Origin of the sequence: Nocardioides panacihumi (assembly GCF_039530925.1) — a bacterium.
GTDB lineage: Bacteria > Actinomycetota > Actinomycetes > Propionibacteriales > Nocardioidaceae > Nocardioides > Nocardioides panacihumi.
The window spans coordinates 1,070,349-1,125,690 of the sequence record NZ_BAAAPB010000001.1 but is presented as its reverse complement, the minus strand read 5'-3'; the positions used below and the strand labels follow the sequence as shown (position 1 = coordinate 1,125,690).

General features: G+C 70.9%; 54 protein-coding genes, 2 tRNA genes and 1 other RNA gene (1 of these 57 running past the window's edge). 25 read left to right on the top strand and 32 right to left on the bottom strand.

Features of this window, described 5'->3' with window-relative positions:
- On the top strand, positions 1-70 hold the final stretch of the coding sequence (locus ABD205_RS05370; RefSeq protein ID WP_344043165.1) for a maleylpyruvate isomerase family mycothiol-dependent enzyme. 758 nt of this gene lie to the left of the window's left edge; only the last 70 of its 828 coding nucleotides appear in the window; its start codon lies off the left edge, out of view; its stop codon occupies positions 68-70.
- Here ABD205_RS05370 and ABD205_RS05365 read toward each other — a convergent pair.
- The 3 genes from ABD205_RS05365 to ABD205_RS05355 all read right to left on the bottom strand — a co-directional run bounded on the left by ABD205_RS05365 (position 60) and on the right by ABD205_RS05355 (position 1,645).
- Complete coding sequence (locus ABD205_RS05365) at positions 60-662, bottom strand: YdeI/OmpD-associated family protein (RefSeq protein ID WP_344043163.1); 603 nt, start codon at positions 660-662, stop codon at positions 60-62. The genes ABD205_RS05370 and ABD205_RS05365 overlap by 11 nt on opposite strands.
- Before the next feature lie 63 nt (positions 663-725).
- The gene (locus ABD205_RS05360) at positions 726-866 is read right to left on the bottom strand and encodes a hypothetical protein (protein WP_344043161.1); all 141 of its coding nucleotides are present in this window, start codon (positions 864-866) and stop codon (positions 726-728) included.
- A 113-nt stretch (positions 867-979) separates the two neighbouring features.
- A complete protein-coding gene (locus ABD205_RS05355) occupies positions 980-1,645 on the bottom strand; it encodes a VOC family protein (RefSeq protein WP_344043159.1) in 666 nt (221 codons plus the stop codon).
- 49 nt (positions 1,646-1,694) lie between these two features.
- On the opposite strand from ABD205_RS05355, the gene bagA reads away from it, so the two are divergent.
- Together bagA and bagB are read left to right on the top strand one after the other, a co-directional pair.
- The gene (gene bagA / locus ABD205_RS05350; protein ID WP_344043157.1) at positions 1,695-2,696 is read left to right on the top strand and encodes an ATPase BagA; all 1,002 of its coding nucleotides are present in this window, start codon (positions 1,695-1,697) and stop codon (positions 2,694-2,696) included.
- Positions 2,693-3,844, top strand: a complete 1,152-nt coding sequence (gene bagB, locus ABD205_RS05345) for an ArsA family ATPase (protein ID WP_344043155.1) — start codon at positions 2,693-2,695, stop codon at positions 3,842-3,844. Before bagA ends, bagB begins: the two co-directional genes overlap by 4 nt.
- Before the next feature lie 75 nt (positions 3,845-3,919).
- Here the strand turns inward: bagB and ABD205_RS05340 are convergent, their stop codons facing one another.
- A complete protein-coding gene (locus tag ABD205_RS05340; protein WP_344043153.1) occupies positions 3,920-4,198 on the bottom strand; it encodes a WhiB family transcriptional regulator in 279 nt (92 codons plus the stop codon).
- Between the two features lie 219 nt (positions 4,199-4,417).
- Between ABD205_RS05340 and ABD205_RS05335 the strand changes: the two genes are divergently transcribed.
- On the top strand, positions 4,418-6,817 hold the full coding sequence (locus ABD205_RS05335; RefSeq protein ID WP_344043151.1) for a penicillin-binding protein: 2,400 nt from the start codon (positions 4,418-4,420) through the stop codon (positions 6,815-6,817).
- 194 nt (positions 6,818-7,011) lie between these two features.
- On the opposite strand, the gene ABD205_RS05330 is transcribed toward ABD205_RS05335, so the two are convergent.
- Entirely contained in the window at positions 7,012-7,479 is a 468-nt protein-coding gene (locus tag ABD205_RS05330; RefSeq protein ID WP_344043149.1) for a GatB/YqeY domain-containing protein, read from the bottom strand.
- A 17-nt stretch (positions 7,480-7,496) separates the two neighbouring features.
- Here ABD205_RS05330 and ABD205_RS05325 point away from each other — a divergent pair, with 17 nt between their 5' ends.
- The 3 genes from ABD205_RS05325 to ABD205_RS05315 all read left to right on the top strand — a co-directional run bounded on the left by ABD205_RS05325 (position 7,497) and on the right by ABD205_RS05315 (position 10,009).
- Entirely contained in the window at positions 7,497-8,498 is a 1,002-nt protein-coding gene (locus ABD205_RS05325) for a metallophosphoesterase (RefSeq protein WP_344043147.1), read from the top strand.
- Between the two features lie 54 nt (positions 8,499-8,552).
- Positions 8,553-8,629 (top strand) — tRNA-Pro (locus ABD205_RS05320).
- 165 nt (positions 8,630-8,794) lie between these two features.
- Positions 8,795-10,009: a tyrosine-type recombinase/integrase gene (locus tag ABD205_RS05315; protein WP_344043145.1), complete on the top strand. Its 1,215-nt coding sequence runs from the start codon at positions 8,795-8,797 to the stop codon at positions 10,007-10,009.
- A 26-nt stretch (positions 10,010-10,035) separates the two neighbouring features.
- Here ABD205_RS05315 and ABD205_RS05310 read toward each other — a convergent pair whose 3' ends face one another.
- A complete protein-coding gene (locus ABD205_RS05310; RefSeq protein WP_344043143.1) occupies positions 10,036-10,221 on the bottom strand; it encodes a helix-turn-helix domain-containing protein in 186 nt (61 codons plus the stop codon).
- Positions 10,222-10,510: 289 nt separating this feature from the next.
- Here ABD205_RS05310 and mobF point away from each other — a divergent pair, with 289 nt between their 5' ends.
- Positions 10,511-14,146, top strand: a complete 3,636-nt coding sequence (gene mobF / locus ABD205_RS05305) for a MobF family relaxase (RefSeq protein ID WP_344043141.1) — start codon at positions 10,511-10,513, stop codon at positions 14,144-14,146.
- 659 nt (positions 14,147-14,805) lie between these two features.
- Here mobF and ABD205_RS05300 read toward each other — a convergent pair.
- The 6 genes from ABD205_RS05300 to ABD205_RS05275 all read right to left on the bottom strand — a co-directional run bounded on the left by ABD205_RS05300 (position 14,806) and on the right by ABD205_RS05275 (position 20,937).
- Entirely contained in the window at positions 14,806-15,195 is a 390-nt protein-coding gene (locus ABD205_RS05300; protein WP_344043139.1) for a hypothetical protein, read from the bottom strand.
- Positions 15,192-16,187: an SDR family oxidoreductase gene (locus ABD205_RS05295; RefSeq protein ID WP_344043137.1), complete on the bottom strand. Its 996-nt coding sequence runs from the start codon at positions 16,185-16,187 to the stop codon at positions 15,192-15,194. The genes ABD205_RS05300 and ABD205_RS05295 overlap by 4 nt, the downstream gene beginning before the upstream one ends.
- Positions 16,188-16,267: 80 nt before the next feature.
- A complete protein-coding gene (locus tag ABD205_RS05290) occupies positions 16,268-18,043 on the bottom strand; it encodes a glycoside hydrolase family 15 protein (protein ID WP_344043135.1) in 1,776 nt (591 codons plus the stop codon).
- A 151-nt stretch (positions 18,044-18,194) separates the two neighbouring features.
- A complete protein-coding gene (locus ABD205_RS05285; protein WP_344043133.1) occupies positions 18,195-19,838 on the bottom strand; it encodes a GMC family oxidoreductase in 1,644 nt (547 codons plus the stop codon).
- Complete coding sequence (locus ABD205_RS05280; protein WP_344043131.1) at positions 19,835-20,479, bottom strand: gluconate 2-dehydrogenase subunit 3 family protein; 645 nt, start codon at positions 20,477-20,479, stop codon at positions 19,835-19,837. The genes ABD205_RS05285 and ABD205_RS05280 overlap by 4 nt, the downstream gene beginning before the upstream one ends.
- On the bottom strand, positions 20,476-20,937 hold the full coding sequence (locus ABD205_RS05275) for a hypothetical protein (protein ID WP_344043129.1): 462 nt from the start codon (positions 20,935-20,937) through the stop codon (positions 20,476-20,478). The genes ABD205_RS05280 and ABD205_RS05275 overlap by 4 nt, the downstream gene beginning before the upstream one ends.
- 94 nt (positions 20,938-21,031) lie before the next feature.
- On the opposite strand from ABD205_RS05275, the gene ABD205_RS05270 reads away from it, so the two are divergent.
- The gene (locus ABD205_RS05270; protein WP_344043127.1) at positions 21,032-21,949 is read left to right on the top strand and encodes an aldose 1-epimerase family protein; all 918 of its coding nucleotides are present in this window, start codon (positions 21,032-21,034) and stop codon (positions 21,947-21,949) included.
- Between the two features lie 10 nt (positions 21,950-21,959).
- Here the strand turns inward: ABD205_RS05270 and ABD205_RS05265 are convergent, their stop codons facing one another.
- Positions 21,960-23,246 (bottom strand): DUF2254 family protein, encoded by a 1,287-nt coding sequence (locus ABD205_RS05265; RefSeq protein WP_344043125.1) that lies wholly within the window; start codon positions 23,244-23,246, stop codon positions 21,960-21,962.
- 50 nt (positions 23,247-23,296) lie between these two features.
- On the opposite strand from ABD205_RS05265, the gene ABD205_RS05260 reads away from it, so the two are divergent.
- Positions 23,297-24,352 carry a potassium channel family protein gene (locus tag ABD205_RS05260; protein ID WP_344043123.1) on the top strand — a complete coding sequence of 352 codons (1,056 nt, stop codon included), beginning with the start codon at positions 23,297-23,299 and terminating at the stop codon, positions 24,350-24,352.
- Between the two features lie 20 nt (positions 24,353-24,372).
- Here the strand turns inward: ABD205_RS05260 and ABD205_RS05255 are convergent, their stop codons facing one another.
- The 4 genes from ABD205_RS05255 to ABD205_RS05240 are packed head-to-tail and all read right to left on the bottom strand — an operon-like array spanning position 24,373 to position 28,794.
- Positions 24,373-25,122: a ZIP family metal transporter gene (locus ABD205_RS05255; protein WP_344043121.1), complete on the bottom strand. Its 750-nt coding sequence runs from the start codon at positions 25,120-25,122 to the stop codon at positions 24,373-24,375.
- Positions 25,123-25,127: 5 nt separating this feature from the next.
- A complete protein-coding gene (locus ABD205_RS05250; protein WP_344043119.1) occupies positions 25,128-25,868 on the bottom strand; it encodes a hypothetical protein in 741 nt (246 codons plus the stop codon).
- Positions 25,865-26,980, bottom strand: a complete 1,116-nt coding sequence (locus tag ABD205_RS05245) for an enolase C-terminal domain-like protein (protein WP_344043117.1) — start codon at positions 26,978-26,980, stop codon at positions 25,865-25,867. The genes ABD205_RS05250 and ABD205_RS05245 overlap by 4 nt, the downstream gene beginning before the upstream one ends.
- Before the next feature lie 8 nt (positions 26,981-26,988).
- Positions 26,989-28,794, bottom strand: coding sequence for a thiamine pyrophosphate-requiring protein (locus ABD205_RS05240; RefSeq protein ID WP_344043115.1), 1,806 nt, complete (start codon positions 28,792-28,794; stop codon positions 26,989-26,991).
- A gap of 244 nt (positions 28,795-29,038) precedes the next feature.
- On the opposite strand from ABD205_RS05240, the gene ABD205_RS05235 reads away from it, so the two are divergent.
- Entirely contained in the window at positions 29,039-29,506 is a 468-nt protein-coding gene (locus ABD205_RS05235) for a MarR family winged helix-turn-helix transcriptional regulator (RefSeq protein WP_344043113.1), read from the top strand.
- Positions 29,507-30,254: 748 nt separating this feature from the next.
- A complete protein-coding gene (locus tag ABD205_RS05230; RefSeq protein WP_344043111.1) occupies positions 30,255-30,491 on the top strand; it encodes a hypothetical protein in 237 nt (78 codons plus the stop codon).
- Between the two features lie 944 nt (positions 30,492-31,435).
- Here the strand turns inward: ABD205_RS05230 and ABD205_RS05225 are convergent.
- Positions 31,436-32,167 (bottom strand): hypothetical protein, encoded by a 732-nt coding sequence (locus ABD205_RS05225; RefSeq protein ID WP_344043110.1) that lies wholly within the window; start codon positions 32,165-32,167, stop codon positions 31,436-31,438.
- A 349-nt stretch (positions 32,168-32,516) separates the two neighbouring features.
- Here ABD205_RS05225 and ABD205_RS05220 point away from each other — a divergent pair, with 349 nt between their 5' ends.
- From ABD205_RS05220 to ABD205_RS05210, 3 genes are all read left to right on the top strand, one after another.
- The gene (locus ABD205_RS05220; RefSeq protein WP_344043108.1) at positions 32,517-33,047 is read left to right on the top strand and encodes a helix-turn-helix domain-containing protein; all 531 of its coding nucleotides are present in this window, start codon (positions 32,517-32,519) and stop codon (positions 33,045-33,047) included.
- Between the two features lie 75 nt (positions 33,048-33,122).
- A complete protein-coding gene (locus ABD205_RS05215) occupies positions 33,123-33,506 on the top strand; it encodes a hypothetical protein (RefSeq protein WP_344043106.1) in 384 nt (127 codons plus the stop codon).
- 23 nt (positions 33,507-33,529) lie between these two features.
- Entirely contained in the window at positions 33,530-33,895 is a 366-nt protein-coding gene (locus ABD205_RS05210) for a helix-turn-helix domain-containing protein (RefSeq protein WP_344043104.1), read from the top strand.
- A gap of 531 nt (positions 33,896-34,426) precedes the next feature.
- Here ABD205_RS05210 and ABD205_RS05205 read toward each other — a convergent pair.
- The gene (locus ABD205_RS05205) at positions 34,427-35,011 is read right to left on the bottom strand and encodes an LOG family protein (RefSeq protein WP_344043102.1); all 585 of its coding nucleotides are present in this window, start codon (positions 35,009-35,011) and stop codon (positions 34,427-34,429) included.
- A gap of 55 nt (positions 35,012-35,066) precedes the next feature.
- Here ABD205_RS05205 and ABD205_RS05200 point away from each other — a divergent pair, with 55 nt between their 5' ends.
- Positions 35,067-35,774 (top strand): hypothetical protein, encoded by a 708-nt coding sequence (locus tag ABD205_RS05200; RefSeq protein WP_344043100.1) that lies wholly within the window; start codon positions 35,067-35,069, stop codon positions 35,772-35,774.
- Positions 35,775-35,777: 3 nt separating this feature from the next.
- On the opposite strand, the gene ABD205_RS05195 is transcribed toward ABD205_RS05200, so the two are convergent.
- From ABD205_RS05195 to ABD205_RS05170, 6 genes are all read right to left on the bottom strand, one after another.
- Complete coding sequence (locus tag ABD205_RS05195; protein ID WP_344043098.1) at positions 35,778-36,839, bottom strand: aspartate-semialdehyde dehydrogenase; 1,062 nt, start codon at positions 36,837-36,839, stop codon at positions 35,778-35,780.
- Positions 36,836-38,116 (bottom strand): aspartate kinase, encoded by a 1,281-nt coding sequence (locus ABD205_RS05190; protein WP_344043096.1) that lies wholly within the window; start codon positions 38,114-38,116, stop codon positions 36,836-36,838. Before ABD205_RS05190 ends, ABD205_RS05195 begins: the two co-directional genes overlap by 4 nt.
- Positions 38,117-38,221: 105 nt before the next feature.
- On the bottom strand, positions 38,222-38,788 hold the full coding sequence (locus tag ABD205_RS05185; RefSeq protein WP_344043095.1) for a DUF5063 domain-containing protein: 567 nt from the start codon (positions 38,786-38,788) through the stop codon (positions 38,222-38,224).
- Positions 38,785-39,381, bottom strand: coding sequence for a recombination mediator RecR (recR, locus tag ABD205_RS05180; RefSeq protein ID WP_344043093.1), 597 nt, complete (start codon positions 39,379-39,381; stop codon positions 38,785-38,787). The genes ABD205_RS05185 and recR overlap by 4 nt, the downstream gene beginning before the upstream one ends.
- Before the next feature lies 1 nt (position 39,382).
- A complete protein-coding gene (locus ABD205_RS05175) occupies positions 39,383-39,739 on the bottom strand; it encodes a YbaB/EbfC family nucleoid-associated protein (protein WP_344043091.1) in 357 nt (118 codons plus the stop codon).
- Positions 39,740-39,752: 13 nt separating this feature from the next.
- Positions 39,753-41,945 (bottom strand): DNA polymerase III subunit gamma and tau, encoded by a 2,193-nt coding sequence (locus tag ABD205_RS05170; protein ID WP_344043089.1) that lies wholly within the window; start codon positions 41,943-41,945, stop codon positions 39,753-39,755.
- Between the two features lie 70 nt (positions 41,946-42,015).
- Between ABD205_RS05170 and ABD205_RS05165 the strand changes: the two genes are divergently transcribed.
- Complete coding sequence (locus ABD205_RS05165) at positions 42,016-42,882, top strand: NAD-dependent epimerase/dehydratase family protein (protein ID WP_344043087.1); 867 nt, start codon at positions 42,016-42,018, stop codon at positions 42,880-42,882.
- 223 nt (positions 42,883-43,105) lie between these two features.
- Here ABD205_RS05165 and ffs read toward each other — a convergent pair.
- Positions 43,106-43,196, bottom strand: an RNA gene (gene ffs / locus ABD205_RS05160) — signal recognition particle sRNA small type.
- An 88-nt stretch (positions 43,197-43,284) separates the two neighbouring features.
- Here ffs and ABD205_RS05155 point away from each other — a divergent pair.
- Positions 43,285-43,372: transfer RNA gene (locus ABD205_RS05155), tRNA-Ser, on the top strand.
- A 38-nt stretch (positions 43,373-43,410) separates the two neighbouring features.
- Here ABD205_RS05155 and ABD205_RS05150 read toward each other — a convergent pair.
- The 4 genes from ABD205_RS05150 to ABD205_RS05135 are packed head-to-tail and all read right to left on the bottom strand — an operon-like array spanning position 43,411 to position 45,464.
- Positions 43,411-43,569 (bottom strand): hypothetical protein, encoded by a 159-nt coding sequence (locus ABD205_RS05150; protein ID WP_344043085.1) that lies wholly within the window; start codon positions 43,567-43,569, stop codon positions 43,411-43,413.
- Between the two features lie 13 nt (positions 43,570-43,582).
- Positions 43,583-44,845 carry an EsaB/YukD family protein gene (locus ABD205_RS05145; RefSeq protein WP_344043083.1) on the bottom strand — a complete coding sequence of 421 codons (1,263 nt, stop codon included), beginning with the start codon at positions 44,843-44,845 and terminating at the stop codon, positions 43,583-43,585.
- Positions 44,842-45,132, bottom strand: a complete 291-nt coding sequence (locus ABD205_RS05140; protein WP_344043081.1) for a WXG100 family type VII secretion target — start codon at positions 45,130-45,132, stop codon at positions 44,842-44,844. The genes ABD205_RS05145 and ABD205_RS05140 overlap by 4 nt, the downstream gene beginning before the upstream one ends.
- Positions 45,133-45,140: 8 nt before the next feature.
- The gene (locus tag ABD205_RS05135; protein ID WP_344043079.1) at positions 45,141-45,464 is read right to left on the bottom strand and encodes a WXG100 family type VII secretion target; all 324 of its coding nucleotides are present in this window, start codon (positions 45,462-45,464) and stop codon (positions 45,141-45,143) included.
- 161 nt (positions 45,465-45,625) lie between these two features.
- On the opposite strand from ABD205_RS05135, the gene ABD205_RS05130 reads away from it, so the two are divergent.
- A complete protein-coding gene (locus ABD205_RS05130) occupies positions 45,626-48,961 on the top strand; it encodes an FtsK/SpoIIIE domain-containing protein (protein ID WP_344043077.1) in 3,336 nt (1,111 codons plus the stop codon).
- 125 nt (positions 48,962-49,086) lie between these two features.
- A complete protein-coding gene (locus tag ABD205_RS05125) occupies positions 49,087-49,266 on the top strand; it encodes a hypothetical protein (protein ID WP_344043075.1) in 180 nt (59 codons plus the stop codon).
- A 91-nt stretch (positions 49,267-49,357) separates the two neighbouring features.
- On the opposite strand, the gene ABD205_RS05120 is transcribed toward ABD205_RS05125, so the two are convergent.
- A complete protein-coding gene (locus ABD205_RS05120) occupies positions 49,358-50,983 on the bottom strand; it encodes a helicase HerA-like domain-containing protein (RefSeq protein ID WP_344043073.1) in 1,626 nt (541 codons plus the stop codon).
- 48 nt (positions 50,984-51,031) lie between these two features.
- Here ABD205_RS05120 and ABD205_RS05115 point away from each other — a divergent pair, with 48 nt between their 5' ends.
- Positions 51,032-51,322: a type II toxin-antitoxin system VapB family antitoxin gene (locus ABD205_RS05115; RefSeq protein ID WP_344043071.1), complete on the top strand. Its 291-nt coding sequence runs from the start codon at positions 51,032-51,034 to the stop codon at positions 51,320-51,322.
- Between the two features lie 32 nt (positions 51,323-51,354).
- Positions 51,355-51,855 carry a LytR C-terminal domain-containing protein gene (locus ABD205_RS05110; RefSeq protein WP_344043069.1) on the top strand — a complete coding sequence of 167 codons (501 nt, stop codon included), beginning with the start codon at positions 51,355-51,357 and terminating at the stop codon, positions 51,853-51,855.
- A gap of 4 nt (positions 51,856-51,859) precedes the next feature.
- On the opposite strand, the gene ABD205_RS05105 is transcribed toward ABD205_RS05110, so the two are convergent.
- Complete coding sequence (locus ABD205_RS05105) at positions 51,860-53,353, bottom strand: potassium/proton antiporter (RefSeq protein ID WP_344043067.1); 1,494 nt, start codon at positions 53,351-53,353, stop codon at positions 51,860-51,862.
- An 84-nt stretch (positions 53,354-53,437) separates the two neighbouring features.
- Here ABD205_RS05105 and ABD205_RS05100 point away from each other — a divergent pair, with 84 nt between their 5' ends.
- From ABD205_RS05100 to ABD205_RS05090, 3 genes are all read left to right on the top strand, one after another.
- Positions 53,438-54,646 (top strand): aminotransferase class I/II-fold pyridoxal phosphate-dependent enzyme, encoded by a 1,209-nt coding sequence (locus ABD205_RS05100; protein ID WP_344043065.1) that lies wholly within the window; start codon positions 53,438-53,440, stop codon positions 54,644-54,646.
- Between the two features lie 57 nt (positions 54,647-54,703).
- On the top strand, positions 54,704-55,153 hold the full coding sequence (locus ABD205_RS05095; protein ID WP_344043063.1) for a PPE domain-containing protein: 450 nt from the start codon (positions 54,704-54,706) through the stop codon (positions 55,151-55,153).
- A partial coding sequence (locus tag ABD205_RS05090; protein ID WP_344043061.1) for a hypothetical protein occupies positions 55,150-55,342 on the top strand: 193 nt, incomplete at its 3' end. The genes ABD205_RS05095 and ABD205_RS05090, both read left to right, overlap by 4 nt.

Genomic DNA, 55,342 nt, shown 5'->3' with positions numbered 1-55,342 from the left:
GGCCGTCGCGATCGAGGGCGACGTCGCGCTCGGCGAGCGGGTCGTCGCGAACCTCGCCATCACTCCGTGACGGGCGGGCGACGCTTCTGCGGGTAGATCGACTCGCCCCGCGCGAGCATCGCCACGAACTCCTCCACGCGCCGCGCGCGGGCTGCCTCGGTCTTGATCGCGGTCAGCCGGTGGTAGAGCGCGTAGCGGTTCTGCGACGTCAGCACGTCGAACATCGCCTGCGCCGCGGGGTTCACCGCCAGCGCGGCGACCAGGTCGGGAGGGGTCTGCGCGGTCGCCGGGCCGGCGTACGCCGCATCCCACCTGCCGTCCGCCTTCGCAGCCTCGACGGCGGCGAACCCGGCCGGGGTCATCCGGCCCTCACCCGTCAGCCGCTCGACGTGGCCGATGTTGATGAGCGACCAGCGGCTCTTCGGGCCGCGTGGCGTCCAGCGCTGGAAGGTCGTCTCATCGTCGCGACGCCGGGTCTGCCCGTCGATCCAACCGAAGCAGAGCGCCACGTCGAGCGCTCCGGCGTAGTCCAACGTCGTGACGGTGCCGCCCTTCCGCGTCATCACCAGCCACACCGCGGGCACCTCGGCATGGTTGTCCTCCAGCCACGCGCGCCACGCAGCGACGTCGGGCAACAGCAGCTCGATCCCGGACAGCACCACCTCGGACCGCCTCCTTCTCAGCGCGTTGGCGAGGAGTCCAGCATGGCGGAGACCACCGACATGTCAGCGCAGCGCGAATCCGACCACCAGCCCCAGCAGGATCAGGGCGACCACGGCCGACCAACCCCACCGCTCGCTGCGAGCGTTCATCCAGCCCGCGACCCACGCAAGCGGTATACCGAAGGCCGCTGCTTCGACCTCCAAGACTGACCCACCGGCCGCGACGGTGCCGACGAGAAGCGCAAGGACATACCCCGCCCACGGAGCCGGCCGTCGAAAGCAGCGCTGATCCTTCTGACGCGCCCGGCAGAAGAGCCTCAGCGAGCGAACGCGCAGAACTCGTTGCCCTCCGGGTCGGCCATCACCGTCCACGCGATCTCGTCGTCCTGCGCCCGCAGCACGCTGGCGCCGTCGCCGGTCAACAGCTCCAGGTCGTCGACCGCGACGTCCCAGTGGATCCGGTTCTTCACGGTCTTCGGCTCGGGCACCCGCTGGAAGACCAGCGCCTCGAACGGCGCGCCGGGGATCGACACCACCGCCGACCACTCGGCCTCGTGCTCGACGCGCGCGCCCAACGCGTCGGACCACCAGGTCGCGATCCGCTCCGGCTCGCGTGCGTCGACGACCACCTCGTAGAGCCGGTACGCCGGCACGACCTCGCGCTCGAAGACGCAGAGCTCCCCGCCCTCGGGGTCGCGGAGCACCTTCCACCGGAACGTGTCCAGGTCGAGCGGCGTCGCGCCGAGGGCGAGCACGTCGTCCACCGAGCCTGCCTGCACGTCGAGGTGCACGCGCTGCTTGACCGTCATCGGCTCCGGCACCTCGTTGACCCAGATCGCATGCTGCGCCGTGGCGCCCGTGAGCAGCAGGTCGCCGTCGTCGAGCGTCTTGGCCTCGAGCCCGAGCACGGCAGCCCAGAACGCGGCCGCCCGGGGTGCATCCGCGGCGTCGATGACGAGGTCCTTGAACGAGGCGAGCGCCATGCCCCACAACCTAGACGCCCGCACCGACGCTCTGGCTAGAGTCGCCCCCATGTCCTCCGACTGGCCGCACGTGCAGCTGCACGTGGTGACCGGCAAGGGCGGCACCGGCAAGTCGACCGTGGCGGCCGCCCTGGCGCTGGGTCTTGCCAGCCACGGCAAAAACGTCCTGCTCTGCGAGGTCGAGGGCCGCCAGGGCATCGCCCGGATGTTCGACGTCGACCCGCTGCCGTACGCCGAGACCCGCGTCGCCACGGGCCTCGCCCTCGGCGAGGTCCGTCCGGGCAGCGTCTACGCGCTGCACATCGACGCCGAGTCGGCGCTGCTCGAATACCTCGCGATGTACTACAAGCTCGGCCGAGCAGGGAAGGCCCTCGACCGCTTCGGCGTCGTCGAGTTCGCCACCACGATCGCACCGGGGGTGCGGGACGTGCTCCTCACCGGCAAGGTCTTCGAGGCGGTCCAGCGCAACAGCCGCAACAAGGGCGCCCGCCAGTACGACGCCGTGGTGCTCGACGCGCCGCCGACCGGCCGGATCACCCAGTTCCTCAACGTGAGCGACCAGGTCGCCGGACTGGCCAAGGTCGGCCCGATCAAGCACCAGGCCGACACGATGATGACCCTCTTCCGCTCCCCGCGTACGGCGGTCCACCTGGTCACGCTGCTCGAGGAGATGCCCGTGCAGGAGACCGCGGACGGCATCGCCGACCTGCGCCACGCCCGGCTCCCGGTCGGCGGCATCGTGGTCAACCTCGTGCGGCCCCAGGACCTCGACCCCGGGGAGCTGGCCGCCGCGCGGTCCGGTGAGCTCGACCGGGCCGCGATCGCGAAGGACCTCGACAGGGCCGGGGTGGCTGTCGCCGACGACCTCGTCGACGGGCTGCTCACCGAGGCGGCCGAGCACGCGGAGCGCCGCGCACTCGAGGACGCCCAGCGTCGCGTGGTGGCCGGACTGGACGTGCCGTCGTACGAGCTGCCCCGACTGGTCGGTGGCGTCGACCTGGGCCGCCTCTACGAGCTGGCCGAGCTGCTGAAGGAGCAGGGGCTGGCATGAGATCCGTCCCGAGAGTCGGCCCGCTCGCCGCATCCCCGACCACCGCTCCCGTCCTCGACGTCGACGGGCTCCTCGACGACCCGGAGACCCGGATCATCGTGTGCTGCGGCTCCGGCGGCGTCGGCAAGACGACCACGAGCGCGTCGCTGGCACTGCGGGCCGCGGAGCGCGGCCGCAAGGTGGTCGTGCTGACCATCGACCCGGCCCGGCGCCTCGCGCAGAGCATGGGGATCGACCAGCTCGACAACACCCCGCGCCCGGTGCAGGACGTGTCCGGCGGAAGCCTCGACGCGATGATGCTGGACATGAAGCGCACCTTCGACGAGGTCGTGCTGGCCCAGGCGAGCCCGGAGAAGGCGAAGCAGATCCTGGAGAACCCCTTCTACATCGCGCTGTCGAGCTCGTTCGCGGGCACGCAGGAGTACATGGCGATGGAGAAGCTGGGCCAGCTGCACCGCGAGGGCGGCTACGACCTCATCGTCGTCGACACCCCGCCGAGCCGCAGCGCGCTGGACTTCCTCGACGCCCCCGACCGGCTCTCGAGCTTCCTCGACGGACGCTTCATCCGGCTGATGCTGGCGCCGGCGCGCGGCCCGGCGAAGCTGATGACGGCCGGGTTCGGGATCATCACGAGCGCGCTCACCAAGATCCTCGGCGGCCAGGTGCTCACCGACATGCAGGCGTTCGTGGCGGCGCTCGACACGGTCTTCGGCGGCTTCCGGCAGCGGGCGCAGCAGACCTACGCCCTCCTGCAGGCGCACGGGACGGCGTTCCTCGTCGTCGCGGCGCCCGAGCCGGACGCGCTGCGCGAGGCGGCGTACTTCGTGGAGCGGCTGAGCGGCGACCGGATGCCCCTCGCGGGGCTGATCGTGAACCGGGCCACCACCGAGCCGCCCGGCGAGCTGTCGGCCGCGGGCGCGCTCGCCGCGGTCGAGCGGCTCCGCGCTGCCGACGACGACGGCCCGACGGCCGGCCTGCTCCGGCTGCACGCCGACCGGGCCCGGCTCGTCGAGCGCGAGCAGCAGCTGCGTGACCGGTTCTCGGCCGCGCACCCGAGGGTGCCGACGGCCGTCGTACCGGCTCTGGCGGGCGACGTGCACGACCTCGACGGACTGCGCGAGGTCGGCCGCCTGCTCGCAGGAGCCTGACGCTGGACTGGCCCTGGACTGACCCTGGAACGACGAAGGCCGCCGGACCCACAGGACCGGCGGCCTCAGCGTTGCTCAGACGTCCACGACTTCCTTCGTGCGTGCCGCCTCCAGCATCGAGCGCCACGAGGAGTTCGGCCGACGACGCAGCAGCGCACGCCGCTCACGCTCCGTCATACCGCCCCACACGCCCCACTCGATCTGGTTGTCGAGTGCCTCGGCCAGGCACTCGGTCTTCACCGGGCACCCGGCGCAGACCTGCTTGGCCTTGTTCTGCTCTGCTCCCCGAACGAAAAGCTGGTCCGGCTCCTGCGTCCGGCAGGCCGCCTTCGGGGCCCAATCCTCAACCCACATATGTGTCCCCAATGTCCCGAAAATCGGCCCCGCGGTCCCCACGACGACGACACCGACTTATCCCGTGTAGACAACGTAAAGCGGGTGCAACCGGGCGGGACAGACACATTCGACCCAAGTTCCATGGTCCGTTCTGACTAGTCCCCTCGGGTCATATCGGCGCGGGGGGCCATCGCGGCGACACGGCATCTGCTAGTGGGGTCCCGTAACCTAGGGCGCATGACGAGCCCCCGTACGGATCGCCTCCCGGCGTCGCGCCTGCTGCCCCACCTGGGCGTCATGCTGGCGGTCGCCGCCGTCCTCGGCGTCGTGGTGGCCGGGCTGGCGATCCCGTTCGCGGGCGTCGCCGGCATCGGCGCGCGCAACCTCTCGCGCAGCATGAACGACCTGCCCGCCACCCTGGAGACGGGCGACCTGTCGCAGCGCACGCGCATCGTGGACAGCCAGGGCAAGCTCATCACGACCCTGTACGACGAGAACCGGATCACCCGTCCGCTCAGCCAGATCTCGCGCAACATGACGCAGGCGCTGGTCTCGATCGAGGACTACCGCTTCTACCAGCACGGCGCGATCGACCTGAAGGGCACGCTCCGCGCGTTCGTCACCAACCAGGCCAACAGCGGCGTCGTGCAGGGCGGCTCGTCGATCACGCAGCAGCTGGTGAAGATGACGCTCGTCGCCCAGGCCAAGGCCTCCGGCGACGCGAACGCGATCAAGGCCGCCACCGAGGACTCCTACGCCCGCAAGATCAAGGAGCTGCGCTACGCGATCGCCATGGAGCAGACGCACTCCAAGGACTGGATCCTCGAGCGCTACCTCAACGCGGCCTACTTCGGCGACGGCTCGTACGGCGTCCAGGCGGCCGCGAAGCACTACTTCAACGTCAACGCCAACAAGCTGTCGCTGACCCAGGCCGCGACGCTGGCCGGCCTGGTGAAGAACCCGACGGGCTACGACCCGACGAACTCCCCCGACCGCGCGCTCGCCCGCCGCAATGTGGTCCTCGACCGCATGGAGCAGCTGCACGTGATCACCGCCAAGCAGGGCGAGGAAGCCAAGGCGTCGCCGCTCGGGCTCGACGTACAGCCCGCGCGCAACGGCTGCGTGAACTCGACCGCGCCGTTCTTCTGCGACTACGTGCTCAACTGGCTGCTCAAGAGCGGGCAGCTGCCCGGCAAGACCGACAAGGAGCGGATGGAGTTCCTGCAGTCGGGCGGCCTCACCATCAAGACCTCGCTGGACCTGCGCTACCAGAAGGCGGCCGACGACTCCGTCGCCGCGCACGTCGCGCCGACCGACCAGGCCATCGGGGCGCTCGCGATGGTCGAGCCCGGCACCGGTGCGGTGCGCGCGCTCGCGCAGTCGCGCCCGATGGGCCGCAACAAGAAGACGGGCCAGACCTACCTGAACTACGTCGTCCCGCAGGAGTACGGCGACTCGAACGGCTTCCAGGCCGGATCGACGTTCAAGCTGTTCGTGCTGGCCTCGGCGATCGAGTACAACGGCTTCCCGCTGCACCAGCAGATCAACTCGCCCGCGCAGAAGGACATCCCGGAGTCCAACTACAAGGGCTGCCCCGGTGACGGCAACCGCGTCGGCGTGTGGCAGGTCCACAACTCGACCACGAGCGGCCAGAAGGACGCCTACTCCGGCACGCGGGAGTCGGTGAACACCTTCTTCGCGCAGCTCGAGGAGGTCACCGGGCTGTGCAACCCCTACAAGATGGCGCAGTCGATGGGCCTCCAGCTCACCGACCCGAAGCACGAGCGCGTGCCGACCTTCACCCTCGGTGTGCCGAGCGTGAGCCCGCTGGAGATGGCCGGGGCGTACGCGACGGTCGCCGCGCGCGGCCTCCACTGCGACTCGCGGCCCGTCAGCGAGATCCTCGACTCCGCCGGCAAGCCGATCAAGAAGTACGGCAAGTCGTGCCAGCAGGTCATGGCCCAGGGCACCGCAGACGGCGTCAACGACATCTTGCGAGGTGTCCAGGAGCCGGGTGGGTTCGGTGGCGACGCCGGCCTCGGCCTGAGCGTTCCAAGCGCCGCGAAGACCGGAACCATCAACAACAACATGACCGTCTGGTACGACGGCTACACCCCGACCCTCGCGACCGCGGCGATGATCGCCGGCGCGAACTCGAAGGGTGAGTGGATCACGCTGAACGGCCAGCACCTCAAGGGCGGGTACGTCGTCACCGCGCACGGCTCGACCACGGCCGGCCCGATGTGGGGCGACGCCATGCACACGATCCAGCAGTGGCTGCCCAACGAGGACTTCGTCAAGCCCGACGCGAGCGTGATCAACGGCATCCAGGTCGGCGTCCCGTACGTCGCCGGCATGTCGATCAGCCACGCGAAGGACGTGCTGCGTGCGGCCGGGTTCAAGGTCACCGTCAGCGGCAAGGTGTACTCGAGCTACCCGACCGGCACGGTCGCCTACACCAACCCGTCGGGCAAGGCGGCCAAGGGCAGCCCGATCACGCTGTACCCCTCGGCCGGACCGCAGCCGCAGCCCAAGAAGAAGAAGAAGAGGCGGCACTCCGCCAGCCCCGCGGTGACATTCCCGGGCTTCAACTTCGGCAACGGGAACGGCAACGGCAGGGGCCACCACGGCCACTGACCCGCCCCGGTTCCGCCGAGACGTCAATCCCCACGGTCCGAGACGTCAATCCCTACGGTCCGAAGCGTCAATCGCTTTCGGTCACGACGACGGGATTGACGTCTCGGACCGTTTGGATTGACGTCTCGGACCGTTTGGATTGACGTCTCGGCGGGAGGGGGTCGGGCAGGAGGGGGTCGGGCGGGTGTGGTTGGTCAGGCGCCGAGCTGGCGCCGAACCTCCGCCGCGACGACACCGCCGTCGGCGCGGCCCTTGACCTGCGGCTGGACGACGCCCATCACCTTGCCCATGGCACGCATGCCCTCGCCGGCGGCGCCGACCTGAGTGATCGCGGCGGTGACCAGCTCGGCGACCTCGGCCTCGGACAGCTGTGCGGGCAGATAGTCGGCGATCACCGCCGCCTCGGCCTTCTCCTTCTCGGCGCTCTCCTGCCGACCGCCCTCGGCGAAAGCCGTCGCCGCCTCGCGCCGCTTCTTCGCCTCGCTGGTGAGGACGCCGATGACGTCGTCGTCGCTCAGCTCGCGGGCCTCCTTGCCGGCCACCTCGGCGTTCGTGATCGCGGTCAGCACCATCCGAAGCGTGGAGGAGCGCACCTCGTCGCGCGCCTTCATCGCGGTGGTGAGGTCGGCGCGGAGCTGCTCCTTGAGGGTCATGAGGGCCATTGTGGCAGCCTTGCCGCATGCGTCTCGCCGACCCCGAAACCGGATCCAGCCTCGGACGCGCGCTCGGACGTGCCGTCGGCACCACGGTCGCGGCCGGCGCGCTGGCCGGAGCCGGCCTGACGGCGTACGCCGCCTGGGAGGCGCGTCAGTACACGCTGCGCCGTGTCACCGTCCCCGTGCTGCCCGAGGGCGCACGACCGATGCGGGTCCTCCATCTCTCCGACCTGCACCTGGTGCCGAGCCAGCGGCGCAAGATCGAGTGGCTCTCCTGGCTCGCCCTCCTGAAGCCCGACCTCGTCGTCAACACCGGTGACAACCTCGCCCACCGCGACACGGTCCCCGTCCTCGCCGAGGCGCTCGGACCGCTGCTCGACGTGCCGGGCGTGTTCGTGCTCGGCTCGAACGACTACTTCGCACCGCAGCCCCGCAACCCCTTCCGCTACCTGCTGCCCGACGACGGCAAGCGGCACATCAACGTCCCGCAGCTGCCCTGGCGCGACCTGGTCGCCGCCTTCACGTCCGCCGGCTGGGTCGACCTGACGAACGCGCGCGCCTCGCTCAAGGTCGGCGACCTCACCGTGGCGTTCGCCGGCGTCGACGACCCGCATCTCTCCTACGACCGCCTGGGATCGATCGCGGGGCCGGCCGACCCCCGCGCAGACCTGCGGCTCGGCGTCGCCCACGCGCCGTACCTGCGGGTGCTGGACGCGTTCGCCCGCGACGGGTACGACGCCATCCTCGCCGGCCACACCCACGGCGGCCAGGTCTGCCTGCCCGGGGGTCGCGCGCTCACCACGAACTGCGACATCGAGCCGGCCCGTGCCCGCGGCCTGCACCGCCACCCGGCGGACGCCGCCCCGGGCGATCCCGGCGCGGCCTGGCTCCACGTGTCGGCCGGGCTCGGCACGTCGCCGTACGTCCGGATCCGCGTCGCCTGCCGCCCCGAGGCCACCCTTCTGACGCTGGTCGCGGCCCCACGGCTGCGGTCGTCGGGCGACGATGGTCCCGATTACAGGTGACACTGAGGGCTCCGGTATGCTCCCCTGCTTGTGAGCCCCCAGGGGCTCGCAACTCGGGGTGTGGCGCAGCTTGGTAGCGCGCTTCGTTCGGGACGAAGAGGCCGCAGGTTCAAATCCTGTCACCCCGACCAGATTCAGGCGTGGAGACCACCGGTTTCCACGCCTGAAGGCATTTGAGACTTGATCGGTGTACCAGAAACTCACCACATTGAGCCGGGTCGGGTCGGCTCAGCGACGTCGACGCCCGTGGCCACTCGTCGGCTGATCACGCCCTTTCGGGACGTGGAGGTGGGGCGTTGAGCAGGCCACGTACGCCGATCGGGACCTTCGGCGACATCTCGTTCCAGACCATGCCCAGCGGGCAGGTGCGGGCACGCGTGCGCTTCCGCGACGACGACGGGCAGCTGCGGCAGGTCACCGCGACCGGCACCAGCCGGCGCAAGGCCGAGACCACGCTCAAGTCGAAGCTGCTTGAGCGGCCCGAGCAGCTGCGCGGCACCGGAGAGCTGACCCCCGACACACCCTTCCCCAAGCTCGCGGAGATCTGGCTGGCCGAGCTCGACGCCGAGGGGCACCTCTCCACGAGCACCCGGCAGCTGTACGAGCGCGACCTGGCCACGATCGTGCTGCCCGCCTTCGAGCACTACACGCTGCGCGAGATCTCGATCAGCAAGGTCGACCGCTTCCTCAAGGCCCAGGCCACGCTCAGCTACTCGCGGGCCAAGCACGCGAAGCTGGTCCTCAGCCTGTGTCTGGGACTGGCGCTGCGGTGGGAGGCGATCGCGCGCAACCCGGTTGCCGGCACGACCCGACTGCGCAAGCCGCCCACCGCCGCCACGTCGCTCACTGCGGCGCAGGTCGAGGCGATCCGCCGCGCGGCGCGCGGCTGGCGGCGCAGCGGTGGACTCGTTGGGCCGAAGCCGGACGGGCAGTTGGAGGCGATCATCGAGGTGATGCTCGGGACGTCGGCGCGGATCGGGGAGGCACTGGCCATCCGCAAGTGCGACGTCGATGTCACCAGCACGCCCGCGACGGTGCGGATCTGCGGCACGGTGGTCTCGCCGAAGGGAATGGCGACCTATCGGCAGGACCATCCCAAGACCTCGAGGTCGAGCCGGACGGTGGCCGTTCCCAGCTTCACCGCGCAGGTGCTGCGGCTGCGACTGGCGGCGCTGGCCGATGAGGATCCGGAGCACCTCATCTTCCACAGCCGCAACCACACGCCGTTGACCACGGCCAACGTACGGCGCCGGCTGCGGGCGATCCTGGCCGAGGCCGGCATCACCGGCGTCACGCCGCACTCCTTCCGGCGCACCGTCGCCACGGTGATCGACCGGGCCAGCGGCGCCGACCTCGCCGCGGAGATGCTCGGCCACACGTCCTCGCGGATCACGAAGCTGCACTACATCGAGCCGAACGAGCGAGTGAACCCGCTGACCGCCCAGATCCTGGAGTCGCTGGCTCCGCAGGGAACCGCGGACCAAACAGCCGACGAACCAGGGACCGACTGACAGGTCGCGCCTGCTGTCGTCGCCGGCTACGCCTGGGTGCCGTCGAGCATCCGCTGCAGCGACTCGACCCGGATCCGCAGGGTCTTGGTGCCGATCCTGATGGCTTCCAGATGCCCGCTGTCGACGTAGCGCCGAACGGTGCGCGTCGATACCGACAACATGGTGGCGGCCTGCGCGAGCGAGACCACCCGGGGTGTGACAGCGACCGTCATCCGAGCCTCCTGGAGAAGTAGCGGCCATGCGCCGCCACCCCCTCAGGGCCTCGGCCGGCGACGAGTGGCCACCGCCGCGGGTCCGTACCCCCGGTCCTCCACCCGGCCTCACCCCCGGGTCCCCTCCGCGCACATTCCGCTCCCTCGACCCGCGCCCCCCTCTCACCACCCCACCCTCCACCGCGCCGTCCCGTCGCCTCCCCACCCCCTACTTCCTTCACCACACACCTCTTCCATCGCCCCGTCCGGCGTGGCCACTCGACATGCCGGTGGGCCCTGAGGGGATGTGATGACACTGCGGAAGCTGTCGGCCGGAACCGGGTATGAGTACCTGACTCGGCAGGTCGCCGCGGACGACAACGAGCTCGGGCGCACCCGGCTCGGCGACTACTACGCAGCCAAGGGCGAGTCGCCTGGCCGGTGGATCGGATCGGGCGTGGCCGGCCTGGCCGGGGTCGAGCCCGGCGACCTGGTCTCGGCCGAGCAGATGCGCAACCTGTTCGGCACCGGTTGCCATCCGGTCACCGGCACGGCACTCGGGGCGGCCTACCGCGTCTTCGGACACGATGGCGTCGACGGCTTCAACGTCGAGGTCACCCGTCGGGTCGACGCGCTCAACCGCACGGTCGGCCGGCCGGCGAAGGCAGCAGCACCCCTTGTCGAGGTGGCTCGGATCCGAACCGAGCTCGCCCGCGAGCGCTTCGTGGCGGAGCACGGCCGCGAGCCGGTCAGCGTGCGCGAACTGGCGGGGGCCCTTGCCCGCTACTCCCGCCCCCAGCAGACCGCGGTCGCCGGATTCGACCTGACCTTCAGCCCGGTGAAGTCGGTCTCCGCGCTGTGGGCGGTCGCCCCGCCCGCGGTGGCCACAGCCATCGAGCAAGCCCACCACGCCGCCGTGGCGGACGCGCTGGCCTTCATCGAGGACCGGGCACTGTTCACCCGCGAGGGCCGCAACGGCGCCCGACAGGTCGAGACGCGCGGGCTGATCGCGACCACATTCACGCACCGCGACTCCCGAGCCGGGGATCCGGACCTGCACACCCACGTCGCGGTCGCGAACAAGGTCCAGACCCGCGATGGCCGGTGGCTCGCGATCTACGGCCGGATCCTGCACCAGTACGCCGTCGCCGCCTCCGAGACCTACAACACCATGCTGGAGCGGCACCTGGTCCAACGACTCGGCGTGCGGTTCGCCGAGCGACCCGGCGCCTCGGATGACAAGCGGCCCGTGCGCGAGATCGTCGGCGTCTCCCCCGACCTGTGCGCGGCATGGTCACAGCGGCGCGAGGACATCGTGACGCGCCAGCGGCGCCTGGCGGCGGCGTTCACCCGCGCCCACGGGCGGCCACCGACCCCGGTGGAGTCGGTCGCGCTGGCACAGCAGGCGAACCTCGAGACCCGGCAGGCCAAGCACTCGCCCCGGTCAGAGGCCGAGCAGCGCGCCACGTGGCAGCGCGAGGCGAACGGCTTGCTCGGCACACCCGAAGCCGTCTCGGCGATGGTTCGCGACGCGTTCGAGCCGGCGGCAACCGAGCAGCCCGCGCCAACCGCCGCGTGGATCGAGCAGACGGCGCGACGTGTGATCGGCGAACTCGAGGCTCGCCGCGCCACCTGGCAGCGCTGGCACATCATCGCCGAGGCCCAACGGCAGATCCGCGATGTCGCGGTCCCCGCTGCACTCGTGGGCAGCGTCGTCGAACAGGTGGTCGGCGAAGCCTCCCGGTGGATTGTCGATCTCACACCTGAGCTTGACCCGCTCGCCGAGCCGGTCCCCCTGTGCCGCTCGGACGGGACCAGCGTGTATCGCCACAGCAGCCACGAGCACTACTCCAGCCGGCGGATCCTCGACGCCGAGCACCGCACCATCGAGGCGGCCGGCCGCGACGGAGGAGTCGCACTGACGGCGGACGACATCGACCTCGCGATGCTGGAGGCGGCTGTGGAAGGCATCGGCCTCAACGCGGGCCAGGTCAGGCTGGTTCACCGACTAGCGACAAGCGGCCGGCAGGTCGAGGTGGCGCTGGCTCCGGCCGGGACCGGCAAGACGACGGCGATGCGCGTCCTCTGCGAGGCCTGGCGCCAGACCGGACGAGAGGTCGTCGGTCTGGCTCCCTCGGCCGCGGCCGCGGCAGCGCTGGCCGAGGCGACAGGGATGCGCTGCGAGACCCTCGCCAAGCTCACCCACGATCTGGCCTGCGGCTCACCCACGGCGCTCACCTCGGCGATCGTCGCCGGGACCCTGGTCATGGTCGACGAAGCGGGCATGGCCGACACCCCGACGCTGGACCACGTCATCAGTCACGCACTCGGGTGCGGCGCCTCCGTGCGCCTGATCGGCGATGACCGCCAGCTCGCCGCCATCGGAGCCGGCGGCGTCCTGCGCGACATCGCCCGGCAGCACGGCGCCGTACGGCTCGATGAGGCGGTCCGGTTCGACGACCCTGTCGAGGCCGAGGCGACAATGGCGCTGCGCGACGGGGACTTGTCCGCGCTCGGGTTCTACCTGGACAACGGCCGGATCCACGTGGGCGATGTCGAGAGCAGCGTGAGCGGGGTCTTCGACGCGTGGCGACTCGAGCGCGCCGCAGGACGGGACTGCCTCATGCTGGCTCCGACCCGAGATCTGGTCGCCGACCTCAACGCGCGAGCGCGGACCGCTCGGTGTGCGGGCATCCCGGCAACGAACGAGGTCGGCTTGGCCGACGGCAATCGGGCCAGCCTCGGCGATGTCGTGATCACTCGGCGCAACGATCGGCGGCTCAGCCTGGGCGGGACCGACTGGGTGAAGAACGGCGACCGCTGGCAGGTCACCGGCGTCGTCGGTAGCTCTCTCGCCGTGCGGCACCTGACCAGTGGCCTCTCGACGTCCCTACCGGCCGACTACGTCCTCAGGCATGTCGAGCTCGGATACGCCTCGACCGTGCACACCGCACAGGGCGTGACCAGCGACGTCGTACACGGACTGGTGACGGGCACCGAGGACCGCCCGCTGCTCTACACCATGCTGACGCGGGGCCGGGCCGAGAACCACCTCCACCTCATCAGCGACGCCGAGGCGGCCGGAGAGCCTGATCAGTTCGTCCTGCCAGGCGTGGTCGAGCAGCTGACGGCTGCCGAGGCATTGCGGCGGGTGCTGGCCCGCGACGGCGTAGCGACCTCCGCCTCGACAGTGGCCGCCGATGCCCGACGGCCGGAGGCGCTTCTCCACGACGCGGTGACACGGTATGACGACGCCGTCATGCTGGCCGCTCGACGGTGCTGTGGGCCCTCCGCCGACGACGAGCTCGATGCGGCGGCTGGAACCGGGCCACTGCCGTGGCTGCCGGGTATCCCACCCAGCGTTGTCGAGCAACCGCAGTGGTCGGACTACCTCGACGCACGTGCACGCCGTGTCACCGACCTGGCGAGGCGGGTCGCCGAGGCCTCCGCCGAGGCGGAACCGGTCTGGGCTGCTCGGAATCACGACATCCTCACCCCTCGACTGCTTGCAGACCTCGCGGTGTGGAGAGCGGCCACCGGCGTCGCCGACGACGATGTCCGTCTCCTGGGTGCGCTTGGCGACGGCACCACACCGGCCGGCCGCCACGGACGCGACCTGGCCCAGCAGGTCGGGGAGCGGCACACCGATGTCGTCCGCGCCTGGGAGACCCGAATCATCGCCTTCATCGGGCGTCGCGACGAGTCCACCAACGACCTGGCGGTGACTCTCGACAGCCTCCAGCGAAGGGGCCACGATGTCGGCCGACTCCTGCGGAGAGCCCTCGCTCGCGGGCCGCTGCCCGAGGAGCACACCAGCGCTGCACTCGACTACCGTCTCCGCGCTGAGATCCGCCGCGCTGCTCGCCCTCTGCGAAAGGTCACTACGCCCGTCGAGCCGCCCCCGGTGCCGAGCCGCCGTGCGTCGCGCCCCGAACTTGGGATTTGACCTCGGCGTCCTTGAGCTCGGTTCGATACGTCCGGGTCGAGACCTCGACGGGCGCCGCTTGAGGATCTGCCGAAGCGCTCGCCGGAAGGTCGCTCCGCCGCCGACGCGCCGTTGAGAAGTGGCACTGCTCGCTAGTTGTTCCAGGGGAAGTCGGCGGCGGTGTTCTGGTAGTTGTCGGTCATCGTTGGATCTTCGCGGAAGCCTAGGCTGACCTGCGCAAACGCCTCAATGACGGTCGTCGGTGGCGTTGGACACCATTGGGCTGGACCGAACTTCTTGCGGACTGGTTGCGGACTGCCCGGGTCCGCCTAGATGTTGAGGGTCGATCCCGAGCGCGTCGGGGAGGCTGACCGCCGCGAAACCCCAGCCCCGGAGGCCAACAGGGCACTGGAGGAGAAGGAGGCCTCGGTGTGCGTGCGCGACCCAGGCTTCGAGACCGACGTGTACGTAACAGCCGACATCGGAGCGTTCGACGACGTGTACCTCGGCCGGCGCACCCTGTCCGCAGCCAGGTTCGCCGGCCTCATCGAGATCACCGGCAACCGGATCCTGGTGCGGGCGTTTCCGCGCTGGTTCGCGTGGTCGGACCGCATGGACGCGCTCTTCGCTCCCTGGTCGGCACCGCACGATCCCCCGCGCGGCCGCGCATTCTTTGTCTATCAGGCCGCCGCCTCTGCCGCCGACTTGTCGCGGGACTGCCGGCGGGACGGCCGTCGGGCGGCCCGCCCGTCGAGAAGCGCGAGCGTGGCGGCCACCGCGCCGCTGAGCAGCGCCGCCGGGGCTATCGGCGGCAGCAGCACCGCGACCGGCAGCATCGAGGCGGCGTGGGCGCCGTCGACCGCGGCGTCCGCGACGAGCGCGCGGCGTCGCCAGGAGGTGGCCGTCAGCGCGGCGCTGGTGAGCCCCTGGACGGCGTACCGGATCCCGAGCGCCCTGGTGACCAGCACGAGACCTTCGGTCGGAGGCAGCCCGAGCACCCGGGCCGGAAGGTCCGGTCGCATCGTTAGCGGCACCCCCACAGCGAGGCGCACGGCGTCGGTCGCCCTCATGACCGGCGCCGGATCATCAGCGCCGCGGCCGCGACGGCGCCGGCAGCAGCGAGCACGCCGTGGTGCTGCGATGCCCAGACCTGCGGGCTGCGGGCGTGGGACTTCTCGTCGAAGTCGCCGTGCGCGCCGAAGTCCCGGTCAACGTCGGCCGGCTTCCACAGATTCGCCGGCTGGCCCGGAGGCCGCGGTTGGTCGGTCTGCTGCGACTTGAACCCGGTGCGGGCCAGGTAGCGGTCGAGCAGACCTGGGGCCACGGCGTTGACGAGCAGCGTGGCCGCGGTCGTCTCGCCGACCCAGTACTCCCGCCGTTTCGGGTGGTCGGCGGCGTACACGACGGCATCGGCGGCCACCTCGGGCTGGTAGATCGGCGGCACCGGCTGCGCGTGGTGGGGCAGCCGCGAGAGCACCCAGTCGAACTGCGGCGTGTTGACCGCGGGCATCTGCACCATCGTCACGTGGACGTTGCTGCGCTCGTGCAGCAGCTCGCATCGCAGGGACTCGTGCCAGCCCTGCAGGGCGTGCTTGGCGCCGCAGTACGCCGATTGCAGCGGGATGCCGCGGTAAGCGAGCGTCGAGCCGACCTGGACGATCGCGCCACGGTCGCGCGGGAGCATCCGCTTCAGCGCCGAGCGGGTGGCGTTGACGTAGCCCAGGTAGGTCACCTCGGTGACCCGCTTGAACTCCTCCGCTTCGATCTCGGTGAACGGGGCGAACACGGAGGTGAAGGCGACGTTGACCCAGACGTCGATCGGACCCAGCTCGTCCTCCACCCGCTGCGCCGCGGCCTCGACCGCGTCGGCGTCGGCGGTGTCGACCGACACCGCCAACGCCCGCGACCCGGCCGCCTCGACCTCCTTGGCTGCCGCCTCGAGACCGGCCTCGCCGCGGGCGAGCAGGGCGAGGTGGTCACCTCTCCGGGCGAACGCCCGTGCCGACGCCCTACCGATCCCCCCGCTCGCGCCGGTGACCACCACTACTCGCGGACTGCTCATCGTGCTCCCTTCTCTCATCGCTGTTGCTCTGTCGGTCCTCGAACTTCTTGCTTCGTCTGTCCTGGTTAGCTCCGGGGCTTTCACCGGGCAGCGGCGCCGAAACCCGCCGTGCCGATCCCGGCGTCTCCGAGCCGCTGCGCGGTCTCCAGCAACAAGGCGTGGACGAAGGCTTGGGGCAGGTTGCCGCGGAGCTGGCGTTGGACGACGTCGAACTCCTCGGCGAACAGGCCGGGCGGACCGAGTGCGCTGCGGTTGCGCTCGAACCAGCGGACCGCGTCGGTGAGGCGGCCCTGCTGGAGGGTGGCGAGTGCCATGTGGAAGCCGCACAGCACGAACGCGCCTTCCTCGACGTGGAGCGGTCGGCTGGGGTCCTGCCGGAACCGGTAGACGTAGCCGTCGTCGGCCAGCGTCGCCCGCACGGCCTCCCAGGTCCGGACGTGGTGCGGGTCGTCGGCGGGCACAGCGCCACGGAGGCCGCCGAGAAGGAGGGAGGCGTCCACGCGCTCGTCGTCCGGCGCGCGTTGCCAGCGGCCGCTGATGTGCACGCAGTCGGCCTCGACCGACCGCAGCAGCCGGTCCGCGAGGTGCTGCCAGGACCGGGCGGTGGCGCCGGTCCTACGGTCGGCGATCGCCCGCAGCCCTGCCACGCAGGCCAGTCGCGAGTGTGCCCAGCGGCGGTCCTCGAGCTCCCAGATCCCGGCGTCGGGGTCTCCGCCGCGCTTCTCGATGGCGGTCACGGTCTCCTCGACGGCTCGCCATCCGGTCGCGTCGAGCCGTCCGGCGGCGTCGGCGGCGGCGTAGAGCTGCAACGCTTCGCCCAGCACGTCGAGCTGGAACTGCTCGTTGACCCGGTTCCCAGTCCGCACGGGCGCGCCCGGGTAGCCGGGCAGCGACAGCTGTCGCTCGGAGGGAACCGGACCGCCGGTCACGGTGTAGGCCGGCTTGATCTCCGCACCGTCGGCCATGATCCGGTCGGTGACGAACCGGACCGCGGAGTCGAGCAGGTCGACGCCGCCCGCGACCGCCGCCGCGAGGCCCGCGTAGCACTGGTCCCGGATCCAGGCGTAGCGATAGTCGTAGTTGCGGCCGGCCTCGGCGCGCTCCGGCAGCGACGTGGTGGCAGCGGCCACCATGGCGCCGGTCCTGCTGGTGAGGCCACGGAGCACGGCGTAGGAGTGCCGCGAGTCGCCGGGAGCGGCGGAGCCGTCGAAGGCCGGCATCTCACCGTGCCAGCCCTCGCAGGTACGTCGCCAGGCATCCTCGGCGACCGGCGGCAGGTCGGGCAGCGGTACGCGGCTGATCTCGAGGACCAGGTCGTAGTGCTCGCCTTGCGGGACGGTGAGGGCGAACCCGATGGTGCCTCCGTCGGGCCGCGCATACGACGGCGTGCCGGACCAGCGGTAGCGGAGGTCACCGGTCCGACCCTCCCAGACCCCCTCAGTGGTCCGCTTCGACGTCATCCGATGCGCGCCGAACCCCGCCGCGAGCTCCAGGACGACGTCGACTTCGGCGTCGCCGTCGCACGCCTCGACGCGGCGCAGCAGCACGACGCGGTCCGGGTCCCCGGGCCAGGCGAGAGCCTCGCGACACTCGATCACCGTGTCGGTGGTCACCCACCGACTCCGCCAGATGAGGCTGCCCTGCTCGTAATGCCCACCCCACACGAAGCGCGGGTCGCGTGGGGTGACGGCGTACCGGCCGCCGCCGCCGAGCAGCGCGGCGAAGACCGCGTCGTCGTGCCAGCGGGGCGCGCACATGAACGCGACGTCACCGCGCGGTCCGACGAGCGCGCCGCGTTCGCCGTCCGCGAGCAGGGCGTACTGGCGCAGGGTGTGGGCGGTGAAGGCTTGGGTCATGGGCGACTCCCGGATTCAGCGGCGGGGACAGCGGCTCCGTACCCCGCGCGAGGGCAATATATGCGCTGCCGCATATATGCGACACCGCAATGTTTGCGCTGATCGAGAGCTGGCTGAGGTGTCACCAGCAGGTTTCCGTTCCCGTCCGCGGTCACGCAGGCACGCCGGATCGCGCGCCGGCGACGAGGCGGTCGGCAGCTCGAGCGGCGAGGGCCATGATGGTGAGGGCCGGGTTGGCGCTCCCCTGGGTCGGCAGGATGCTGCCGTCGGTGATGTAGAGGTTGGGCACGGCGAAGGTGCGGCTCTCGGCGTCGACGACGCCGTGCCGCTCGTCGGCCGCCATGCGGGCGCCGCCGACGAGGTGGGCGAAGCGGTCGATCGTGATGACCTCGTCCGCGCCCGCGGCACGCAGGATCTGCTCCATGACCTGCTGCGCGGCGTTCATCAGAGCGGTGTCGTTGTCGCCCTGGGTGTAGGCGAAGTTGGCGACCGGAAGACCGTGACGGTCCTTCTCGTCCGCCAGGGTGACCCTGTTCTCGGGTTGGGGCAGGAACTCACACAAGGCTCCGAGGCAGGCCCAGTGCACGTAGTCGCTCATGTAGTCACGCAGCGAACGGCCCCAGTGGCCCTGGGCGGCGACGTGCTCGGCCCAGGTGATCGGGAGCGGAGAGACGGTCTGGATGGAGAAGCCGCGCTTGTACGGCTTCGAGGGGTCGGTCTCGTAGAACTCCTCGGTGCTGACCTCCGGAGGCGGCGCCTTGTACATCCGGACCTCGGCCTCGAAGCGTCCGGCGGTCTGGGGAGCCCCCTGGACCATGAGGTAGCGCCCGACCTGGTCGTAGTCGTTGCACAGCCCGTCGGGGAAGCGGGCCGAGGTCGAGTTGAGCAGCAGACGGGGTGTCTCGATCGAGTAGCCGGCGATCGCGACGATCCGCGCCTTCTGAAACCGGGCGACGCCGTCGCGGACATAGTGCACGCCGGTCGCTCGTCCGGTGCGCTCGTCGATCTCGACGCGGGTCACCATCGAGTCGGCACGCACTTCGGCGCCATGGGCGAGGGCGTCCGGGATGTGGGTGATCAATGGCGATGCCTTCGCGTTGACCTTGCAGCCCTGGAGGCAGAACCCGCGGTAGATGCAGTGGGGTCGGTTGCCGAACCGTCCGTTGGCGATCGCGACGGGTCCGACCTTGGCTGTGATCCCCAGGCGCTGGGCACCGCGGAGGAAGACCTCGCCGTTGCCGCCCACCGGGTGCGGGCGGTGGGGGTAGGAATGCGGGTCGCCCCACGGCCAATTGTCCCCGGCAACCGGGAGCTCCGCCTCAATCTCCTCGTAGTAGGGCTTGAGGTCGGCATAGGCCAGCGGCCAGTCCGCCCCCACTCCCTCCGCCGAGAAGGTGTGGAAGTCGCTCGGGTGGAATCGGGGCGTGTAGCCGGCGTAGTGCACCATCGACCCGCCGACGCCTCGGCCGGAATTGTTCGAGCCGAGCGGGACGGGGTCGGCTCCCGAGATGACCCGGGGCTCGGTCCAGTAGAGATGGTGCGAGCCGGCCTCGTCGCTCACCCAGTCGGCGTCCGGATCCCAGAAGGGTCCTGCGTCGAGTGCGACCACCTTCCACCCGGCGCGTGCGAGCCGCTGGATCAGCGTCGATCCACCGGCACCACAACCGACGACGACCAGGTCGACCTCATCGGTGTCGGCGAAGCGCCGCATGTCGTGGCGGAGCCGGTGGTTGGTGCGGGTGCCGTCGGTCGGGAGGAGCCACGCCGACTCGTTGCGGTCACGGACGCTGTTCATCGCGCCCTCGCGGCCGGGTCGTCTCCGGGCCGGGCGTCGGGGACCTCGAACGGCTCACGTGCGTCGATGCCGGCGTTCTTGTAGCCGCGCGGGTAGGCGGGCCCCGGGAACCCGATCTCGTTCCAGGCGGCCGGGTGGGCGTAGAACGCGGTGCAGACATAGCGCGTCCACAGGCTCCACACGTGCTTGGCGCACAGCCCGTGCCACTCTGCCGTGCCGCTGTCCTGGACCTCCTGGATCAAGGTGGCCTGCTGCTGCGAGGAGCAGCGGGCGAACTCGGTGTCGAAGCGTCCGCGCGCATCGTCATCCAGGGCGGCGAGGGTGTCGCGCCAGGCCCGGCCGTCCTCGGGCATGTCGACGTATCGCCAGCCATCGGTCTGCTGCTCGGCCAGACGGGCATCGATCAGGTTCACGACCGGAACCTTTGACCCAGGGTCGACGGAGTGGGCCTGTCCGATGAGCTGGTCGCACAACGCGGTGGCGACCGCCTGCTCGGCCGTCGTGAAGTAGCGGATGTCCGGCGCCCTGCCGATCCGGGACAGCACCACCCCGGCGGTCACGGCGTCCCAGTGCCCGCTCTGCGAGAGGACGTTGAAGTCTGGGAACCGCTGCTCGGTGCCCGGGTTGTGCAGCCGAGTCACTTCTCGCGCCGTAGCACGGAGGCGAGAAGGCCCATCCCGCCGACCATGGTGACCAGCAGCGGGGCCAGCAGCGGCGGGCCCATCTCGATGTTGTAGCGCGCGTTGCGCCAGCCGCCGGGCTTCTGCGCGATCCCGCGCGCGTGCAGATACGTGCCCTGCAGACCGTTGGCCACGATCGCTGCCGACGCGATCGGCAGAACGGTCTTGGCCATCCGCTGACTGAAGAACCCCGCCACACCGGCGGCGGCACCGACCGGCCCGAGAGCGACCGGGAGCCACATCAGCTTGTTCCCGAAGCTCGCCGAGTCGTGCTCGAAGTAGATCTCCACTGCGGTCACCAGCGCACCCGCGGCCGTCAAGGCCGAGAGGCTTCGCTCGAACCGCCCCGTCTCGACGTTGCGCACCATCCGGTCCACACCGTGCCGGACAGTGGCCACGTCACGTCCTCCGCTTCCCATGCTTTCACCCTAGGCAGATCTATGCGATAGCGCAACGATCTGTTGGGTACTAGCCACGCGGAGCAGCGAAACGAGAGGAAACGGGAGGACGGACATGACCTTCGCGCCTTCGGGGCAGCAGCACGAGATCGGCTTCGAGGACCAGCACGCGACGATCGTCGAGGTCGGCGGCGGCATCCGCGAGTACCGCGTCGGCGATCGCGACGTCCTGCAGCCCTACGAGCGGGACAGCATGTGCGACGGCGCACACGGAGCCCCCTTGATCCCGTGGCCCAACCGGCTGGCGGACGGGTGGTACCGGTTCGACGGCGTCGACCACCAGGTCGCCCTCACCGAGCCCGACAAGCACAACGCCATCCACGGGTTCCTCCACTGGCGCTCCTGGCAGCCGGTCGAGAACCGAGGCGACGGCCTCACCATGGCGACCACACTCCTGCCGTTGGAGGGATACCCCTTCGCGCTCGAGGTCCAGATCGATTACCGGTTGGGGCCTGGCGGCCTCACCGTCACCATCACGACCACCAACATCGGCGACCGCACGGCACCCTATGGCTGTGGCCAGCACCCCTACCTCTCACCCGGGGAAGGGCCGATCGACGGCTGCACCATCCGCATGGAGGCAGACACCCGCATCCTCACCGACCCCCAGCGCAAGCTGCCCGCCGGTCGCGAGACGGTGACCGGGACGGCGTACGACTTCAGGGCCGGGACCGAGCTCGGCGACCTCAAGATCGACCATGCCTTCACCGACCTGCATCGCGACCTCGACGGCCGAGCCTGGGTCCACCTGACCGGAACCGACGGCCGGACCGTCCAGCTCTGGGTCGACGAGAGCTACGGCCTCCTCGAGTTGTTCACAGGCGACACTCTGGCCCCCGGTCGCCGCCGTCGCGGGCTCGGTGTCGAACCGATGACCTGCCCTCCCAACGCATTCCAGAGCGGCGTCCAGGTGACCCGGCTCGACTCCGGCCACACCGCCACGGCCAGTTGGGGCGTGTCCCTTGTCGACTAGCCCTCTCGCATTACACCTCGACTGCGGCAGCGCCGAGCCGGCGCCACGCACGCTCTACCGCGGGCGAGGCTGGCAGCTGGTCGACGAGGGGCCCCATCGCGCGGAGGTCCTCGACGATCCGGCGGCGGTGCGGCTCGGACGCGAGCGCGAGCATCGCCTCATAGGTCTCCATGACCCGAACGGCCTGCTGGTGCTGGTGCGACTCGTGCGCGACGACCAGAGCCGAGTACATCGCCTCGAGCAGAGTGTCGAGATCGTCGTCGCGGTACACGACCCGGCACGGGTCCGGCCCCGTCCGCTCCCCCTCCGCAAGCCAACGGGTCGCCAGGTCGCGGAGCGCGTGCAGCGCTTGTCCCGCGATGGCCGGGTTCTGCTTCGATGTCGACCCACTGGTCCAGGCGATGTTGCTGATGTCGCGGATGGCGGTGCTGGGGTCGACGTCGATGTCAGGCGTTCGACTCACCGGCACGGCGGCCGCGACCCCATCGCGCAGAGTCTCGGCCGCAGCGGGATCGAAGTGCCGGATGCTCGCCACGAGGTCGCCGGTCACGACCTCGGACCCCACCGTCACATGGAGCTCGACCTCAGCGTCGGGGTCGTCGCCGAGGGCGGTGACAATGCGATCGAGATCGACGGTCTCGATGTAGCCGAACGTGGGGCAGCGCAGCTGCGCTGCGACGGGAGCGCAGGAGTCGGATGCGCGCCGGGTGCGGACGATCAGACGCGCCTCGCGGTCGTGCGCAGCGACGGCTCGGTCGTGGAGCTGGCGCATCACGTTGTCGGGTCGCATCTGGTCGATGGTGGAGTAGACGAGGAAGAGCAGGCAGGCGAGCGCGACGACCGTGAGCGCGGTGGCCAGGAAGGCCCCGATGACCGGGGGCGTGCTCGGCTGCACCGCCGCGAGCACGACGTAGGAGTAGAGCGCCAGACCGACGAACAGTCCGAGGTAGATCTGGTTGGCGCGGCGCCGGACGAACTGGTCGAAGACCACCGGAGACAGGTTCGAGGCGGTCTGCTGGACGGCCAGCAGGAGGACCGAGAACGTGATCGAGGTGACCGTCACCAGACCGGTGGCCACAGCGCCCAGCGTGTCGCTCGCGGTCTTCTTGCCGATCATCTGACCCAGGCCGTTGCGCAGCCCCTCTATGGCCGGTCCGCTCGCTTGGTCCCCGACGATCGACAGCGCCGCGAGCCCGAGCATCACCAACACGACCACGACCGGCACGGCGACGAACTCGCGCAGGGCCCGTGGCACGCGCACCCGCAACGGTGTGCGGGCACTGGCTCGCCGCGTCATCGCTGCCTCCCACCGGCTACGCGCCGGCCGGCTCGGGTGAGGCGACTGACGTGAGGAGCAGCGCGACGAGCGTCGTTGGCGTCCTCGTGGTGCTGACCACGGTGGTCGACGTGTTCTACACGGTTCTCTTCCCGGGGAGTGGTCGTGGTCCCCTCCGCCGACCGTTGAGTCGGCTGGTCCATGGCGCCTTCGGCCTGACCCGAGGGCTCCCGCGCCGATGGCGGCGCCGCATACTCGCCTACGCCGGACCGACCCACGTGGCTGCGACTCTGCTCGCCTGGTTCGCGATGCTGCTCATCGGATGGGCCGCCATCTACCGACCGGCCCTCGGCGACGGCATCGTCGCAGCTCAGGGGTCGACCGTCCGGTCCTGGGGAACGGCGTTCTACTTCAGCGGCTACACGCTGACGACCTTGGGGCTCGGCGACGTGGTCGCGGCCAGTCCGGCGTACCGGGCACTTACGGTCATCGAGGCGGCGATGGGCTTCATGACCTTCACCTTGGTGATCTCCTACTTCCTCACGGTCTACAGCACCTTGACCGGCCGGAACGCCTTCGCCCTCTCGCTGCATCAGCGCAGCGGCGGCACCGGCCGCGGCGTCGACATCGTCCGGGCGCTGTGGCAGGAAGGCCCCGCCGGCGCTGCGATCCAGCTGGCCGAGATGGCCACCGAGATGCGCCGGCTCGTACAGACGCACACCTCGTACCCCGTGCTGCGCTCCTTCCACGACGAGTGTGAGTACGACGCGCTCCCCCGCATCCTGCAAACCTGCTGGGAGACGGCCGCGCTGCTGCGCACCACCGTGCTCGTGCCGGCCGAGCGACCAGAGCTGGCCGGCAGCAGCCCGCGGGAGATAGCCGCGTCGGCAGGGGAGCTGTGCACCCGAGTCGTCCGGGCGCCGATCGAGCGCGGCCCCCTGCCGTCGCAGCGGGAGCGGTGGCTCGCCGACCACGCCCGCGCACGCGAGGAGCTCCTGGCGGCCGGCGTCCCCGTCCGTGACGACGCGGGCGAGGAGTACGTCGATGCCCGGGCGGGCTGGGAGCCGTCCGTGGCGATGCTGGCTCACCACCTCCTGTACGAGTGGGACACGCCAGCCCCGTCCTGATCGCTGCCCGTCGACGTCGATCACAGGCGCTCCACACTGAACGCGAGCCCGAACCCGAGGGTGGCGATGAGTCCGGCGTACATGTGCGTGCGCTCGAAGGCCTCCGGGATCATCGTGTCGGCGACCATGGCAAGGATGGCCCCGGCGGCGACGGCGGTGATGACCGCAATCGCGCCTCCCGAAGCGCCCTGCAGCAGAAGGCAGCCGAGCAGGCCCGCCAGCCCGCTGGCAGCAGCGACGCTGATCCAGACACCGAAGACGTAGCCGGCGCTACGACCACTGCGTCTCATCCCGGCCGCGCTGGCGAGACCCTCCGGCAGGTTCGAGATGAAGATCGCAACGAGGACCGGAACGCCGACGCCTCCGCCGCCCAGCAGGCTGAGCCCCAACACCACGGACTCCGGGACACCGTCGAGCAGGGCCCCGACCGCGATCGCCGCACCGCTGCCTGCCTGCTGCTCCTCTGACGGCTGCTGCTCCTGCGAGCGCTTGCGGTGGCGCGCGCCGAACCGAGCGAGCACCACGTTCGCAACGACGTACACGATCGCACCGCCGAGGAACCCGACAAGCGTTGGGCCGAGCCCACCGGTCGACTCCGCCTCATCGACGAGGTCGAACGCCAGCGCGGAGATCAGCACCCCGGCGCCGAATGCCATCACGCTGGCAACCACTCGCTGCGGGACGGTCACGAACCATGCCACGAGGGCACCGATCACGAGAGCACCCCCGGCCAGCAGCCCCCAACCTCCTGCCTGGATCCAGACGGGCATCCCACTCACTCCTCTCCGCGCCGCGAACCGACGCTCGACTCCACGGCTGACGAACTGACGCCGACAACGACCCCGGCCAAGACCGCAACAGCTCCGACCATGACCTCGACGACCGAGCGCCCGAGCAGCTGGTGCGGAGCGAAGACGCCCTGCAGCACCAAGAGCTCGCCGGCGAGGGCGGCCACCCAGCCCGCGACGCGATGTACACCGGCGCCGGCCACGCAGCGGATCCCAGCCAAGCCGAGGACGATCGCGGCCGCCACGGCGCGGAAGCTGTCGGCACGCATGGTGGTGGTGCCTTCGGCGCTGATGCCCCACTGCGTCCACACCAGGACGAGTACGCCGATCAGGATCGTCCAGCCCGCGGGACGGTCGTAGGGTCCTGCGCTCGTCACGACCGACCGAGCGCGGACCCGACGAACCCGCTCCGCGGTCGCGACGGAGTCCGCGCGCGCCGCGGGCGATCGGACCATCGCTCCCGGAGAAGTGCCGGGTCGTGGATCGCCGGTCCTCAGGTGCTCCAGCTCAGCGCCGAAGCTGGCGGCCGGGGTGGCGTCGCGCAGGATGCCGCCGCGCACCGCGACCACGCCACCCAGCACCAACACGGCGATCCCGGCGACCCACGCCGCTACCGACGCGATGATGAGGCCGACCGCGATCGCGACCGCGCCGCCCAGTGCGAGCACGAGCCCCGACCAGACCAGCCGGGGCCTCACCAACGGGGCGCAGCGATGATCTCGTCTCATCGCGTCCTACCTCCCCTGCTGGCACGATGCTCGTCGACCACACTGCGTCGGAGCGTCAGGCCATGACCGGGCAGCTGGCGGGGCGCCAGCCGTCCGGCGACCGGCACGGGGGCGCCGTCGAAGAGCGTCCGGGCGATCCGGACGTGGTCGTGGAAGTACTCCAGGTGCCGCAGGCCCGGGGTGGCCGGTGCCACGGGGAGCGTGAGGTACGGCGCGCAGTGTCCCGAGACCTCCACTCCGCGGGCATGCGCCACGGCGGCGCAGCGCAACCACCCGGTGTAGCCGCCGCATCGCGTGACGTCGATCTGCAGGCAGTCGACGGAGCGGCGCACCATCCGCTCGACGTAGCTCGGCCCGTCGGCGTACTCCCCCGCAACGACGTCGGCCCGCACCGCCGACCGCACGACGGCCAGCCCGTCGAGGTCGTCGCTGCTCACCGGTTCCTCGAACCAGGTGACGCCGAGCTCGTCGAGCTCGCTGCCCACGCGGCGCGCCTGCCCGACGTCGTAGCCACCGTTGGCGTCGGTGAACACCTCGACGTCACCACCGACGAGCTCGCGGACCTGGCGGACCCTGTCGAGGTCACGCCCGACCCGGTGCCCCCACGACTCGCCGATCTTGATCTTCACCGCTCGGACACCGAAGCCGAGCCAGTTGGAAACCTGCTCGTCCAGCCGCTCCTGGTCATAGGTCGTGAAGCCGCCGCTGCCGTAGACCTCGACCTCGCTCAAGGGGCCGCCGAGAAGCCGCGTCACGGGCACGTAGTGCAACCTCGCGCACAGGTCCCAGAGCGCGATGTCGACCGCCGAGATCGCCATCCCGACGAGGCCGGCGGTGCCGGCGTTGCGGGAAGCCACGCGCATCGCCGTGTGTGCGGCAACCGGGGCCAGCGCGTCGCGACCCTGCACCACTGGCTCCAGCAACCCGATGACGATGTTCTCGACGGCGGCTGGCGCGAAGGTCCAGCCCGTGCCGACGCAGCCGCTGCTTTGTGCTTCGACGATGACGACGGTCGTCGAGTCCCATGACACGGTGCCGTCGGCCTCGGGTCCGTCAGTCGAGAAGGTGCACGCCGTGACTCGCAGGCCCTCGACGACGGCTTCGGTCCTCATCGGCCGCCTCACTCCCCGCGCTCTGAACCGGCGGCGGAGGCCAAGACCTCCTGGGCCTTGGTGCGCATGCCTTCCTTGACGATGTCCCACCGGCTGGTGTCGCCTTTGAGCAGCGCCTTCGCGGTCTGGGTGGCCTGCTCGAGGGTCACATGCGGCGGGATCGGCGGGATGTTCGGGTCGCAGTGGACATCGAGCACCATCGGCCGGTCGGCGGCGAGCGCCGTGCGCCAGGCGTCGGCGAGCTGGTCAGGGTCCTCCACGGTGAGCGCCTCGAGGCCCAGGGACGCGGCGAAGTCGGCGTAGGAGACGTCCGGCAGCGCCTGGCTCTCCACGAAGCGCGGGGTGCCGCCCATCGCCCGCAGCTCCCAGGTGACCTGGTTGAGGTCGTTGTTGTGCAGGACCGCCACGACCAACCGAGGGTCCTGCCACTCCTGCCAGTAGCGGCTGATCGTGATCAGCTCGGCCAGACCGTTCATCTGCATGGCACCGTCACCCTCGAAGGCGACCACGGGTCGGTCGGGCTGGGCGAACTTCGCGCCGATCGCGTACGGCACCCCGGGCCCCATCGTGGCCAGGTTGCCCGAGAGGGTTCCGCGCATGGCGCCCCGCATCCGGACCTGCCGGGCGTACCAGTTTGCCGCCGATCCGCTGTCGGCGGCGATCAGCACGTCGTCCGGCGCCTGGGCGGAGAACTCGGAGAAGATCCGCATCGGGTTCACCGGCTCGGCCGGGACCGCGGCCTCGCGCTCCATCACCTTCCACCAGTGCGACACCTGTGCGCACAGGTGCTCCTGCCAGGACCGGTCCTCTTTGCGCTCGAGCAGGGACAACAGCGCGTCGAGCGTCGCCGCGGCGTCGCCCACGAGGTTGACCTCGTAGGGGTAGCGCATCCCGATCATGGTTGCGTCCAGGTCGACCTGGACGGCCCGTGCCTGGTCCAGGCCAGGCAGGAACTGGGTGTAGGGGAAGCTCGACCCGATCGTGAGCAGCGTGTCGCAGTCACGCATCATCTCGTACGACGGCCGGGTGCCGAGAAGGCCGATCGACCCTGTCACCCAGGGCAGGTCGTCGCTGAGCACGTCTTTGCCGAGGAGTGCCTTGGCCACGCCGGCGCCCAGGACGTCGGCGATTTGCTCGACCTGCTGGCGAGCGCCGCGGGCGCCGTGCCCGACGAGGAGGGCGACCTTGCGGCCGGCGTTGAGCACGTCGGCCGCTTGCTGCACGGCCTGCGGGTCCGGGACGACCCTGGGCTGGTAGAAGCCCAGGCTGGAGGGCACCTGCTTGAACTCATGCTGCGGCGCGGCGTACTCCAGCTCCTGGACATCGCTCGGGACGATGACCACGGTCGGCGCGCGGCGTGCGGTCGCCACCTTGATCGCCCTGTCCAGAACGTTGGGAAGCTGCTCGGGCACCGTCACCATCTGGACGTACTCCGAGGCGACGTCCTTGAAGAGGTTGAGCAGGTCGACCTCCTGCTGGTAACTGCCTCCCATCGCGCTGCGCGCTGTCTGCCCCACCACGGCGACCAGCGGGACGTGGTCGAGCTTGGCGTCATACAGTCCGTTGAGCAGGTGGATGGCGCCCGGGCCGGAGGTGGCCATGCACACGGCCGTCCGTCCGCTCATCTTCGCGTACCCGACGGCCTCGAACGCGCTCATCTCCTCGTGCCGCGCTTGGATGAAGCGCGGCCGGTCGTCGGCGCGCGAGAACGCGCCGAGCAGACCGTTGATGCCGTCGCCTGGGTAGCCGAAGACATGCGTCACTCCCCATCGTCGCAGGCGGTCGAGGATGTGGTCGGCCACGGTGGTCTTCATGTCGTCTCCTCGCAAGAAGACCGGTCGCCCTTGCGGTGCGGCCGGTCGCGGACCGTCTGGCGGGAGGCGCCGCTGGGACGCGGGGACATGTTGCCGGCTCAGCCCTGGCCCAACGGCGCCTCCCATTCTCAGTGGTACCACGGTCGTTGCGCTTACGCAATTAATGCAGTCTCGCACGTAACCGGCACCGGCGCCCCTGCAGTAGCGTGGGCGCGCGGACAGTTGTCGAGCTTGAGGAGGAGCCATGGACACCCACACGACCGACGCCGCAGCCGACGCGTTCATCACCGCCAGCCGCGCCCTGGTCGGAATGGCGATCCGCTCCATCGACACCGTGGCGGAGACGATCACCGTGGCACAGCACCGTGTCCTGGTGCTCCTTGCCGCCCGCGGCCCGCAGACGATCGGGGACGTGGCCGCGGAGCTCGCGGTGAACCCGTCGAACGCCACGCGCCACTGCGAGCGCCTCAGCCGACTCGGCCTCGTCGCCAAGCAGCGCTCCGCGTCGGACGCACGCATCGTGGAGGTCTCCCTCAGCCGCGACGGCAAGCTTCTCCTCGATACAGTCACGGACGCGCGTCGGCGGGAGGTGCGTGCCGTCCTCGATCGCATGGGATCTCGACGGGCCGCCGAGGTTACGCAGGCTCTTTCCGCCTTCAGCCAGGCCGCGCGGGAGGTCGAGGACGCGCACTGGGCCACGACACCCTGGTAGCGTCGGCGCCTGATTGCCATAGCGCAACGTTTGCGCGCGATGGCGCTGTCGGGATGGACGGGGCGGCCCCGGGTCCTCCGGAGGACTCACGTCGAAGGCGATCTCGACGACGTTGGTCGGCGTCCTTCACCCGCTCCGCTCGTCGCCCTCGACGGTTTCATCGATTGGTTGTGCCTTACCCCGGTTCGACTCCGGCGCCCTGTCTCGTCGCACTGCTCCAAGACGAGTCCGCCGCCCACTGGACCATCGCGGCGACGGACCCGCCGCGGGAAGACGACCGGGTGGTCGGGACGGCGTACGCCGTGCTGCGGACTGGACCGCGAAGGCTTCCTCCTACGTAGCGACCCGTCGGCCCACGGCGGCATGGACGGGCCTTCCCCAGGCCCTCACGCTCGCCGGATTCATCAACACGACCGTTGCCTGACCGGCGGCGGCCGAGCAACTCCATCACCACACACTGAGCTCGAGCGGCACCGTTCATGCGCTACCCCCAGAATCCATGCGCAGACGCATGCTTTTGTCGGCTAGCGGGAACCGCCGAAGTAGATCCACCGCCGCATCGGACAGACCAAGCCGCCACCCACGCAGCGACCGCCGTGGAACGGCGGCCCTGGCGGCGCTCGGCGACACCTGATGACTGCAACGATTCCGCGGAGTAGATGAAGTGCGAATATCTCAATTGCTAGTCGCCTGGTCGACTGTGGCCGGTGTTTCGCGAGCCATGACTGGGAGAGGGAATCGGCCCGACGTGCTTCGCTACCACGTACCGCCTGGACAGGATGCAGCTGCGGCGCTCGCCGCGGTCCGAGAGGCCGGGCTGTCGGCGACGATCGACATGGACGGCGGCTTTGAAGACGTCGTCATCAGCTGTGATCCTCGGAAGGACCGTGAACACGTCCGCACCGTGCTCCGCAACGCTCCGACCGAGTTAAGCGGGAATTCGGTCCAAGGACCGCCGATCGCCTTCGCCGACGAGGAGCGCTAGCGCGACGGGCAGCGATCATGGCGGCACCGGACTCCGATTGAACACGTCCGTCGGCCCCTCGGCGCTCTGCTCTGGCGCGCGGACCAAACTAGGCCTGATGGCCTTCCTCCGTCACTTCGGATCGTCTGCATGGGCGACTAACGGAGGCGGCACTCGTCTCGACGGCTGATCGCCCACGCTGTACGCCACGTCCTTCAGTCGGAGAGAGCAGGACACACCCAGCAATCCGGAGCAACCCCACGACGGCATCCGCGCAGGTCAGCCACCAGATGAGCGGCCAGCGGGGAAACGCCGGAAGATGCGCGGCGCTAATCAGCGGGTTCAGGGTTCGCGTCCCTGATGGCGTACCGAACATGACCTCTGACCTGGTCAAACAGGTCAGGGGTCATTCTGCTTTCGCGTCGGCGCCACTTTCTCGTCGGCGCCACGCTTTGCCACGCCACCACACTTTTTCATGATCCGCGTCCGAGGCCCATCACACGGGTCTCCACGCTCAGCGCAGCCGATGTCTGGCGGATGGCTGCGACCCAAACCGGCCGGAATTAGGAGTCAGGAGCCGCGGAGCGTCGTGCCACATGGCGGCGGCCACGCGGCTACCAAGTCGAGCCGTGTGCTGACGGCGGTTTGGCAGTCCTTCGCGCGCACGCCGTTCCCTGCACCTAGGTGACGAATGGCCGGGAGCGGACTCCGATGAGACGCAGGCTCGCATGGAGCGTGGCCCCGCACGCTGACCTCGCTGCTACCCACCCCCGCCGGCGGCACAGACGATCGAGTCTCTCCCCTGACGAAAGTCATCGACCACATCAGGACCGACATCCTCCGTCCCAGCCGTTGGCAACCGCCGACTCTTGGCGACTCCAAGAATCTCGGCGCACCAGAACCTCTACCGCTGCCCAAACACCTCCCAAACAAGCCGGCACGTATGCCACCGAGCGGCGTCCTCTTTAGGCCGAACGGCCACGGTGCTCACGCTCCACCAACACCTCATCCGCATAGATCTCCAGCAAGTCATCGCACGAGACGGGAGGAAACTCGTGGAGGTCGAACCAGTTCGCGATCTCCTCGAGGTCCATCTCGACGCGCACGAAGGCTGCCAGGCGGTCGATCAGCTCGACGGTGCGGCGACGCAACGTGCGCGTAGAGATGCCGCGCAGGCTGCTCATGTACATGAGCGTGCGCGGTGCGGTGAGGCCACCGCGGCCACGATGGCCGGAGATGCCCGCGGCCGCGGCGTCTCGACAGAGCCACAGCAGGTGGCCGGCCTGCGCGGTAGTGACGATCTGGCACCTCACGGCCTGCTGCACTACCGCGCTGAGAGTCTCGGATGAATCCAGCTCGGATGATGGGCCGAACACGCCGTGCGCTATCTCGGGGAGCTCGGCGACCACGGCGGTTCGCGACCAGGCCGGGTCGCTCCTCACCGATGCACGACCGACACCGAGATCGGCGCGGACGGCGTCTTGGACGGCGCGGATGATGTTGGCGGCGACGGACCGCTCGTAGGTGCGAGCGCCACCCGTGAGCTCGACCCACATTTGACCGGCCACCATTCCGTCGATGTCGCCTGACCTATCGGCGAGCCTGGCGGCAACAAGCGACGCGGCTGGGCACAGGAGCCAGGCCAGTGCGATCGCCGCGGCGTGGTCCTCGCGAGCGAGGCGGGCAAGGAGCGCCACGACGCGATCCCTCTCAGCCCGTTCGGCCGCCTTCGTCCACGTCGGCAGATCTAGGAGATCGGCGACCACGCCCAACGTTGGATGTGCGGCGCACCATCGGCCCCAACCCAGCCTGGCCTCCAACATCAATGAGCCGTCCACGTCTGCGACTCCGAGGCACTCAGACACGCTCATCGCGACCCGCCTTTCGAGAGCCCTACGCCTGATAGGTGCGGAGGCGTGGCCGCGACACGCCGCCAATTGCCCTGCCCGTCACCTCGACGGCCGACCCGGCGAATCGAATCGCCGCACGTCAGGGCCCATTTTCGAGATCCTTCCTCAGAAAGCTTCGATCGAATATGTTGGAGTCGTGGACAGGCCCAATCTGATCCGCCAGGTCCGACTCGCCAGCAGCCGCACCCAGGCCGAGCTCGCGGCAGCGTCGGGTACCTCCCAGTCGACGCTGTCGGCGTACGAACGCGGCATCAAGTCGCCCACCCTGGCCGTAGCGGAGCGGATTATCGAGTCGGCCGGCTACACGCTGGCGCCGGCACCGCGGGTCACCTTCCGGCAGATCCAGGGCATGCACGGGCTACGTCCGTTCTGGCTCGCTGACCGGCTGTGGCAGCTGCCCCCTGGGCTGGCGTTCCGCGAGGTCACCCTCCCTTGGCACGTCGCACACGTGGCGGGCAGCTTGCATTTGCACCGGCGTCGCGACCGAGCTATCGCCTATGGCGCGCTTCTTCAGCGCGGCTCGCCGGAGGCGATGCTCGACACCATCGACGGCAATCTGCTCGTCGACATCCTCGACGACTTGGACCTGCCCGACCCGATCCATCGCGCGTGGCTTCCGTTCATCACTGGCGCGCGGGTCCCGCTCCGGCGCCTCCATCTGGACTGACGACGGCAAGCGCAGCGCCCCAACACGAGGCCCCACTGGAAACATCCCGATATTCCTTTGGTGTAATATCTGCGCATGAGGCTCCAGCTCACCGACGAACTGCTGACCTCGATCAAGGGAATCCAACGCAAGGCCCGCGAGGGCAATGCCTGGCACCGCCGGCGCCTGGAGCTCATCGCGGCTGGCCTCGAGGCCATCCGCAACCTCGAGGCCGAGCCAACTGAAGAGAACGCCGAGTTCAAGAGAGTGCGCCAGCACAAGCTGAACCCGATCTGGCGTTGGGCGCACGCCTACGAAGAAGGCATCGCCGTCCGGCTGATCTTCTGGTTCGCGCCAGATGGCGAAGTCGTGGTCGCCCTGTTCAACGGAGAGAAGGCCCGCATCGGAGACGTCTGGTACGACAGTGTCGGGACACGAGCAGATACCGCGATCGAACGCTGGAAGCGCCAAGGCGACTGATGGCACGACGAGAAGGAGGCGAGATGGCCAAGAGGACCATCACGGAGGGGTTCGTCGACGGCGACGCCGTGCTCGACGAGCTCCTCACGGAGCCGGGCATGCGCGAAGCCGTGGACCTCATCCACGAGGGCAACACCCACATGAACCGCGTCTACGCCGCCGGGCTGGCCGAGATCCGCAAGCTCGCGGCCCAGACCCAGAGCGGCCTCGCCGAGAAGATGGGTATCCAGCAGGCAGCCGTCTCGCGCATCGAGAGCCGCGACGACCTCCTGCTCTCCACCCTCGCCGAGTATGCCGCCGCTGCCGGCGCCACCAACGGCCGGATCGTGTTCCATATCAACGGCGTCGACGTCGAGCTCGCCCTCGACACCTTCGGCCACACCGAGTAGCCCGAATGGCCGCTCGCGTACCACTTACATACCACTTTGACGCCCGGGACAGGCCCGGACAGGGGGATACAGTAGGTCACACGAGGTCGGTGAAAGTCCGACGAAACCCCAGGTCATCGGCGGTTTTGTCCACGTCTGACCGGGTCTGACAGGACCCAGCGGCGCCTAGAAGAGGCCGCAGGTTCAAATCCTGTCACCCCGACCGTGTGATGTCTCAGGGCATCGAGAACACCCGGACCCACGGAAGCGTGGGTCCGGGTGTTCTTCGTTCCGGGGTTCGCGGCCGAAGGTCCTCGCCGGGATCGATGGCGGAGCCACCGTACTCAGCCTCTGATCCAGCTCGCCCGCGAGAGATTCGCGTGTCGCTGGAGTCCGTGGTCATCGGCGCCTTGCGCTACTCCCGTTCCGTGCCGCTCGCAAGCGCACACCCGTTCATGGCGGAGTCGTCCTGCGGCGCGTCCGCGGAGGTCCACGCGCACGCGCCGCATGGCACCCACGCCGAGGCACACGTCACCGGTCAGGCCGTCAGGCTCAACCGTGCAGCTTGTCGGCGAACCGCGCGTCGACCCGGCTCGCCAGACCGGTCAGCGCCTCGTCGAGCGTCCCGGCGACGACGAGGTCGTCCATCACCGCCCGGTGCACGAAACCCGCGTCGACGAGGCCGTGCAGGGCGGTGAGCAGCGGCGTCCAGAAGCCGCCGACGTCGAGGAAGGCGACCGGGTCGTCGTTGAAGCCGATCTGGCGCCAGCTCCACACCTCGAGGATCTCCTCGAGGGTGCCGAGGCCTCCGGGGAGGCAGAGGAACGCGTCGGCGTACTGCGCCATCAGCGCCTTGCGCTCGTGCATCGTCTCGACGACGTGCACCTCGGTCAGGTCGTCGCGGCCCCACTCGCGCTCGACCATCGACCGAGGGATGACGCCGACGACCTCGCCACCCGCGTCGAGCGCGCCCTGGGACACGGCGCCCATGAGACCGTGGCCACCGGCGCCGTAGACCAGTCCGAGACCGCGCTCGGCGAGGCCGCGGCCGACGTCGTACGCCGCCCGGGCCAGCGCCTCGTCGCGGCCCGACGCCGACCCGCAGAAGACCGCGACGCGGTGAAGTCCGGAGTGCACACGCGCAGCCTAGACGTGCCCCGGTCCCGTGGACGGCCGTGTCAGACTGCGGCCCATGGGGTCAGACGACAGCAAGCCGTCGCTCGAGGCGCCCTCGCTGGGCCTCCGGAGGCGGAAGCGGCCTCGGGCCGCCGGCGGTGAACCGCCGAGCGAACCCGAGCGGCCGGCGGTTGCCGAGACACCGGCCGTCGAGACACCGGCCGCCGAGACACCGGCCGTCGAGACACCGGCCGTCGAGACACCGGCCGTCGAGCGCGAGCCGGCGCCCGAGCCGGAGCCGGCGCCCGTCAGCGTCAGGGAGCACGAGCCTCAGAAGGCACCCAAGCCCGCGAAGGCGCCGAAGCCCCCCAGGCCGCCGCGCGAGCCGCGCGAGCCGCGCGGACCGATGAACGGCCGTCTGGCGGCGGTGATCGCCGGCGTCGCGGTCGCCGCGTTCCTGGTGCTGGCGACCCTCGGCGGCCTCCAGGCCTGCGAGTCAGTCCGCGGCACGACGAGCTGCGGTGGCGGGCCCGGCTTCTTCATGCTCCTGCTGATCATCGTGCTCGCGGTCGTGATCGGCGCGCTCGTGCTGCGCTGGGCGCAGGTGCCGAGCGCGGGAAGCATCAGCTTCCTCGCGGTCGCCCTGGTCGCCGTGCTGAGCGGGCTCTTCCTGCTGGACTCACTCGACCAGCCGGCCGGAGCCGTCGTGGTCGCGCTGCTGACCGTCGCGTCGTACGTGCTCGCGCACGAGGTGACCGTGCGTTACATCGACACGGCCGACTGAGCCTCAGCGAGCGCCCGCGACCAGCTCGGCGATCTGGATGGTGTTGAGCGCCGCGCCCTTGCGCAGGTTGTCACCGGAGACGAACAGCGCCAGGCCGCGACCGTCCGGGACACCCTCGTCGGCGCGGATCCGGCCGACGTACGACGGGTCCTTGCCGGCCGCCTGGAGGGGGTTCGGGATGTCGCTCAGCAGGACGCCCGGCGCGGCCGAGAGCAGCTCGTTCGCACGCTCCGGAGAGAGCGGACGCGAGAACTCCGCGTTGATCGACAGCGAGTGGCCGGTGAAGACCGGAACGCGCACGCAGATGCCCGAGACGAGCAGGTCCGGGATGCCCAGGATCTTGCGGGACTCGTTGCGGAGCTTCTGCTCCTCGTCGGTCTCGTTGAGGCCGTCGTCGACCAGGTTCCCCGCGAGCGGCAGCACGTTGAAGGCGATGGTCCGCTTGTAGACCCCGGGCTCCGGGAAGGCGACGGCCTCGCCGTCGTACGCGAGCTCGCGGGCCTTGTCACCCGCGGCCTGGATGCCGTCGGCCAGCTCGCTGACGCCGGCGATGCCCGAGCCGGACACGGCCTGGTACGTCGACACGACCAGCCGCCGCAGACCGGCCTCGTCGTGCAGCGGCTTGAGGACCGGCATGGCGGCCATGGTCGTGCAGTTGGGGTTGGCGATGATGCCGCGCCCGGCCTCGATGACCGGACGCGCGTCGTCGGGGTTGACCTCGGAGACGACGAGCGGGATCGACGGGTCCTTGCGGAAGGCGCTGGAGTTGTCAACGACGATGACCCCTGCGTCGACGAAGGCGGGGATGAGGGCACGGGAGGCCGTCGCACCGGCAGAGAAGAGCGCGATGTCGAGGCCGGTCGGGTCGGCGGTCGTGGCGTCCTCCACGACGATGTCGCGCCCCTCGTACGACAGCACCTTGCCCGCGGACCGGGCACTGGAGAAGAACCGGATCTCCTCGACCGGGAACCGCCGCTCGGCGAGGATCTGGCGCATCGCGACGCCGACCTGGCCGGTGGCGCCGACGACGCCGATCCTCACGGGCCTCATGTCCTGGCTGCTCATCGACCGGTCCCTCCGTAGACGACCGCCTCGACCTCGTCGGTGCCGAGGTCGAACGCGGTGTGGGCAGCATTGACGGCCGCCTCGACCTGCGTCTCCGAGACGACCACCGAGACGCGGATCTCGGAGGTCGAGATCATCTCGATGTTCACGCCCGCCTGGGACAGGGCCTCGAAGAACCGCGCCGAGATGCCGGGCGACGTGCTCATCCCGGCGCCGACGATCGACACCTTCCCGACCGAGTCGTCGTAGCCGAGCCGTTGGTAGCCGACGACGTCCTGCAGCTTCGCGAGCGCCGCCATCGCCATCTGGCCCTCGCCCCGCGGGAGGGTGAAGGAGATGTCGGTGAGGCCCGTCGCCGCGGCCGAGACGTTCTGGACGATCATGTCGATGTTGATCTGGGCGTCGGCGACGGCACGGAAGATCGCGGCCGCCTCGCCGACCTTGTCGGGCACGCCGACGACGGTGATCTTCGCCTGGCTGCGGTCGTGCGCGACGCCGGTGATGATGGCGGATTCCATGCTGCTGTCCTTCTGGGAGACGTCGGCTTCCTTCACGACCCAGGTGCCTTCGTTCTCGGAGAACGAGGACCGGACGTGGATCGGCATGTCGTAGCGGCGGGCGTACTCGACGCACCGCAGGTGCAGGATCTTGGCACCCTGCGCAGCCATCTCGAGCGTCTCCTCGTAGGAGATGCGCGGGATCTTCCGGGCCCGTGGCTCGATGCGGGGGTCGGCGGTGAAGATGCCGTCGACGTCGGAGTAGATCTCGCACACGTCGGCGTCGAGGGCGACCGCCAGCGCGACGGCCGTCGTGTCGGAGCCACCGCGGCCGAGGGTGGTGATGTCCTTCGTCGTCTGGGAGACGCCCTGGAAGCCGGCCACGATCGCGATCGCGCCGTCGCCGACGGCCTCGAGGATCCGGCCCGGGCGCACGTCGATGATCTTGGCCTTGCCGTGCTCGGCGTCCGTGATGACGCCGGCCTGCGAGCCGGTGAAGGAGCGCGCCTCGTAGCCGAGCGTCTGGATCGCCATCGCCAGGACGGCCATCGAGATGCGCTCGCCCGCGGTCAGCAGCATGTCCAGCTCGCGCGCCGGCGGCAGCGGGGAGACCTCGTTGGCGAGGTCGATGAGCTCGTCCGTCGTGTCACCCATCGCGGACACCACGACGACCACGTCGTGGCCCTGCTTCTTGGTGTTGACGATCCGTTGGGCGACCCGCTTGATCCCGACGGCGTCGGCGACCGACGAGCCGCCGTACTTCTGCACGACGATGCCCACGAGCTGATTCCTTCATCGACGGGGGAAGAACGCGGCCGAGTCTAGTCGGCGGCGCCACGCCACCCCGTCCTTATCCGCAGTGCGGGCGATGGCCGCGCACGGACCCTAGGCGAGCGACTCGCCCTCGAGGATCTCGTCGGCCACGGCGAGGTCCTCGTCCTCACCGCTGAACTCGGCGTCGAGCCGGTCGTGCGAGACCACCGTGAGGAGCGCGTTGAGCGCGGCACCGGCCAGGTTGCCCCAGTTGGAGACGTAGGAGAACTGCCACCACCAGAGGGCCTCCTCGGCGTCGCCGAGCCGGTAGTGCCGCAGGCCGTTCTCGAGGTCGGCCGCGATGCTGGTCAGGTCGTCGGAGAGCTGGCTCACGACGATCTCGGGCGCATACGGGTCGAAGACGAAGCTGTAGGTGTCGGCGTATCCGAGGATGCCGGCCAGCCGCAGCCGCAGCTCGTCGAGGTCGGCCTCCGGCCCGACGTCGGGCTGGTACTCCTCCCGCGGGACGAAGTCTCGCTGAGCACCCAGCCGCGCACCGGCGAGCAGGACCTGGCTGACCTCGAGCAGCAGCAGAGGTACGGCGCTGCCGGTGTCACCCTCGGCACCGATCGCGCGCAGGGCGAGCAGGAAGCTCTCGACCTGGTCGGCGATCTCGTGCGCGAATGCCTCGTCCGTCACTGTGCAGCCCTCCGTCCGACGAACGCTCGACCGAGGGTCACCTCGTCGGCGTACTCCAAGTCTCCGCCCACCGGCAGCCCACTGGCCAGCCTGGTCACCGTCAGCCCGAAGGGCGCCAGCTGACGGATGAGGTACGTCGCTGTGGCCTCGCCCTCGAGGTTCGGGTCGGTCGCCAGGATGATCTCGGTGAGCTGGGTGTCGGTGAGCCTCGTCATCAGCTCGCGGATCCTCAGCTGGTCGGGGCCGACACCGTCGATCGGGCTGATCGCGCCGCCGAGCACGTGGTAGCGGCCGCGGAACTCACGCGTCCGCTCGATCGCGACGACGTCCTTGTACTCCTCAACGACGCACAGCACCGTCGGGTCGCGCCGAGGGTCGCGGCAGATCCGGCACGTCTCCTCCTCGGAGACGTTGAAGCAGATGTTGCAGAACTTCACCCGCTGCTTGACCTCGACGAGCACGTCCGCGAGGCGTCGTACGTCGACCGGGTCGGCCTGCAGGAGGTGGAACGCGATCCGCTGGGCGCTCTTCGGTCCGACGCCGGGGAGCCGGCCGAGCTCGTCGATGAGGTCCTGGACGACTCCTTCGTACACCTCAGAATCCCAGCTTGAAGGGCGAGTCAGGGTCGTCGAAGGCGCCGGCGATCGGACCGAGCGACTGCCCGGCGAGCGCGTCGGCCTGCTGCTTGGCGTCGCGGTAGGCGGCGACGATGAGGTCGCTCAGGTCGGAGAGGCTGTCGGCGTCGCTGCCGTCGAACTCGCCGGCCTTGATGTCGACGCGCTGCAGCTCACCGACGCCGTTGACCGTCACCGTGACAGCGCCGCCGGCGACCGTGCCGTCGACCGTGGTCTCGGCCAGCTGGGCCTGCGCGCTCGCGAGCTGCTCCTGCATCTGCTGGGCCTGCCCGAGCAGCGCGTTGAGGTCGAGGCCGCCGAAGGGGTTGTCGGTCATGCTTGTCAGTCTCTCACTGGTGGCGGATCTCTTCGATGATCTGGGCGCCCAGCTCGCGCTGGAGCAGCTCGGCACCGCCGAGGTTGTCGATGTCGGCGTCGAGGTCGTCCGGGTGGGCGTGCGCGTCCGCGGCACGCAGCTCCTCGGCCGTGTTGTCGGTCGGTTGCCCACCCACACGGGTCGGCTGGATGGCGCCTCGGGCGGCCTCGATGGCCCGGCCGTCCAGACGGCTCTCCACGGCCTGCTCGTCAGACGCCCTCGGCGACCCCGCCGCCCCTGGTGCCCCTGGGGCCTCGGGCGGCTCCGGCGGTCCCGGCGGAGGCTCGACCGCCCATGGCGGGGCGTCCTGTGCGTCGGGAGTCGGCGGGGCCTCCTGGGCCGGGCGGGCCGGGCGGGCCGGCGCCGCGGACGCGTCGGCAGCCGGGGTCGGCGTCGGCTGGGCGGGGTGCGCCGCACCGGGCTGCACGCCGGGGTCGACGATCGCCTCGATCCGCCACTCGGCGCCGATCACGTTCACGAGCGCCTGCTTGAGGTGCGGCTCGTGCCCGCCGGTCGCGTACTGCTCCCGCAGGCCCGAGGTGGTGAAGCCGATGGTGAGCGTGTCGCCCTGGAGGCCGACGATCTGCGCGTGGCTGCTCAACAGGGCCCAGGTCGCCCTGCGCAGGCCGCTCAGCGCCTGGATCACGTCGGGCCAGAGTCGCCGCGCGTCGACGACGGTGAGGCCGCCGGTCGCCGGTTGCTGCGTGGCGGCGGCCGGCTCCTCCGTCGCCGCCGGGGCCGCGGGCGGTGCCTGGCTGACGGGCTCGTCGACGGGCTCGACGAAGGTCTCGACGGGCTGGTCGGCCATCGGCGGAGCGGGCGTGGGCTCGCTGGCGGAGGCCGGCTCCGGCTGGTCGACCGAGTGCGACGCGGCGGCAGGTGACGGCGCTCCGATGGGCGCTGCCGGCCGCTCCGGCGTCGGCGCGGCTGCCCGGGGCGACGGGCGGTCCTGAGCCGGCGGGGCCGGGGCGGCGACGGGCACGGCGCTCGGCATACCGCTGACCGACAGGCGCCGCTCGACCCGGTCGAGGCGGGCCGCGAGGCCCTCGGTGCCGTGGTCGGCGCCCGGCAGCAGGACACGTGCGCAGATCAGCTCGAGGAGCAGGCGCGGCGCCGTCGCGCCTCGCATCTCGGTCAGGCCGGTGGCGACCAGGTCGGCGGCGCGGGACAGCTCGGTCGCCCCGAACCGGCCGGCCTGCGCGACCAACCGTTGACCGGCGTCGGGAGCGACGTCGATGAGGCCGGTGGCTGGGGCGTCGGGGACTGCCGAGACGATGACGAGGTCACGCAGCCGGCGGAGGAGGTCCTCGGTGAACCGCCGCGGGTCCTGGCCGGTCTCGATCACCTTGTCGACGACGCCGAACACGGCCGAGCCGTCGGCGGCGGCGAACGCGTCGACCACCTCGTCGAGCAGCGAGTCGGGCGTGTAGCCGAGCAGCCCGGCGGCCAGGTCGTACGTCACGCCCTCAGGGCCCGCCCCGCCGAGCAGCTGGTCCATGACCGACAGGGTGTCGCGAGCGGAGCCGGCGCCGGCGCGAACGATGAGCGGCAGGGCGGCCGTCTCCACCGCGACGCCCTCGTTCTCGCAGATCTCGGAGAGGTACGCCGACAGGAGTCGCGGCGGGATGAGGCGGAACGGGTAGTGGTGCGTCCGCGACCGGATGGTCGGGATCACCTTCTCGGGCTCGGTCGTCGCGAAGATGAAGCGGAGGTGCGGAGGGGGCTCCTCGACGAGCTTGAGCAGGGCGTTGAAGCCCTGCGTCGAGACCATGTGGGCCTCGTCGATGATGTAGACCTTGTAGCGGCTGCGGACCGGCGCGAAGAACGCCTTCTCCCGCAGGTCACGGGCGTCGTCGACGCCGCCGTGGGAGGCCGCGTCGATCTCGATCACGTCGATGCTTCCGGGGCCGCCGCGAGCCAGCTCGCGACAGGACTCGCACTCACCGCACGGGTCGGCGACAGGCGCCTTCTCGCAGTTCAGCGCCCGCGCGAGGATCCGCGCGCTCGTCGTCTTGCCACATCCGCGCGGCCCGGAGAACAGGTAGGCGTGGTTGACGCGGTTGTTGGCGAGCGCGGCACGCAGCGGCGTGGTGACGTGCTCCTGGCCGATGACCTCGGAGAACGTCTCGGGCCGGTAGCGGCGATACAGCGCCAGGGGTGACTCCACGCTGAAACCCTAACCACCCACGCCGACATCCGCCGACGCCGTCACCCGGTTCGGCCACTACGCTGCCGAGATGGGGTCCGCGTCAGGCAGGCTGGTCGTCGTCTCGGGTGGAGGCGGGAAGCTCGGCAGGGCAGTCGTCGCCGAGCTCGTCGAGCACGGTTGGGACGTCGTGGTCTTCGACCGCCGGGCCCCTGAGCGCTCGGACGTCACGTTCCTCCCGGTCGATCTCACCGACTACGCCGCGGTGCTCGACGCCATGCTCGGGGTCGAGGAGCGGTACGACGCAGTCGACGCCGTCGTACACCTCGCAGCCGTCCCGGCACCCGGGCTGCTCGGCGACCATGCGACGTTCGCCAACAACATGAATGCGACGTATCACGTCTTCACCGCGGCCCGCAGAGCCCGCGTGACGAACATCGTCTGGGCCTCCAGCGAGACCGTCCTCGGGTTACCGTTCGACACCCCGCCGCCGTACGTGCCCGTCGACGAGGAGTACGCGCCGCGCCCCGAGAGCACCTACTCCCTCGTGAAGACGCTCGAGGAGGCCATGGCAGCGCAACTGTGCCGCTGGGACCCACGCCTGAAGATGTACGGGCTGCGCTTCTCGAACGTCATGGAGCCGCACGACTACGCGTCCTTCGCCTCGTTCGACGCGGACGCCCGCCTGCGCAAGTGGAACCTCTGGGGCTACATCGACGCCCGCGACGGCGCTCAGGCCGTGCGTCGCGCGCTCGACCACCCCGGCACGGGTATGGAGCTCTTCGTCATCGCCAACGCCGACACCGTCATGTCGCGCCCCAACAGCGAGCTGCTCGCCGAGGTGTTCCCCGGCGTCGAGGTCCGCGGTGACGTGGGCGAGCACGACACGCTCCTGTCGATCGACAAGGCGCGGCGGGTGCTGGGTTACGAGCCGCAGCACAGCTGGCGCGACGCCTGACCCGCGCCGCCTACCGTCCTGAAGACGCAAAGGCCCCCCGTGCACATCGAGCCGAGCCTCGCTGACCCGCGCCGTCTTCCGTCCTGAGGACGCAAAGGCCCCCCGTGCACATCGGGCCGAGCCTCGCTGACCCGCGCCGTCTTCCGTCCTGAAGACGCAAAGGCCCCCCGTGCACATCGGGCCGAGCCTCGCTGACCCGCGCCGTCTTCCGTCCTGAAGACGCAAAGGCCCCCCGTGCACCCGACAGAGCTCGCTTATCCTTGCTGCCTTCCGGCCCTGGGGAGATTCGGCAAGATACCGCCGCACGGGGGGTTGGCGGTGAGTCTAGGCGAGTCGCGCCACGGCCACCAAAGCGACCGCAGGATTTCGCCGTGGTGCCGCCCGGCGGATAGCCTCCTCCACGGAGCTGTCGCCTAGTGGCCTATGGCGCTCGCTTGGAAAGCGGGTTGGGTTAACGCCCTCGGGGGTTCGAATCCCCCCAGCTCCGCCACACGAATGGCGTCGGCTCTTGCCGACGCCATTCGCGCATCACCACAGGTGCCTGGCCACCTCGACGCCGACCAGCGCCGCGGCGATGACGACCCCACCGAGCATCGGTCGCACGACTCCGGGCGGCGGTTCGCTGGTGCCGATCAGTGCCGCCAGGAGGCGCCGCAGCTCGTAGGCCGCCGCCTCGATCTCGCTCACGTCAGCTGCCCCCTCACCTCAGGTGGCCCAGTGCGCCGGTGGCGAGCACCAGCAGTGGCAGGAGAGCGGCCAGGCAGGCGCTCTCCAGAGCCTGCAGGGCCGGTCGCAGGAGGAGACCGTGGCCGCGCGCGTCCCCGCGTCGCGAGGGCACGAGCCACGCCGCCACGAGGAGCACGCCGCCGGCACCGGCGAGCACCAGGGATCCGATCGGCCGCCACGGCTCGTGCATCCCCAGCGCGACGCCGGCCGTGAGCAGGAGCCCCAGTCCGCCGGCCAGGAGCCCAGGAAGCACCTCGGCCGCCGAGATGTGGTGTCGTGAGCGAAGCAGCGCGAACGCCGACGCGCACGAGGCCAGGGCGATCCCGCTCGGGCCCTGGGCGGCAACCACGGGGGTGACGGTCAGCTGGACGATCGCCAAGCCGACTGCGACCCCGACCAACAGCTCGCGTGCGACGCGCGCCTCGTCGGCGAGGCGCCCGGCGTCGACGCGGCCGCGGGGCCGCGAGATGCGTCCGACCGCGATCCATGGCACCGCGGCGGCGGTCAGGACAGCGGTGACGAGCAGGACGCCGGCGAGGGCCCCGAGGGGGACCGACCGCGCCGACAAGGCAGCACCCACCGCAGCGGCTGCGGTCGCGACGACGAGGACCGGCAGCAGTCGGAGGCGTCGGCCAGGCAGGCCCGCCATCGCGATCGAGGCGGTCGCGAGGCCCGCACCGCCGCCGGCCGCCCACGCCACCCCGGCACCGGGGCGCAGGCTCGAAGCGAGCAGCCCGGCGGCGATGGCCGCGTACGCGCACGCAGCCGTGACCGCGACGACCGCCGGACCCGGTGCGACCCGACCGAGCGCGATCCCGCCGGCGAGCAGCAGAAGTGCGACGGCGGCGCCTGCACGCGTCTCTCCGGCGACCGCGACCGAGAGCGCGCCTAGCAGGAGCAGCAGCGCGGCCGCGGCCGGCGTCGGCCAGCGCGGTGGCTCACGGGGTGGCCCAGCGGTCGCCAGCGCCTCGGCGTGGTCATCGTGGACGACCGGCGGCGGAGGCGCGGGAGCGAGGGTCAGCACGGCTCCGTCGACGACGGACTGCGGCGCCAGGCCCGGGGAGTCGGCGAGAGTCGCTCCCGTGGCGGTGCAGAGTCGCAGGCCGTCGTACGACACCACGCCGAGGCGGCGAGCGAGGGTCGGCACGAGCTCGGCGACCGGCAACGCGGGCGGAACGGCGACGTCGAGCCGGCGCGCGCCCGCCACGACGCTCACCCGGAGGAGCGCGCCGCTCACCGGAACGCCCTCGCACCGGCCACGTCGGCGCTCCGATAGGCCTCCTGGGCGACACCGACCGCGGTGCCGAGCCGAGCGAGCAGCAGGCGCATCTCATGTTGGGCGGACTCCCAGACGGTCCTGGCCTCGAGGTAGGCATGCTGGGCGGATCCGTACCACTCGACATCGAGCGGTCCGAGCTCCGCCGCGAGCCGCTCGATGCGCTCCTCGGAGGCGGTCACGGCACGCGCGAGATCCGCTGCAGCCTGCTGCAGTGCGGCGTGGTCGACGGTGATGATGTCGGACATCAGGTCTCCTATCGCTGGTCGGCGTCGAGGCGGCCGGCGAACGAGCCGATCGCAGCTGCCTGCGCCTGGTCGGTCGCGAGGTTGAGCCGTTCGACGGCGGTGAGCTCGTCGTGGAACCACTGCAGCTTGGCGGTGACCCGCGTCTGCTGACGGGCCCATTCGGCGTAGGCGGAGGCGAACGCGCGCCCGCCCGCTCCCTGCCAGCGCGAACCGAGCGCGACCTGGCCGGTGAGCGAGGCGAGCAGGCCGTCGAGGTCGGCCTTGGCGGTGAGGGCGAGGCGGGCGGCGCGGTCCAGCGCGCCGACCACCTGGCCGGTGGTGGTGGCAGTCATCGGGTCCTTCCTGCGCGGTGCGGGCGCACCGCGGTACGGGCCTCTCTGCCCTCGCCGACCCCCGGGAAACCTGCATCCCTGCTTTTCCACAACCGCCTGTCTCGGCGTCGCGGACTGTCCCCGCGGCGACCTAGCGTTCGGCACCTCGGGAAGGAGTCACTGTGGACCGGATCGTGTTGCGCCCGCCGCCGAGCCTGGGTCGCGGCGAGTCGAACGGGGCGTTGGCCGCCGCGCTGCCGATCCTGGGCGGCCTCGGCTCGCTCAGCCTGTTGGCGACCATGGGCGGCGGCCCGCGGCAGTACGTCGGCATCGGCCTCCTCGTCGGCGCCTCGATCCTGGTCGCCGCGCTCCAGCTCGAGCGGCAGCGCCGCCAGCGGGCCCGATCGGCCGACGCGCTGCGGCGCGACTACCTCGCCCACCTGACCGGTGCGCGTCACGACCTCAGGGCTGCCGGCGACGCTCAGCGTGTGGCCGCCCTCGCCCGCCATCCAGCCCCGAGAGCCCTGGCCGCTCTCGTCGAGGCTCACAGCTGGCGGCCGGACGACGGGACGGTCGTGAGGTACGGCGTCGCGGACCTCCCACTCACGGCCGCGCCCGCCCTCCCTGAGATCAGCGTGGGGGCGGATCCCGTCTGCGCCCAGGCCGTCCGGCGCCTCGCGGGCACGTACGCGACGGTGCCGGGGCTCCCCGCGACACTCGATCTGGCGTCCGTCAGGGACCTGAGCGCCTCCGAGGGAACCGCCCGTGCGCTGGTCTGCTCCGCCGCGGGGTGCGCGGGCCTCGTCATCGCGGTGATCGCGGCACCGGAGGCGCTCCGGCGCTGGGACTGGGTGAAGTGGCTTCCCCAGGCGGCCAGCCCTCTGGCCGTGGACGCCGTCGGGCCGCGACGACTCGTGGCGGGCTCGATGACCGAGCTGGCACCACTGCTGCCGCAGCGTGGGCACGTGCTGCTGGTCGTGGACGGCCTGCCCCGGCCTCGACCCGATCGTCCGGCGACGCTGCTGCACGTCGCCGACCACCTCGCGGCCGACGGACGGGCGCTGCCGGGCACGCCCGACGACTGCCCGGTCGAGGTCGCGGAGGCGTTCGCCCGACGCTGCGTGGCCGGAGCGACAGACGCCCTCCCGGCGGCCCCCGACTGGTCGACGCGGCGACCCGAGGAGCACCTCCGGGTCGTGCTGGGCACGTCCGACGACGGTTCGGAGGTGGTGCTCGACCTCAAGGAGTCCGCCCTCGGTGGCTCGGGGCCGCACGGCATGGTCATCGGGGCGACCGGCTCCGGGAAATCGGAGCTCCTCCGGGCACTCATCCTTCGGCTGGCGCTGACCCATCCGCCCGACGACCTCAATCTGGTGCTCGTCGACTTCAAGGGCGGCGCGGCGTTCGACGGGCTCTCCCGTCTGCCGCACGTCTCGGCCCTGATCACGAACCTGGCCGACGAGCTGGACCTGCTCGACAGGACCGCCGATGCGCTCCTCAGCGAGCTCACCAGGCGCCAGGAGCTGGTCCGCGCAGGGGGCGGCGACCGGAGCGGTCTCCCGACCCTCCTGGTCGTGGTCGACGAGTTCGCCGAGCTGCTCGCCGCCCGGCCGGAGCTCGGCGAGCTGTTCGTGACGCTCGGACGACTCGGCCGCAGCCTGGGCATCCACCTGTTGCTGGCATCGCAACGCCTGGACGACGGTCGCTGGCGCGGCCTGGAGTCGCACCTGTCGTTCCGGATCGGGTTGCGAACATTCACGGCCGAGGAGTCGCGGACGGTGCTCGGCGTGGCAGACGCCTACGAGCTTCCGCCGAGCCCCGGTGTGGGATACCTGCGGACGGCCCCGCGCACGCTGGTCCGATTCCGGGCGCCGTACGTCGGCACCGTGCTGAGCCTGCCGGCGGACCCGACCCTCCTGCTGCCCTTCCGGGCCAGGCGGGTCGTCGGTCCGGTCCCTGCGGGTGTGCCCCTCGTCCGCGCCGCCGTGGCCGCCATGGAGGGGCGCGGTCAGGCCCACCAGATCTGGCTGCCACCCCTCGACCGTCCCCCGACGCTCGGTCGCCTGCTGCCGGGCCTCACGCTCGATCCGGCCCGCGGTCTCGGGCAGCGGTCAAGGACCGTCCCACTGGGCGAGGTGGACCGGCCACGGTTGCAGCGGCGCGACCGCCTCGAGGTCGACCTCACCCGTGGCAGCGTCGCGATCGTCGGCGTCGGCGGGAGCGGCCGCAGCACGCTGTTGCGCACGGCCGTCGCAGGGCTCGCCCTGACGCGGACCCCGGACGAGGTCTCGGTGCACCTGCTCGACGTGGGTGGAGCGCTCGCCCCGCTCGCGGGTTTGCCTCACGTCGCCGGCATCGCCGGCCGTGACGATCCCGGGCTGGCGAGCCGGATCATCGCCGAGCTCGACCGGGGCGCGGACCGTCCGGCGGTGCTGGTCGTGGACGACTGGACGACGCTTCGACACGAGCTGCCCGACCTCGAGGACGAGCTGGCCAGGCTCGCGCGACGTGGCCCGGCGCGCGCCGTCCGGCTGCTCGTCGCCGCCGGACGGTGGTCGGACATGGGGGCATCGGTGCGCGACGGTTTCGCCACTCGCATCGAGCTGCGTCTGGGCGACCCGATCGACTCCGAGGTCGATCGGCGACTGGCGGCCGCGGTCCCGCGCGACAGCCCCGGACGGGGGATCGTCGACGGGGCCCACTTCCTGGCGGCGGTGCCGCGCCTGGGCCCGGACGACGATGCCGCCGGTGCCGACGAGGCCCTCGGCGCGCTCGTCGACGCGGTCGCCCTGCACTGGCCGGGCCCGCCTCGCGTGCGACTCCGAGCGCTGCCCGGACGGGTGCACCTCGACGACCTTCCCCGGGACGAGCGGCTCCGGCTGGGGATCCTCGAGCAGGACGACGCCGTCCGGTCCCTGCCGACACCTGGCCACCTGCTCGTCCTCGGGGACGGCGGATCAGGCCGGACGACCCTGCTGCGCACGATCCTCAGGGAGATCACCCGGACGCGACCCGCGGACCAGATCGTCGTGATCGACCCGCGAGCCACCCTCGTCGGCGAGGTGACCGCCGAGCAGCTGCTGGCGCACGTGACCGGCGACCCCACCTCGACCGTGGCGGAGCTGGCCACGGAGCTGGCCAGGCGCACACGGGGTCGAGCGCGCGGTCCGGACGTCTGGGTCGTCGCCGACGACCTCGACCTGCTGCCGGCGGCGGTGTGGCAGCCACTCGTACCCCTGCTCGCACGGGCCGGCGACATCGGGCTCCACGTCACAGTCGCCCGGCGCGCTGGAGGCGCCGGTCGGGCGATCTACGAGCCCCTGCTCAGCACTCTGCGGGACCTCCGCAGCCCCGGGGTCCTGCTCTCGGGCAGTCCCGAGGACGGGCCACTGCTCGCCGGGGTGCGAGCACGGGCGGCACCGCCGGGTCGCGCCCGCTGGGTCGGTCCGGACGGCGACGAGGAGGCGTTCCAGGTGGCGCTGTCGGAACCGCTACGGTTGGATCGATCCAAGTGTTAAATTGATCTAAGTTCATCGACTAAGATTAGCGACTAAACGAAGCCGTAACCTGGGGTCAATCTTCCGGCGACCTCGAGGGTGCAGGCTGAAGCCACCAGGACCCCCAAGACACCGAGGAGGTTGAGATGGAGAACCCCACCACGACCGACCGGGACAGCGAGCTCGACGGCGTCTCGACGCAGCGAAGCAGCCTCAAGTCCCGCCACGCCAGCGCCCTCGCCAAGCTCATGATCGAGCGCGAGGACCTGCGCGGCACGCACGCGTTCGCCGACTTCATCGACGACTCGCTGCGCTGGTCCGCCTGAGCTCCAGGACGTCATACGACCCGGTCGCCTGAGCGACCGGGTCGTATGACGTTGCGGGCGACGTTGCGGGCGACGTTGCGGGCGACGAGGGTCAGTGGCGCTTGAACATGTTGCGGACAAGCTCCCTGGCGGCGGTGTTCATCGCGTTCTTGAACGCCGACGACTTCACGACGTCCTCCAGGAGGGAGTCGTCGTCCTTCTGGGGCTTCGCGGTCTTCCCGGCCTTCTTCCGGGCCGCCGCCTCCGCGGCGTCCTGCTTCGCCGCCACCTTCGCCTCGGCCGCGGCCTTCTCAGCCGCCTGAGCAGCGGCCATCTTCTCGCCGAGGGCCTCGGCGGCCGACGGGTTGTTCACCGCGGTCGCGTACGTGGCGTACATCGGCGACGCCTTCACAGCCGCCTCGATGGCGGCCGGGTCGGTGGCGGCCATGAGCGACTCCGGCGCCCGCAGCCGCGTCCACGCGACCGGGGTCGGCGCGCCGCGCTCGTTCATCACCGTCACGATCGCCTCGCCGATGCCGAGCGTCGTGATGACGGTGCCGAGGTCGTCGTACGACGACGTCGGGTAGGTGTCGACGGTCTGCTTGAGCGCCTTGGCGTCGTTGGGCGTGTTGACGCGGAGCTGGTGCTGGATCCGCGAGCCGAGCTGGGCCAGGACGTCCTCGTGGATGTCGGTGGGCGACTGGCTGATGAAGAAGACGCCGACGCCCTTCGAGCGGATCAGCCGCACGGTCTGGGTGATGGTCTGGAGGAAGTCCTTCGACGCGCCGTCGAACAGCAGGTGCGCCTCGTCGAAGAAGAACACCAGCTTCGGCTTGTCGGGGTCACCGACCTCGGGCAGCTTCCGGAACAGGTCGGTGAGCAGCCACATGAGGAAGGTCGAGAAGATCGCCGGCCGGTCGGTGAGGTTCGGCAGCTCGAGGAGCGAGATCCGGCCACGCCCGTCGCCCTCGGTCTTGAGGAACTCGGCGGAGTCGAAGGCCGGCTCGCCGAAGAACGCGTCGGCGCCCTGGTCCTGGAACGCGATCAGCTCGCGCAGGATGACCCCCACCGTCGCCGACGAGAGGCCGCCCAGGTCTGCGAGGTCGGCCTTGCCCTGGTCGCTGGTGAGGTACTGCAGAACCGCCCGCAGGTCGGCCAGGTCGATCAGTGCGAGCCCCGCGCTCTTCGCGTAGTGGAACACCAGCCCGAGCGACGACTCCTGGGTGTCGTTGAGCTGGAGCACCTTCGCGAGCAGCGTCGCGCCGAACGTATCGACGGTCACCCGCACCGGGATGCCCGAGCCGACGCCGCCGAGGGCGTAGTACTGCACCGGGAAGCTCTTCGCCGACCAGTCCTGCCCGACCGACTTCGTCCGCGCGGTCAGCTTGTCGCTCGGCTGCCCGGGCGACGCGAGCCCGGACAGGTCGCCCTTGATGTCGGCGGCGAAGACCGGCACGCCGTTGGTGGCGAGCTGCTCGGCGATGAGCTGGAGGGTCTTGGTCTTGCCGGTGCCGGTCGCGCCTGCGACGAGGCCGTGCCGGTTGAGCATCCCGAGCGGGATCCTGATGTGCACGTCGGTGAGGGTCTCCGCGTCGACCATGAGGCCGCCGAGCTCGAGCGCCGTGCCGTCGAACTCGTAGCCCGGCGCCACCTTCGCGGCGATCGGGTCGGTCGGCGCGGGCGCAGCGGCTGCAGCAGGCGGCTCGGCGGGCTCGGGCGTGGCCGGGGTGTCCGTCATGACCCTGAGCCTAAGGCGCATCGCAACGTGGTCGTTATAGTCGCGAAGGTGATCTTCAAGCGTGTGGGCGACGGACGCCCCTACCCCGATCACGGGCTGTCGGCGAAGGAGTGGGCGGGCGTCCCGCCCCGTCAGGTGCGGCTCGACGAGCTGGTCACCACGAAGGACACCTTGCAGCTCGCGGCCCTGCTCGACGAGGACTCGACGTTCTACGGCGACCTCTTCGCCCACGTCGTGGAGTGGAACGGGGAGCTCTACCTCGAGGACGGTCTGCATCGCGCCCTTCGCGCCGCCCTGCAGCAACGCCACATCCTGCACGCCCGCGTCCACACCATGTAGCTGCCCGTGCGCGTGCAACTAGGCTCCCGTTCATGACCCAGGGGGTGAAGACGCTGATCACGCTCGCCGTGCTCGCGGCTCTGCTGGCTTTCGCGACGGTGTGGGGGTGGTCCGCGCTCACCGCGCCGTTGCCGGGGCTCGCGAACGCACCTGCCTGCGTCGAGACGCCGATCTCGGCCGGCGACACGGTGACCCCGCAGCAGGTCACGGTGAGCGTGCTCAACGCGGGCAAGCGCGCCGGCCTCGCGAGCCGCACCATGGTCGCGCTCACCGACCAGGGCTTCAACAAGGGCGACAGCGCCAACGCGCCGGCCAAGACCAGCGTGGGCTACGCCCAGATCTGGACCGACGACCCGGACAGTCCCGCGGTCGCGCTCGTGGCCAGCCGGATCGACCACGTCCGGATCGTGCAGCACGACGTCGACCAGGTCGGTGTCGTCGTCGTCGTGGGCGACAAGTTCCGCCAGCTCAGCAAGGGTGAGCCGTCCGTCAAGGCGACGAAGCCGACGACGATCTGCTCGCCGGCCGGCTGAGGCGTCAGTCGCGGAGCCACTGCGCCAACCGGCCGTGGCGGCTGACCTGGCGCAACCGGCGCTCCGTGCGCTCGCGTACGTCGCGGGGCGTGACGACGAGGACGTCGTCGAGCGCCCGCAGCACCGTCCGCTTCTCCGGCACGATCGCGTCCCCGTCCCGGACGACGAGCGAGACCGACGCTCCGGCCGGCAGCCGGAGCTCGCCGACCTCGACGCCGTGCAGGCGTGAGCCGCGAGTGATGGTGATCTGCAACAGGTCCGCGGCGACCCGCTCGAGGGGTGCGGCCTCGAGGTCGAGCGCCCTCGGATCGGACGGACGTGCGACCCCGAGGAGCCGCGCGACCCACGGGAGCGACGGCGCCGTCAGCAGCGTGTAGACGACGACCATCACGAACACGAGGTCGAAGAGCCGCTCGGCGCCGTGGACGTGCTCGGCCAGCGGGATCGTCGTGAGGACGATGGGTACGGCGCCCCGCAGGCCCGCCCACGACAGGAACGCCTGCTCCCGCCAGGTGAGGCGCGTGACGAGGCCGCTGACCACCACCGAGAGCGGTCGCGCGACGAAGGTGAGCACGAGCCCCGCAGCCAGAGCCAGGCCGACGATGTGCCAGGTGATCCGGCCGGGTGAGAGCAGGAGGCCGAGCATGACGAAGAGGCCGATCTGGGCCAGCCAGGCCAGTCCCTCGGCGAACGAGCGCGTCGCGCCGCGGTGCGGCAGCTCGGCGTTGCCGAGGACCAGCGCAGCGACGTACACGGCGGCGAAGCCGCTGCCGTGGGCGACACCGCCCGCGCCGTACGCGAGGAAGGTCAGCGCGAGCACGGCGAGCGGGTAGAGGCCCGTCGACGGCAGGGCGGCCCGACGCATCAGCCAGCCACCACCGAAGCCGACGGCGAGGCCGAGCAGGGTGCCCACGGCGAGCTCGTAGGCGATGATCCCCACCACGGCCCAGAGTGGATGCTCGTCCATCGCACCGGTCGCGATGAGCGTCACGAGCACGACGGTCGGGGCGTCGTTGAGTCCCGACTCGGTCTCGAGCGCACCTGTCAGCCGCTTGGGCAGCGGCACGACCCGCAGCACCGAGAAGACCGCCGCGGCGTCGGTCGGAGCGGTGACCGCTCCGAGGAGCACCGCGATCTGCCAGCCGAGGCCGAGCACGAAGTGCCCGGCGAGCGCGACGACGGCCACGGTGATGGCGACACCGAGCGTCGCCAGCGACGTGCCGAGCCGCAAGGACGGCCGCACCTGGTGCCACTCGGTGGTCAGACCACCCTCGGCGAGGATGAGCGCGAGGGCGGCGAACCCGAGCGCGTGCGCCAGCTCGGCGTCCTCGAACTGGATGCCCATGCCCGCCTCGCCGAGCACGACGCCCATGAGCAGGTAGACGAGCAGGGTCGGCAGCCCGGTCCGCGACGAGACGCGCACCGCGAGGATCGCGCACAGGGTGACAGCCGAGCCCACCAGCACGAACGTGTCGAGCTGGTGGATGTCGAAGCTCATGTCACCTCGCTTGAGGGGGTGGCGGGATCCGATCCTATCGGTCCGACTCGGACCCTCCGGGCGGAGGAGGTTAGGTTGAAACCCATGACCGCCGAACGCGTCGAGGGCCGCTGGGGCGCCGCCTCGCGAGCGAACGTTCCGCCGTTCCACGTGATGGACATGATCGAGGCGTCGACGGCACGTCAGCGCACCCACGGAGACGCTCTCAACCTGCTCTCGGGGCAGCCGTCGACGGGTGCGCCGGCCGCCGTCGCCGAGGAGGCCGTGCGCCTGCTCCGGTCGAGCGACCCCCTCGGCTACACACCCGCGACCGGCATCCTCGAGCTGCGCGAGGCGATCGCCGGCCACTACGGCACCCGCTACGACCTCGACGTCTCCCCGGACGACGTCGTCGTCACCACCGGGGCCAGCGGGGGCTTCCTCCTCGCCTTCCTCGCCGCGTTCGAGGTCGGCGACAGGGTTGCGATGGCGCGCCCCAACTACCCCTGCTACCGCAACGTCCTCCAGGCGCTCGGCTGCGAGGTCGTCGAGATCGAGACGGGCCCGGAGACCCGCTTCCAGCCGACCGTGGAGCAGCTGGACGCGCTGCATCGTGCCGGGTCCGGCCTCCAGGGCGTGCTGCTCGCCTCGCCCGCCAACCCGACGGGCACCATGGTGCTGCCCGAGGAGCTCGCCGCGATCGCCGCCTGGTGCGAGGAGCACCGGGTGCAGCTGATCTCCGACGAGATCTACCACGGCATCGAGTACGCACCGCTCGCCGGCCACGCCGCCCTCGCCCGCTGCGCCTGGGAGACGAGTCGGGAGGCCGTCGTCTTCGGGAGCTTCAGCAAGTACTTCTCGATGACGGGCTGGCGCATCGGCTGGCTGCTCGCTCCCCGGCGGCTGCGGCGGCCGATCGACGTGCTCACCGGCAACTTCACGATCTGCCCGCCGACGTTGGCCCAGCGGGCCGCCGTACGCGCCTTCACGCCGGAGGCGATCACCGAGCTGGACGGCCACGTCACCAGGTACGCCGCCAACCGGGCGCTCCTCCTCGACGGCCTGCCGGGCCTGGGGATCACCCGGCTGGCGCCCGCCGACGGCGCGTTCTACGTGTACGCCGACGTCGGCCACCTGACCGACGACACGATGGCCTTCGCGCACCACCTCCTGGCGACCACCGGCGTGGCTGTCGCACCAGGGATCGACTTCGACACGACCGACGGCGGGCGCTTCCTGCGGATGTCCTTCGCGGGCGACGGCGGGGAGATCCGCGAGGCACTCGAACGGTTGTCCACAGCGCTGGCCCGCTGAGGTTTCCGACCGACCTCCCCGGGCAGGCTCCACGGCGAGGCCGGTGAGGAGGAGACCGTGTATGCAGATCCGCAGGAGGTCCGGGCCATCGCGCGCCGGATCCGTGAGCAGGGCGCGCAGGTGCGGGCCGAGGCCAGCGACCTCGTCGACCGCAGCCGCGCGGTCGGCTGGAGCGGCCTGGCCGGCACCGCGATGGCGGCCCAGACGGCGGTCCAGGCGCGCGTCCTCGCCGGGGTCGCCGAGCAGCACGAGGCGGCCGCCCGCGCCCTCGAGGCACACGCGACGGCCGTCGAGGAGGCGCTGGCGCTGATCGCCGAGATCGAGCGGCGCGTCCACGGGGCGGTCGATGCCGCGAGGAGCCGGCTCAGGAAGGTCGCAGACGGCCTGCTCGACACGGTCGGGGACGCCGACGAGACGCTCGCGGGCTTCGTGCCACCCGGTCCGGGCAGCCCGCGGTGGCTGCAGGTCCGACTGCCCGGCGTCGCGCTGCCGGGTCCGCCTCGGTGAGGCGCCCGGAGGGTCCGGCGGCCGAGGCACCCGTCCACGTCACCCGCGTCGCGGGCGGAGAGCAGCTCGTCTGCCTGCCCCGCCGCGACGTGCTCAGCATGGCCGACTGCTTCGACCACGCGGGCGCACGGACGCTCGCCCATGCAGGGCGCGCCGCGCGGGCAGCCGGCTCGCCCCACCTGCTGGCCT

Excerpts from the sequence above, each read along its gene's own strand:
- ABD205_RS05120 (WP_344043073.1), bottom strand. The coding sequence starts at position 50,983 with ATGACGGACACCCCGGCCACGCCCGAGCCCGCCGAGCCGCCTGCTGCA.
- ABD205_RS05100 (WP_344043065.1), top strand. The coding sequence starts at position 53,438 with ATGACCGCCGAACGCGTCGAGGGCCGCTGGGGCGCCGCCTCGCGAGCG.
- ABD205_RS05245 (WP_344043117.1), bottom strand. The coding sequence starts at position 26,980 with ATGAGGACCGAAGCCGTCGTCGAGGGCCTGCGAGTCACGGCGTGCACC.
- ABD205_RS05355 (WP_344043159.1), bottom strand. The coding sequence starts at position 1,645 with ATGGCGCTCGCCTCGTTCAAGGACCTCGTCATCGACGCCGCGGATGCA.
- ABD205_RS05300 (WP_344043139.1), bottom strand. The coding sequence starts at position 15,195 with ATGAGGGCGACCGACGCCGTGCGCCTCGCTGTGGGGGTGCCGCTAACG.
- ABD205_RS05330 (WP_344043149.1), bottom strand. The coding sequence starts at position 7,479 with ATGGCCCTCATGACCCTCAAGGAGCAGCTCCGCGCCGACCTCACCACC.
- ABD205_RS05325 (WP_344043147.1), top strand. The coding sequence starts at position 7,497 with ATGCGTCTCGCCGACCCCGAAACCGGATCCAGCCTCGGACGCGCGCTC.
- ABD205_RS05140 (WP_344043081.1), bottom strand. The coding sequence starts at position 45,132 with ATGTCCGACATCATCACCGTCGACCACGCCGCACTGCAGCAGGCTGCA.
- ABD205_RS05335 (WP_344043151.1), top strand. The coding sequence starts at position 4,418 with ATGACGAGCCCCCGTACGGATCGCCTCCCGGCGTCGCGCCTGCTGCCC.
- ABD205_RS05310 (WP_344043143.1), bottom strand. The coding sequence starts at position 10,221 with ATGACGGTCGCTGTCACACCCCGGGTGGTCTCGCTCGCGCAGGCCGCC.
- ABD205_RS05125 (WP_344043075.1), top strand. The coding sequence starts at position 49,087 with ATGGAGAACCCCACCACGACCGACCGGGACAGCGAGCTCGACGGCGTC.
- ABD205_RS05210 (WP_344043104.1), top strand. The coding sequence starts at position 33,530 with ATGGCCAAGAGGACCATCACGGAGGGGTTCGTCGACGGCGACGCCGTG.
- ABD205_RS05215 (WP_344043106.1), top strand. The coding sequence starts at position 33,123 with ATGAGGCTCCAGCTCACCGACGAACTGCTGACCTCGATCAAGGGAATC.
- ABD205_RS05275 (WP_344043129.1), bottom strand. The coding sequence starts at position 20,937 with ATGGGAAGCGGAGGACGTGACGTGGCCACTGTCCGGCACGGTGTGGAC.
- ABD205_RS05290 (WP_344043135.1), bottom strand. The coding sequence starts at position 18,043 with ATGACCCAAGCCTTCACCGCCCACACCCTGCGCCAGTACGCCCTGCTC.
- ABD205_RS05340 (WP_344043153.1), bottom strand. The coding sequence starts at position 4,198 with ATGTGGGTTGAGGATTGGGCCCCGAAGGCGGCCTGCCGGACGCAGGAG.
- ABD205_RS05270 (WP_344043127.1), top strand. The coding sequence starts at position 21,032 with ATGACCTTCGCGCCTTCGGGGCAGCAGCACGAGATCGGCTTCGAGGAC.
- mobF (WP_344043141.1), top strand. The coding sequence starts at position 10,511 with ATGACACTGCGGAAGCTGTCGGCCGGAACCGGGTATGAGTACCTGACT.
- ABD205_RS05265 (WP_344043125.1), bottom strand. The coding sequence starts at position 23,246 with ATGACGCGGCGAGCCAGTGCCCGCACACCGTTGCGGGTGCGCGTGCCA.
- ABD205_RS05255 (WP_344043121.1), bottom strand. The coding sequence starts at position 25,122 with ATGCCCGTCTGGATCCAGGCAGGAGGTTGGGGGCTGCTGGCCGGGGGT.
- ABD205_RS05240 (WP_344043115.1), bottom strand. The coding sequence starts at position 28,794 with ATGAAGACCACCGTGGCCGACCACATCCTCGACCGCCTGCGACGATGG.
- ABD205_RS05175 (WP_344043091.1), bottom strand. The coding sequence starts at position 39,739 with ATGACCGACAACCCCTTCGGCGGCCTCGACCTCAACGCGCTGCTCGGG.
- ABD205_RS05250 (WP_344043119.1), bottom strand. The coding sequence starts at position 25,868 with ATGAGACGAGATCATCGCTGCGCCCCGTTGGTGAGGCCCCGGCTGGTC.
- ABD205_RS05110 (WP_344043069.1), top strand. The coding sequence starts at position 51,355 with ATGACCCAGGGGGTGAAGACGCTGATCACGCTCGCCGTGCTCGCGGCT.
- bagA (WP_344043157.1), top strand. The coding sequence starts at position 1,695 with ATGTCCTCCGACTGGCCGCACGTGCAGCTGCACGTGGTGACCGGCAAG.
- ABD205_RS05165 (WP_344043087.1), top strand. The coding sequence starts at position 42,016 with ATGGGGTCCGCGTCAGGCAGGCTGGTCGTCGTCTCGGGTGGAGGCGGG.
- ABD205_RS05200 (WP_344043100.1), top strand. The coding sequence starts at position 35,067 with ATGGGGTCAGACGACAGCAAGCCGTCGCTCGAGGCGCCCTCGCTGGGC.
- ABD205_RS05135 (WP_344043079.1), bottom strand. The coding sequence starts at position 45,464 with ATGACTGCCACCACCACCGGCCAGGTGGTCGGCGCGCTGGACCGCGCC.
- ABD205_RS05105 (WP_344043067.1), bottom strand. The coding sequence starts at position 53,353 with ATGAGCTTCGACATCCACCAGCTCGACACGTTCGTGCTGGTGGGCTCG.
- ABD205_RS05285 (WP_344043133.1), bottom strand. The coding sequence starts at position 19,838 with ATGAACAGCGTCCGTGACCGCAACGAGTCGGCGTGGCTCCTCCCGACC.
- ABD205_RS05295 (WP_344043137.1), bottom strand. The coding sequence starts at position 16,187 with ATGAGCAGTCCGCGAGTAGTGGTGGTCACCGGCGCGAGCGGGGGGATC.
- bagB (WP_344043155.1), top strand. The coding sequence starts at position 2,693 with ATGAGATCCGTCCCGAGAGTCGGCCCGCTCGCCGCATCCCCGACCACC.
- ABD205_RS05195 (WP_344043098.1), bottom strand. The coding sequence starts at position 36,839 with ATGAGCAGCCAGGACATGAGGCCCGTGAGGATCGGCGTCGTCGGCGCC.
- ABD205_RS05235 (WP_344043113.1), top strand. The coding sequence starts at position 29,039 with ATGGACACCCACACGACCGACGCCGCAGCCGACGCGTTCATCACCGCC.